Genomic DNA, 55985 nt, shown 5'->3' on the forward strand with positions numbered 1-55985 from the left:
GCGTCCGGCTGTCTCTCCAACCCGTCCGGCCGTCTCTCCGACCCGTCAGCACCGCCTCAGCAGCGCCGGTGAAGGGGTATTTACGGATTAGGTCTGGGACCTGCAACCCCCATTTTGAAAAAACTTCATATTTCTCTGCAGAAACTCGCCCATGTTAATGAAAACAATAAGTTAGCTTAATAATTTGGGTAAGAAACAGGGCTGGGCGATGCGTGACGCGCGGGTTAGTCAAGGCTTTGGACGGAATCGTACCCAATGCTTGGTATGCCCGCGGGACTCGACCCAAAGAAAACGCCGCCCGAGTCCCCTCGGGCGGCGCTACCTCTGCGATGATCGTCGGTTTACTTCAGATCAAATCGATCCGCGTTCATCACCTTGTTCCAGGCCGAGACAAAGTCACAGACGAATTTACCCTCGGCACCCGTCTGACCGTAGACCTCAGCAAGCGCCCGCAGTTGCGAGTTGGAACCGAAGACCAGATCGACGCGTGTACCGGTCCATTTGATCTCACCGCTGGCGCGGTCACGACCTTCATAAACGCCCTTGCCGGCAGGTTTCCATTCGGTGCCCATGTCCAGAATGTTGGTGAAGAAGTCATTGCTGAGTACACCCACACGATCCGTGAACACCCCATGCTTGGCGTCACCGAAGTTGGCGCCCAAAACACGCAGGCCACCGACAAGTGCCGTCATCTCTGGTGCGGACAAGGTCAACAATTGTGCGCGATCGACCAGTAACTCTTCGGGCGAGACGGTGTAGTCGGCCTTTTGGTAGTTGCGGAAACCGTCTGCTGCGGGCTCCAGGACTGCGACGCTGTCCACATCGGTCTGCTCTTGCGATGCATCGGTGCGGCCCGGGGTGAACGGAACCTCGACATCCTGACCACCAGCTTTGGCAGCCTGCTCGATGCCGACGGCACCGGCCAGAACGATCAGGTCGGCCAGCGACACTTTCTTGTTGCCTGACTGCGCGCCGTTGAACGCCTCTTGAACGCCTGTCAGCGCGTCCAGCACCTTGGACAGTTTCATTGGCTCGTTGACATCCCAATCCTTCTGAGGCGCAAGACGGATACGGGCGCCGTTGGCACCGCCCCGCTTGTCCGACCCGCGGAAGGTCGAGGCCGAGGCCCATGCGGTTGAGATCAGCTCGGACACCGACAGACCGGATGCAGCGATCTTGGTTTTCAAATCCGCTACATCGGCAGCATCGACCAGATCGTGATCCACCGCAGGCACGTTGTCCTGCCAGATCAGCTCTTCGGTCGGGGCTTCCGACCCGATATAGTTCGACCGCGGCCCCATATCGCGGTGGGTCAGCTTGAACCAGGCGCGCGCGAAGGCATCTGCGAACTCTTCCGGGTTCTCGTGGAAGCGTTTCGAGATCGGGCCATAGATCGGATCCATGCGCATCGCCATGTCGGCGGTGGTCATCATGGTTTTGACCTTCTTGGTCGGATCACCGGCCGCCGGGGCCATGTCTTCTTCCTTGACCCCGATCGGCTCCCAGATCCACGCGCCTGCGGGGCTTTTGGTCAGGTTCCACTCATATCCAAACAGAAGGTCAAAGTATCCGTTGTCCCATTTGATCGGGTTTGCGGTCCACGCGCCCTCGATGCCCGAGGTCGTGGTATCGTCACCGACGCCCGAACCGAACTTATTGATCCAGCCAAGGCCCATCTCTTCGATCGGTGCCGCTTCGGGTTCGGGGCCGACCAGATCAGGATCGCCCGCGCCGTGCGCCTTACCAAAGGTGTGGCCACCAGCAACCAACGCGACGGTTTCCTCGTCATTCATCGCCATCCGGCCAAAGGTGTCGCGGATATCACGGCCCGAGGCCAACACGTTTGGTTCACCATCCGGGCCCTCGGGGTTCACGTAGATCAGACCCATCTGAACGGCGGCGAGTGGGTTTTCCATGTCGCGCTCACCAGTGTACCGGCTGTGCGGGTTGTCGGTGGGGGCAAGCCACTCAGTTTCGGAACCCCAATAGATGTCTTCTTCAGGCGCCCAGATATCCGCGCGACCACCAGCAAAGCCAAATGTCTTGCCGCCCATGGATTCAATGGCGCAATTGCCGGCAAGGATCATCAGGTCGGCCCAGGAAATCTGGTTGCCGTATTTCTGCTTGATCGGCCACAGCAGACGGCGCGCCTTATCAAGGTTGCCGTTATCCGGCCAGCTGTTCAGTGGCGCAAAGCGCTGGTTCCCGGTCGAGGCACCGCCACGGCCATCCGCCGTGCGATATGTACCGGCGCTGTGCCAGGCCATCCGGATGAACAGACCGCCGTAATGACCGTAGTCGGCAGGCCACCAATCCTGAGAATCGGTCATCAGCGCGTACAGGTCTTCTTTCAGCGCCTTCATGTCCAGCTTCTTGAATTCTTCAGCGTAGTCGAAATCAGGCCCCAGCGGGTTCGACGCAGGCGAATTCTGGTGCAGGATCGACAGGTTCAGCTGGTTCGGCCACCAATCCCGGTTTGACCGGGTTCCTGCGCCGTGCATTACAGGGCATCCGCCTGTTTTAGGGTTATCACTTCCGTCCATGTCGATCTCCAATCCTGGCTAAAATCCGGCTCGTTCGCGCGGTGAGAAACGCGGGCGATCAAGAACATATATAGATGACACTTTTACCTCTTTTAGATGCACGGCTTGGATTGCGCACATTCTGTCAAAGGTATCGGCGACTCTTGTCTTGTCGCCGCCAGACCTAGCAAATTCGCACCATGCAAATAAGTTTTCTTTATGGATGGTTTTGATAACCAAAAACTATCACTAAGCACCCGGTGCGCATCGCCGGAAATCAGGCCGGTAGCTCAGTCACCGGTCATCAGCGACCTCAATCCGACCCTATAGTTCGGATACATCAGGTTTACACCCAGCTCATCCTTGATCCGATCGTTTCTGACCCGCTTGTTCTCATTGTAAAAGCTGCGCGCCATGGGGGTCATGTCGGCCTCGTCGAAGGGTACTTCGGGCGGCAATGACAATCCCTGCAATTCGGCCGCATAGGCGATGACATCCTGCGGTGGAACGGGTTCATCATCACATACGTTGTAAATCGCCCCCGGATTGGGCGCGGACATGGACGCGGCAAGAACCTGGGCAATGTCGGCGACATGAATTCGGGAAAAGACCTGCCCCGGCTTGATGATACGTCGCATACCCACACGCTTGAGCTTGGAAAACGGCCCACGACCGGGACCATAGATGCCTGCAAGGCGAAAAATGTGTGTCGGCAAGCCGGGGATGTTCCGCCACTGCTCTTCCGCCTGCACCCGCCATTTGCCGCGCTGCGCCGTTGGCGTCGCGGGGGTGGCTTCGTCGACCCAGTTGCCCTGATGATCGCCATACACGGCCGTGGTCGACAGATAGCCAACCCATTTGAATTGCGCCGCCCTTTCCGCAATCTCATCCGCCAATGCAGCCAGAACCGGATCTCCGTCCGCGTTTGGCGCGGCCGAGATCAAAAGATGCGTCACCCCATCCAGCTGTGGCACTTGCCCCGGCCAAATCACCGGCTCTGCGCCGGATGCCTTGACCACCGGCGATTGGGCCGGATCACGCGTCGTGCCGAAGATACGCCAACCATGGGGTTGCAACTGACGGGACAAGGCCTGTGCCGAGTACCCGTGACCGAAGGAAAATAGTGTGCCTGTCATACGCTCTTAGATGATCCGCAATTTCGCCAGATGCAAGAACTCTGCCAAGGATACTTGATTCGAATCCCCCAATGCGCCTTTCTTTTGGATATGAGTGACAAAACACCAGACCTGCATGCCGCCTACGCGCTGGATTCCCCGGAAGACCACAAGCGTCTCTATGCTGAATGGGCCGGGGATTACGATGAAGGCTTTGCCACGCGCGAGGACTATCAGCTGCACATCCATACCGCCCGCGCCTTTGTCGGCGCCGGCGGGCAAGGGCCTGTGCTTGATGTAGGTGCAGGCACTGGCCTGTGCGGCGCGGTTCTGGCCCGGCTGGGTGTGGGACCGATAGATGCCACCGATATCAGCGCCGAGATGCTGGATCAGGCCATGCGCAAGGATATCTACCGCGACGCCATTGAGGCCGATCTGAACGAAGGCATCCCGGTGCCGCGCGAAAGCTACTCCGGGATCGTTTCATCCGGCACGTTCACCCATGGCCACCTTGGGCCAGAAGCTTTGACTGCGCTGCTGCGTGTGGCCCGCCCCGGTGCTCAATTCGCGCTGTCGATCAATGCCCAACATTATGAAAAGCTGGGATTTGCCGAAGCCCTGCACCGGTTAGCGCAAGGCCAGATTCGGAACCTGACCCTGCCCGAAGTTCGCATCTATGGCGATCTTGCATCTGGCCCCAACAAAGATGACACAGCGCTGATAGCCCTGTTTGAACGCGCTTAGGCCGACTATCGACCTTTCCACATGGGATCACGCTTTTCAGCAAAAGCGCGGGCGCCTTCTAGATTGTCTTCAGAGCCATAGAGGGTATCAACCGTCGGCAATTGCCGCCCGGTAATCCGATTCATGGCATCCTGAAACTTGGAGTCTTCGGCATCCCGTACAATCTCTTTGATTGCGGCATAAACCAAAGGCGGACCGCTGGCCAAAAGACGCGCCAGTTCCCATGCCCGATCCATCAGTTGATCGCCCGGCACGATTTCGTTCACCAATCCCCAGTTCTTAGCCTCTTGGGGGTCAAACCAGCGCCCGGTCAGCAGCAGTTCCATCGCCACATGATACGGAATGCGTTTGGGCAGTTTTACGCTAGCGGCGTCGGCCACTGTGCCGGACCGGATCTCCGGCAATGCAAAACTGGCGTGTTCCGCAGCAAGGATCATGTCGGCGCTCAGGGCCAATTCTAACCCGCCGCCGCAGGCAATCCCGTTGACGGCTGCGATGACCGGCTTGTTCATGTCCCGCAGTTCCTGCAGCCCGCCAAAGCCACCAACGCCATAGTCTCCGTCGACTGCGTCTCCGTCAGCGGCTGCTTTCAAATCCCAGCCGGGGCAAAAGAACTTCTCGCCGCCACCGGTCAGGATGGCGACGCGCAGATCTGGATCATCACGGAAATCACGAAACACTTCGCCCATGACACGGCTGGTCGCCAAATCAATCGCGTTCGCTTTGGGACGGTCCAAAGTGACTTCCAGAATTGCGCCATCGCGCTTGGTTTTGACCGGGTTCATATACTTGCCTTTCGGATCAGAGCATCCACCGCTATGGCACGGTTCGGTGTGCAGATCAGTGGGTTTATTTCAACTTCGCTGACATGGGATGCGTTGGCAATGACATAGGCCTGCACCGCATCGACAGCGTCCAGGATCGCCTCAATCTCTGCCGCTGGTTTGCCGCGATATCCCGCCAGCATCGGTGCGCAGTTCAGTTTGCCCAGCGCCTCCTGCACTGCATCACGCGAGGACGGGATCAGCAAAGAAACCGTGTCACGCAGAATTTCTGTCAGCACCCCACCGGCGCCCAGCGTCAAAACAAACCCGTGGGCCGGGTCTCGGGTCACTCCGACCAATAGTTCCGCCACGCCGGCGACCGCCATTTCCTCAATGAGAACCTCATCGGTTCCAATATCCGCCGAAACTTCGGCGACAACGTCGGCATCAACCTCCAGTCGTACCGCCGCGTGTTCCGACTTATGTGCTAGCCCAACGCCTTTGACAGCGAAAGGACCGGTCAAGTTCGCCGAAACCTGTGCCGCCAAGCCCGACGGTGCCACAACGCTTTGCGGAACACACACGCCGAATTTCGCCAGTGCCCGCTTGGCTTCTGCTTCGGTCAGAACGCTGTCCGCATCATTTTCCGAGGGCAACAGAACCGGTTCGGCCGTCGTCGCTTTCGACACTACTGCCGCCTCAATAGCAGCAAGCGCTTCATGCAAGCCGGCAAAGGGGACAACACCCCCATCCAACAGGCGTTTAGCGACGTCTTGGGGCAAAAGTTCTGGCAGAGTCGCCGTCACCGCAAAAGGACGCCCCGCCTGAGCAACGCAATTCAGCGCGGCTTGCGTTGCACATTCCCAATCACTCGCATCCGTATGAGGATAATCGACAATTGCCATGGTGATGGCCTGTTCCGGGCTCATCATGGCGGACCATGCGCGGGTCATGGCCTGCGTGTCACGCCAGATGTAAGTGTGATAATCCAGCGGGTTCGCCAAGGCTACCATCGGGCCCAGAGCATCGCGCAGGTCAGCCTTTTGCGCTTGCGACAAAGGCGGGAAGTGCAGATTGCGCCCCTCGGCCATGTCCGCAGCCAGACTGGCCTCACCACCTGAGCAACTGATCGACCCCAACCCGTTGCTATCCAAGCGCCCGGCCACGTGCAGCAGCTTGAGACACTCCAGAAAGCTTGGAATGTCATCCAAGCGCGCGATCCCCAGGCGGTCCAGAAAGGCTTGCGCGCCCGCATCTCCTCCCGCCAATGAGGCGGTGTGGGAAATCGTCGCCGCCTGCGCATGCGCCGAACGGCCCATTTTCAGCGCGATGATCGGCACGTTTCGATCCCCGGCTTTTTTGGCCAACGCCTCCCACTTTCGAAGATTTCCGAACCCTTCAATATGGACGCCAATCGCCGTGATCCGGTCGTCATCCAACAGGGCCGAGGCAATGTCGGCCTGATGGGTCTGCGCCTGATTTCCGCTGGTCAGCATAAAAGCCAGCGGCAGGGCGCGGCGCTGCATCGTCATGTTGATTGCGATATTCGAGCTTTGGGTCAGGATCGCAACGCCGCTATCCACAGGCTGCATACCGTGCTGGTCGGGCCAAACTGCGGCGCAATTCAACCCGTTGACGAAGCCGTAGCAATTTGGCCCCAAGATCGGCATCTCACCGGCGGCCTGCACCAACCGGGCCTGAAGATCCGCGCCCTGATCGTCTTCGGCGTTTGCCTCGGTAAAGCCTGAGGCAAAACACACGGCGCCCCCGGCCCCCATGGCCGAAAGGACCGCGATCGTCTCGATCGTTGCATGACGGTTGATGCCAACAAAGGCTACGTCGGGGGCCGCAGGAAGGTCCTCAAGGCGTGCAAAAGCACTCAGACCCGCGATTTGACCGGCTTTTGGGTGGACCGGCCAGATGTCGCCCTGAAACCCGAATTTCCGGGCCTGTTCGATCACTGAGACGCACCAGGCGCCGCCGCCAATCACAGCGATGGATGTGGGGTGCAAAACGCGTGACAGGGAAGACATCAGGCGGCCCCCTCCATCACGCACCGAGTGCCCTCAAAAGATCGCGACTGATAATGTGGCGCTGAATTTCGCTGGTCCCGTCCCAGATACGCTCGACCCGCGCGTCGCGCCAGAACCGCTCAAGCGGGTAATCGTCCATCAGACCCATGCCGCCGTGAATTTGGATGGCGGCATCGGTGACCCGCGCGAGCATTTCCGAGGCATAGAGCTTAGCCGAAGCAATTTCGCGGTTGGCAGGCAGGCCTTTGTCCAGGCGGTCGGCTGCGGCCAGCGTCAACAAGTCCGCCGCGTCAATCTCGGTGATCATATCCGCGATTTGGAAGGACACGCCCTGAAACTTGCCGATCTTCTGGCCGAACTGTTCGCGCGTGGCGGAATAGTCCAGCGCATAGTCGAAAGCGCGGCGTGCGCGGCCTACGGACATGGCAGCAACCGTGATACGAGTCGCATAAAGCCAGGTGTTCATCACTTCAAAGCCGCCATCAACCTCACCCAGAACCTGAGCGTCCGGCAGACGGCAATCATCGAAATCAAGAACCATGTTCTTGTAACCGCGATGGCTAACCGACTTGTACCCGTCCCGGATGGTGAAACCGGGCGTTCCGCGATCCACCAGAAACGCCGTTATCCGCTTTTTCGGACCTTTTGGCGTCTGATCCTCTCCGGTCGCGATGAAAACGATGATGAAATCCGCGTGCTCCGCGCCCGAGATGAAGTGCTTGGTGCCATTGACCACCCAGTCTCCGCCATCCCGCACCGCGGCGCACTTCATTCCACGAACATCTGACCCGGCACCGGGTTCGGTCATTGCCAGCGCGTCCATCCTTTCGCCACGCACGGCGGGCATCAAGTATCGTTCGACCTGCTCGCCCTCACACGCCATCAGGATGTTCTGAGGACGCCCGAAGAAGTGATTCAGCGCCATGGACCCGCGGCCCAGCTCACGTTCGACCAGCGCGAACTCCAGATGGTTCAACCCTGCACAACCGACGCTTTCGGGAAAATTACAGGCATAAAAACCCAGTTCAATCGTCTTGCGCTTGATCTCATCCGCGATCTCTTCCGGGACTTCTCCGGTGCGCTCGACCAGCGCCTCATGCGGGTAGATTTCGTTTTCCACAAAGCTGCGAACGGTAGAGACGATCATCTCTTGTTCGTCGGACAATCCATATTGCATCGGGCGTCTCCACATCTGGCGTTGCGGCATATTCTGACGCGGCTTGTCATTTGTAACGTGCAGAAATAGAAGTTTACCATGCAAGAATGGACTAAATCACCCTCTGCACCGCAGCAAATCGGGGTTCTCCTGTTCGACGGATTCTCAAACCATTGTCTGGCCAATACGGTCGAGCCGCTGCGGGCTGCAAACACTCTGGCTAGTCGCAAATTGTATGATTGGCAGTTCCTTGCGTTGGGGGGTGATCCGGTGACATCCTCGTCCGGGCTGCAGGTCGCGCCGCATCGCCCACTCCAGACCGCCAGTGGGGACATGCTGATGGTCATGCCATCTTATGGATTCCGCGCGCATGGCGGGTGGCGGACCCTTTCGGGTCTGCGTTCTGCGGATCAGCGGTTCAAAGTGCTGGTAGGCCTCGACACTGGCAGCTGGCTTTTGGCGCAGGCAGGGCTGCTGGACGGCCATCGCGCCACGATTCACTGGGAAGAGCTGACCGGATTCACCGAGAGGTTTCCCGATATCGATGCGCGGCGCGAGCGCTATGTTGTCGACCGCAATCGCATCACTTGTTCCGGGGCAATGGCGGCCTTTGATCTGGTTTTGCACCTGATTGGGCGAGATCAGGGGCAGGCCTTGGCGCTCGAAGTTTCGCAGCTGTTTATGACCCGCGATTCCGCGCGTTCGCACAAGGGAGGCGCAGGTGCGACCAGCGGTTACGTGAACAAAGCGCTGGCCTTGATGCAGGAACACCTTGAGATCCCCTTGCCAGTGTCCGAAATCGCAAATCGGGTTGGCCGATCGCAGAAAGCCCTGTCCGTCCGCATGCAGTCCGAGTTGGGCGCTGGCCCGGCGCAGGTCTATCGCCGACTGCGCCTGAACCTTGCGCGCAAACTGGTGGCGGAAACCGACCTGAGCATCGGTGAGGTTGCCCTGCGCGCGGGCTATGACGACCCCAGCGCCCTGACCCGTGCCTTCAAAGCCGAATTCGGGGTCACGCCGCGCGCGCTTCGGACCAGCTAGGTATACATCTGTTTCTTGTACGCCCTTGTCCGGGTCGTCGCCTCGGCCGACCCGTCATGGTACGTGCCAAACCACTTGTCGAACGGAATTTCAGAGGTGCCGTAGTTGCACTCGAAATACCGGTGGTGAAGCTGGTGAAAGAAATCACCGGCACGGGCGGCATCCGTGTCTCCGGCCTTTAGTTTTTCAAACCCGGAATGAGACAACACGGGGCTGATCTGCTGGAAGGAGGCGTGGAACAGCACATGCAACGGGTGCGACGGAACGATCAGGTGGATGAAATAGGTCGTGAAGTACAGCAGGTTCTCGTACCAGTGGTTCGAGATTCCCGACCAAGGCCCAATGTTCACGTTACGATGATGCACAGCATGCACGTATTTGTAGAGCTTCGGGTGATGTTCCAGCCGGTGCACCCAGTAAAAGTGCAGACCTGACCACATCGGGATAAACACCATCCACACAACGAACCAGACCGGCGCGCCGGACCATGTGATGGTCGGCACATAGCCGTTGGCCATCGCCCAGTAGATGATCCACTGATAAACGGTCGCGACGGTCATCGCGCTGCCCAGCGTCCACCAGATATTGTCCAGAACCTGATTGCGGAATGTGAACGTACCATTGTTGCGGGTCAGGTCGCGGCGGTCGAACTTTTTGTACATGCCCTGCCCTTTTCGCATGTACAGCCACCAGTGCAGCCCACCTGCGACGAGTATCTGGGGCACCATGTTCAGCAGCCAAATGCGAAACATCCAACCCGGTGCAAAGCTTTGCATACTTTCCAAGGACGGAAAAAAGAAAGCATAGGCGGTAACCGCCAGCGCAAGGCACAAGGTTAATGCCGTGATCTGCAGCCACGCCCCGCTGTACCATTTCAGCACAGCTGACGGACGTGGTGGCCAATTGAACAAGGGGTTTAACCCCACCGGACCTTCAGGATGATAGTGCCAGCGAGCGGATTCCGGATTCTGTGTAGTGTCAGACATGGTCGTTACCCTGATGAGGTTGTCATGTGGCGTAGTCAGAGCCGCAATCGTCCAGTAAGGCCTTGATCTCTCGCAGATGAGCCTGGGCCTGATCTGGATAGTCTTCTAATTCTTGCGCAGTCTTTTCGGCAATCTCATCTGGCAGGACGCGCAATGGCTGGCCGGTCTGCAGAGCTCGGATGTAGGTTTCCGCTGCGCGTTCAAAATAATAAAGCCTGTTAAAGGCATCTGCCGGGTCACTGCCGATCACAAGAACACCGTGATTGCCCATGATCATGACCTTTTTCTTGGGGTCCGACAGCATCGACGCGCAGCGTTCACCTTCGCTTTCAAAGGCGAGGCCTCCGAACTCTTCATCCACGACGTATCGGTCGTAGAACGTGGCCGTGTTCTGATCGATCGGGGGCAAGGTGCTATCCGCCAAAGATGCCAGAACCGTCGCAAAGATCGAATGCACGTGCATCACACAGCGCGCATGCGGACAGTGGCGGTGGATCGAGCCGTGCAGACCCCAGGCCGTCGGATCCGGGGCACCGGGTTGGTTCATCACATCGGCATCATTTGCGTCCAGAAACAGCAGATTTGACGCTTTGACCCGCGCAAAATGCATCTGGTTCGGGTTCATCAGGAACTGGGTGCCTTCCGGGTTCACCGCCAGACTAAAATGGTTGGCGACACCTTCGTGCATGTTCAGCCGCTCGACCCAGCGAAAGGTTGCAGCCAGATCAACACGTTCGGCCCAGTGGTCGATATTGGCGCGCAGGTTTGTAACAGTCATTCCGGGCTCCTTTGCGGATAGCTGAGAACTTTCGGAAATCGTGCCTGTAGCGTCAAAAATTGACCAACGAAAAAAACACAACTATTCCATTAGCTGAACTAATGGCAAGGTTATACGCATGCAAAAACCACTTCCTCCGCTGGGTTGGCTCCGCACGTTTGAGGCGGCGGCGCGGCATTTGTCCTTTACCGGCGCAGCCCGGGATCTGAACATGACACAAAGCGCGGTCAGCCAGCAGATCAAGTCCTTGGAAGGGTACCTTGGGCAGCCTTTGTTTTTGCGTCGACCACGCGCGTTGGAACTGACCGAAGCGGGCATCACGTATCTTCCGGTGGTGCGCGAGGCATTTCGGACACTCGTACGTGGAACTCAGGCCGTGACCGGCGCCCAACAGAACTCGGTTCAGGTTCAAAGCAACATCACCTTTGCCGTGAATTGGCTGGCACCCAGACTGCCGAAATTCCGGGCGTTACATCCCGAGGTGCAGCTGAATATCTTTACCGAGCTTTGGGAGCCGCGCGAAATGGCCGAAGGGGCCGCCGTGGAAATCCGTTATTCACTACGGCCGTCAGATACGGTTCGGACCGAATTGCTGAGAACTGATCACTACTATCCAGTCTGCGCGCCAGGCTATCAGGTGACGTTGGACGACCTGCAACAGCAGCCGCTTTTTGACTGCTCGAACCTGCTGTCGAACTGGCTGGGTTGGACTGAAGAACAGGGTCTAAATTGGGGAAATCCTGCAATCACTTATTCGACCACCTATTTGGTCAGCTTGTCCGTAGCCATGGCTGGCGGAGGGCTGTGTCTGGCGCATGACACCATTGCCAATGACCTGATTGCGCAAGGTCGTTTAGTAGCCCCGTTCGCCCATCGCGCACCCATGCCCGAAGCCTATTATCTGCTTCTGTCACCGCGCGCCGAAGAAAGCCCCGGCGCCATTGCTTTTGCCAATTGGGTTCGCCGCGAACTGGAGAAGGATACACAGAAATAACCGAGGGTTGCTCCCGCCCATCATCGATGCCCTGCCGGGCGTCTCTTCTGGTTGGGCCGTGCAGCGCTGACGCGCTGCGTGACGGTTTGATGATACCTGTTCACAAGGGGTTGAACCTTCCTGCGCATTCGGGAAAGTTGGGCCATGGAACACACACCCTTCCCTAGTTGGCCCGATGTCGCCCTCCGTTTGATTGCCGTAGCCGCAGGTCGTGAAGCTGCAGATTCGGTCATTCGCGGCGGAATCTGGGTAAATGTGCACAGCCGCGAAAGCCTTCCGAATCATGACATTGCGATCGCTGATGGACGCATCGCTTATGTCGGACCCGATGCATCACTTTGCACCGGCCCAGAGACTCAGGTCATCGAGGCCACAGGGCGCTATATGATCCCTGGCCTGTGTGATGCCCATATGCATATCGAATCGGGCATGCTGACCCCGGCTGAATTTGCCCGCGCTGTCATTCCGCATGGAACCACCAGCATGTTCACCGACCCGCATGAGATCGCAAATGTCCTTGGCCTGGACGGCGTACGCATGATGCATGACGAGGCGATGATGCAGCCGGTGAACATCTTCACCCAGATGCCGTCCTGCGCCCCATCTGCACCTGGGTTGGAAACCACAGGGTACGAAATTACCGCCGAAGACGTGGCCGAAGCGATGAGCTGGCCCGGCATCATCGGCTTAGGCGAGATGATGAACTTTCCCGGTGTCATCAATGGCGACCCAAAGATGTTGGCGGAAATCGCCGAAACGCAACGCGCCGGGAAAACCGTAGGAGGACACTACGCTTCGCCTGATTTAGGGCCTGATTTTGCCGCCTATGTTGCCGGGGGTCCGGCGGATGATCACGAAGGTACCTGCGAGGCAGACGCGATCGCGCGTGTTCGGCAGGGGATGCGGTCGATGATGCGGCTGGGCTCGGCCTGGTATGACGTGGAAAGTCAGATCACGGCTGTCACGGAAAAAGGTCTGGACCCGCGCAACTTTATCCTGTGCACCGACGATTGCCACTCAGGCACGCTGGTCAATGACGGCCATATGAATCGTGTGGTTCGGCACGCCATCGCTTGCGGATGTGATCCGCTGATTGCCCTTCAAATGGCAACGATCAACACGGCGACCCACTTCGGGTTGGAGCGTGAAATCGGCTCGATCACACCGGGGCGGCGCGCGGATGTCATCCTCAGCTCGGACCTGAAAGAACTGCTCATCGACACCGTGATTGCGCGCGGTCAGATCGTGGCCGAAAACGGTAAAATCACCGTCGACTGCCCGCACCTCAACTGGCCTGATACCGCCCGGAACACCGTGCATCTGGGGCATACCCTGACCGCTGCCGATTTCGAAATCCAAGCACCTGCAGGGGCAAACCGCGTGCAGGCCAACGTGATCGGCGTGGTGGAAAACCAGGCCCCGACCAAAGCTCTGAAGGCTGAACTGCCGATCATCGAAGGATTAGTCGAGGGCGACGGCGATGTCTGCCAGATTGCACTGGTTGAACGCCACCGGGCGACGGGCGGCGTGACGAACGCTTTTGTTTCCGGATTCGGATATCAGGGCAAAATGGCCATGGCCTCGACCGTGGCGCATGACAGCCATCACATGATCGTTGTCGGCACGGATCGCGAACAGATGGCACTGGCCGCAAACAGGCTGGCCGAAGTAGGTGGCGGCATCACCATATTCCGCGATGGGGAAGAATTGGCGCTGGTCGAACTGCCCATCGCAGGCCTGATGTCAGACAGCCCCGCCGCAACTGTGGCCGCCAAAGCCGAAGACATGGTCGCCGCGATGGAGGCCTGTGGCTGCACCCTCAACAACGCATATATGCAGCACTCACTTTTGGCACTGGTCGTGATTCCGGAATTGCGGATATCGGATCTGGGTCTGGTGGATGTGCGCACCTTTGAAAAAATCGATCTTCTGGAACCACTTGCATGACAATAATAAAAACACCCGACGCACCCAAACCGGAACAATTCACCGACCCCAAAGCGGCGGTCGCTCGGTTGGAAGCGCTCTATGAACAAGCAACCCGCTTTCTGTGCGACAGTTTCTCGGCAGCCATTGAGCATGGCGCACCAACGGCGCGGTTTAGAGCCTATTACCCGGAAATTCGCATCAGAACGTCGTCCTATGCGCATGTCGACAGCCGTCTGAGTTTTGGCCACGTCTCAGAACCCGGTATTCATGCCACAACGGTTACGCGGCCGGATTTGTTTCGGTCCTATTTGACTCAACAGATCGCGTTGTTGATCAAGAACCACGACCAGCCGGTTACGATTGGGCCGTCCGACACACCGATCCCTGTGCATTTCGCGGTTGCCAACAATCCCGATCTGCACGTCCCGCAACAGGGCGCGGCCGGGTTCACGTTGCGCGATGTCTTTGACGTTCCCGACCTGACCACGACCAACGATGATATCGTCAACGGGGTGTACGACCACGAGGATGAAGCCGGCCCGCTGGCCTTGTTTACTGCCCAACGCGTCGACTATTCGCTGGCCCGGCTTGCGCATTATACCGCGACGGATCCCAGCCATTTCCAGAACCATGTCCTGTTCACGAACTACCAGTTCTACGTCTCCGAGTTCGAGAATTACGCGCGTGCGCAATTGGCCGATCCGGACAGCGGTTACACCAGCTTCGTTTCGACCGGGAATGTCGAGATCAAGGGCTCCGAGGAAGAGTTGGCCCAACCGCTGAAGCTGCCGCAAATGCCGACTTATCACCTGAAACGCGAGGATGGGTCCGGGATCACGCTGGTCAATATCGGCGTTGGGCCTTCGAACGCTAAAACGGCCACTGACCATATCGCCGTTCTGCGGCCCCACGCCTGGCTGATGGTCGGCCACTGTGCCGGGCTGCGCAACACGCAGGCGCTGGGGGATTTCGTTCTGGCCCACGCCTACCTGCGTGAAGACAAGGTGCTGGACGATGACCTGCCGGTCTGGGTTCCGATCCCGCCGCTGGCCGAGGTTCAGGTCGCGCTGGAAAGCGCCGTGGCCGAGGTCACCGAGTTGGAAGGATACGAGCTTAAGCGGATCATGCGGACCGGCACCGTCGCCTCGGTCGACAACCGCAACTGGGAACTGCGCGATCAGTCCGGCCCTGTGCAAAGGCTCAGCCAATCCCGCGCCATTGCACTGGATATGGAAAGCGCAACCATCGCCGCAAATGGCTATCGGTTCCGGGTTCCCTACGGCACATTGTTGTGTGTTTCTGACAAACCGCTGCACGGCGAATTAAAGCTTCCGGGCATGGCATCTGCCTTTTATACCACCCAGGTCAGTCGCCATCTTGCAATCGGAATTCGGGCGATGGAACATCTGCGCGGCATGCCGTTAGAGCGTCTGCACAGCCGGAAATTGCGTTCATTCGACGAAACAGCCTTTCTCTGACGCAAAAAAGCAACGATTTCCCCATATTTTTAGGGTTTTCAACGCTACTATTCGTTGTGTTCGACCACAATATCCCGTTACAGTTACGCGGTGAGGCCCTATGTATCGGGCACGTTAAGGAGACCAAGAAATGGCAAAGCCTATGACAAAGACTCAGCTGGTGGCTGCTCTCGCTGAGGAAATGGGAACCGACAAGAAAGCTGCAAACGCAGCGTTGGAGGCCATGACTGGCCTGATCACCCGCGAAGTTTCCGCCGGCGGCGCAGTGACCCTGCCTGGCGTTGGCAAAATCTACTGCCGCGAGCGCCCCGAGCGCATGGTGCGCAACCCCGCCACCGGCGAGCAGTTCAAGAAAGAAGCCGACAAAGTGGTCAAGATGACCATCGCGAAAGCTCTGAAGGACAGCGTGAACGGCTAATCTCAGCTTTCACTGCAAACGATAGAGGGTCGCCTTCGGGGGGCCCTTTTTCTTTGTTCGCCTGTTGGGACGAATTTTGGCACACCCGATAGATTTCGATGTACTTTGCGGGTTACCCGTCTAGTTGTTGAATAACAACATTTGAATTCATCGATCGGTTTGAAAAACGTGACGCACTTCTTCTCCAAAATCTCGTCTCTCGCGATTGCTTTTTCTCTAACCTGGACAACTCAGTTGGCTGCGCAACCTGTGGGTTGGGGCTTTCAGGTTGATGGGCTTGCGGCGTATCAAGGCAACGCATCCTTAAGCGGAGGTGGCAATTTCTCTGCAAGTCGTGCCTTTATTCGTGGCGGTTCGCTGTATAATACCGGCGATGGTACGTCATTCGGCCTGTCCATAAGCCTTGGGCAATTTGACTACGACTTCAATCAGACTGAAAATCAACCATGGACCGACATACGCGATATCCGGGTCTCGTTTCCGGTACGCGCGCGCGTCGGTGAAACGGCGCAACTGTTAATATCTCCACAAATCAGATGGGATTACCAAAGTGGTATAGACGCGTCTGATGGGCGGACTTACGGGGTTTTTGCCGGTCTGGCTTGGGAAGTCAGTAGCCGCTTGTCGATTGGACCTGCATTCGGCGTTTTTTCCCAACTCGAGGAAGAAGGCGTGGACTTTTTTCCGGCTCTTCTGGTGGATTGGGACATCAATGACCGTTGGAACCTGAATACGGGATCAGGGATTGGCGCAACCAGAGGGCCGGGGCTGACACTGAGTTATGCCATGACTGACACAATAAACCTGTCTTTGGCTGCGCGCTCTGAACGCATCCGCTTTCGCCTGGATGACCAAGGTCTTGCGCCGGATGGCGTTGGGGAAGACAAGAGCATCCCGGTTGTATTGGCCTTGGATTACAGCCCAAATCCCGGAGTTTCTCTAAACGTTTTTGCCGGAGCTGAATTCGATGGTCGGCTTACTCTGGATGACGAAAATGGAAGTGAGATTAGCCGGCAATCTTACGACACTGCACCGCTTGTCGGTTTTGCGTTCCGTTTTCGGTTCTGACTTTTCCAAAATAGAACTTCAAGACCACGGAAAACGGGCGCCGGATTAGGCGCCCGTCTGTTCTTTAACTCCGTTCGGCAATCAGTGAACCGTCTCAACCTTGTGGAAGTCCAGATCACGATCTTCGGGCATTGAATCGATGCTCAACACCTCTTTGCGCTTGGTGATCAGGATGTAGACCACGCAGGCCAAATAGAGGCCAACGACCACCGCTCCGATCCATTGGATCTGCAGCCACTGGCTCTGGAACAACAGGGTCAGGACAAACAGCAGGGCGACGTTGCCTGCAACGTAGATCGCCTTGCCGAACCGCTCGACTGTCAGGTTCAGGTTGTCCGTATAGAGCCTAATCAGCGAGTCCAGCGAGTTGATCACAAAGGTCACGCCCACGATCACCATCGCGATGTTGGTGATGCCCGCAGTGCTGATGCCGTTCAGGTGATAGTAGTAGAGAACGGTGAACCAGATTCCCAGCGGGATCGACGGGAAGATCAGCAGCGCCGCCAGCAATTGCCAGGTTTTCAGACCACCGACAAAGCGAGAGGTGAACTGGCCAATCATGATCGACCACGCGAACCACCAGAACAAATAGAAGGCGTGATAGTCGGTCAGCGGCAGGACAAACTTGTGCAGGTTGGCAAAGTAAGCGCTGATGTTGCTGCCGGTTTCAACAAATCCGGTCATGCCCATGCCAGCCGCGACCCACATTCCGATGATCAGCGCAAGGAACAGGAAGGTCGAACCCACGGACAGGATACGCACGTATTTCAGGTCGGTCGAAGAATAGGCCGCTGCCAGAATGACCACAAATACGATGATGTAGAAGGTTGAAACCACGGATTCGCCGTCTCCGACTTCAGGCAGATAGCCAGGCAGGTAGATCAGAAACAGGCTGGCGGTGAAGGCGCAGGTGCCAATAATCACCACGTTGTTGATCAACTTGACCAGCGGGATCTCAAAGAACTTCACGCGGGGTTCGATGACGCAGAAATAGAACGCCGTCAGGAAGTAGAAAGCCCAGATCAGGAAGCCCCAGAACCCGAACTCGATGGCCAGCGGGTTCGCAAAGGCATAGGCCGGTTCCTCGGCATATCCGCCAAACTCGGTCAGCGGGAACATGATCAGGCCGACATCCAGACCGGACGTGAACAGGATCGCGATGAAGGTGAACAGATGCACTGGCGTGACGCCCACGCAACGCAGGTTCCACCATTTCACGACGAAGAAAGCGACCAGGCCCAATGCCAGCAGGACGCCGAAAGAAAGAATATACTCCAAAAGCACCAACATACCTCCCTTGGTTAGTCAGAGTGCGGTTCGCATACCTTTAATTGACTGATCAATCAACAAACACTGCAATGCCGAATGTAACTGATGAGGCCTGTGGTTTTTTTGACGCGGGGCGCTTGCGCGTTTGAGATAATTCCGAAACAGTCGCGGCGTTTGGGAGAGCGTCATCATGGATCTGCGCGCCATAGCCATGGGGCTGGCATTTGCCTTCATCTGGTCGTCAGCCTTCACCTCGGCGCGGATCATCGTCGCCGATGCCTCGCCCCTTTTCTCACTGGCGCTGCGATTTTTGATCTCGGGGTTGTTGGGGGTCGCAATTGCGCGGGCGATGGGCCAAAGCTGGAGGCTGACGCGCGCGCAATGGTACGCGACTATTCTGTTTGGAATATGCCAAAATGCCCTTTATTTGGGTCTGAATTTCTACGCAATGCAAACCGTACAAGCATCTGTTGCGGCGATTATTGCATCAACAATGCCCCTGATCGTGGCATTAGCCAGCTGGACACTGTTTCACGAAAAACTTCGACCACTGGGCGTGTTCGGATTGCTGGCGGGTTTCGCTGGCGTCGCATTGATCATGAGCAGCCGGATTAGCGCGGGCGCCGACCTGTTTGGCGTCATGCTGTGCGGGCTGGGCGCGCTGGCGCTCAGCTTTGCGACACTGGCTGTGCGCGGGGCAACATCCGGCGGCAATTTCATGATGGTGGTCGGGCTACAGATGCTGGTGGGCGCGGCAATTCTGTTCTTCGCGGCCCCCATATTCGAGACGATCTACATTCACCCGAACGTACCGTGGATGCTGGCCTTTGCTTATACGACACTGTTCCCTGGCTTGTTGGCGACACTGATCTGGTTCCATTTGTTGAACAGGATCGGCGCGATCCGAGCCGCAACTTTTCACTTTTTGAACCCGGTCTTTGGCGTCGCGGTCGCTGCTGCTCTGCTGGGTGAAAAGCTTGGTCCGATGGATGCGGTTGGCGTGGGCATCACAACGCTGGGAATTCTGGCAGTGCAGCTGTCTCGGCAGACCGATCAGCGCAGCAATGCCTCGACCTGACGCAAGAGCTTCGGTGAATCCGGTTTGACGTTCGAGCCATACGTCGCGACAACCTCGCCCGCTGGGTCAATCAGGATCTTGTTGAAATTCCACTTGGGGACAAAGCCCGTTTGCTGGGCAACAGCCCTATAAAACGGATGGGCACCGAGGCCTTTGACTGGGGTGATGTCGGTCATGGGCAAGGTCAGACCAAAATTCATCTCGCAGAATTGTTTCACGTCTTTCGCTGACCCCAGTTCCTGATTGAAAGAATCCGAAGGGACGGCCAAAACCACGAGACCTCGATCAGCATAGGTGTCATGGATTTTTTGTAAGCCAGCGTATTGCCCCGTGAACCCGCAATGGGATGCCGTGTTCACAATCAGCACCGGCTGACCTCTCCACCCCTCAAGAGAAAGGGTTCCGCCGTCAATCGAGTCAAACTCACCGGTCAAAGGTGCAGCTTGAACAGCGCGGGCAACCAGCAATAGGACGGATAACAGAAGCAGTCTCAACATGGTGTTACCTCCTTTATTGTGAATTACGCGTGCGTTTGGCATTCGGATCACCCGCACGAGAACGCGAGCAGGCTGAAATATGATTTTGATTTTTGCCCCAGTATGCCCAAATAAAGGTCCAAGTCATATCAACACCGGAGAAGCCATGACCCGCTACACCAAAGACCCCGAGGCCATTGCCGCTCTTTCCCCTGAAGAATTTCACGTCACCCAACGCAGCGGGACCGAACGCCCCGGCACTGGAAAGCTGTTGGGAAACAAGGAACCGGGCATATACGTCGATATCGTCTCGGGCGAACCGCTATTTGCCTCGACCCACAAATACGAATCCGGATGTGGCTGGCCAAGCTTTACCAAGCCCATCGTGCACGAGCATGTTGAAGAGATTGAAGATCGCACGCTTGGCATGATCCGGACCGAGGTCCGCTCGAAACATGGCGACAGTCATCTTGGGCACGTATTCCCCGACGGTCCACGCGAACACGGCGGGCTACGCTATTGTATCAACTCCGCCTCCTTGCGGTTCATTCATCGCGATGAGATGGAGGCCGAAGGGTACAGTGAATACCTGATCCATGTGGAGGATATCCAATGACCAATGAACGCGCTGTTTTGGCCGGGGGCTGCTTTTGGGGCATGCAGGACCTGATCCGTAAATTGCCCGGCGTTTCCAGCACCCGCGTCGGCTATACTGGCGGCGACGTGCCCAACGCCACCTATCGCAACCACGGCACCCATGCCGAAGGGATCGAGATCATTTTCGACCCAGCGCAAATTACCTATCGCGACCTGCTCGAGTTCTTCTTTCAGATTCACGACCCGACAACCGTTAACCGTCAGGGCAATGATCGCGGGATGAGCTATCGCTCGGCCATCTACTATGTGGACGACGCCCAGAAACAGTTGGCTGAGGACACGATTGCCGATGTGAACGCCAGCGGGATCTGGCCCGGCAAGGTTGTGACCGAGGTCGAACCCGTCAGCGATTTCTGGGAGGCTGAGCCCGAGCATCAGGACTACCTTGAACGTATTCCCAACGGCTATACCTGCCACTTCCCGCGCCCCGATTGGGTTCTGCCCAAGCGCAGCGCGGCTGAATAACCGAATTGGCCCTCCTTCCCGCGAGGGGGGCTAACCTGAGGCCACCCTTGGGCGTCCGCTGGCTTCGACCGTGATCATCGCTTCGACAAACACGTCCTGCGCTTCGATGCGCGCGGTGCGGATGTCGCGGTCGACGACCACCCGGATATCTGCGGCGCCGGCCTGCCGCACGGCGACCTCGGCCTGATCCCGCAGAACCGTCTCCAGCAGTTCCAAGGCCTTGTCGGATTCTGTGAAATCCTGCGGCCCTTCCTCCAAATGAACCCGGTAACGCCCTTCAGACGGTGACGTCACGGTTCCTGTTCGACGCAGCGTAAGCCGACCAACAACTGCTCCGATCGCGTTGGCGACACCGGCGTGTTCCGGCAGGATCATGGTGCAATGCAGGCGATCCCCTACAGCCGGATAATAGCTGGGGGCGGATGCGCCGAGACCCACGACATCCACGTTTAGCGATGCGTCCAGCGCGATTAAGCCGCGATGCCTTGCCAGCCCTTTTTGCGTCAACACGTGCCGGGCCAAGTCAGCAGGTGCAAGACCAAAACCGTCAGCTTCTTCGGCAAAAGCAGTCTCTAATAAGGTCAAAGACGTCTGTTCGGTCAACTGATCCACGATCATCTGTGCCAGTTGTTCGGGGCTGCCGGCTAGCCTGTCACCCGTCCCCACCCGCTTGCGCGCAACCAGCTCCAACGCCTTGTGGGCTGCGTCCGCATCCCAGGTATCCAATCGGCCCAAAACATGGCTGGCATCCGATGGCGTCACACCCGAAACCTGAACGACACCGCGATCCACCAGACGCGACAAAGCTCCGTTCTCCATACGGGTGCGCAGCAGGTCACTTAGGGGCATGACGTTCTCGCCCAGCCTCTCCAACAGCGATTCTTCGCGCGCACCCAACCCGTCGGCATTGATACCGGGAACACGGCGGGCAAACCGCGTGTCATGCTCTCCCACGGTTGTTGCCCGCAACTGTGTGTCCAGAACGCCGTGAACAACCTCGGGTGCTTCTGACGCGATCAGAGATACCGGCAGCACCCGTCGTGGCCCCAGAAATACGCCGCCGCCCAGCCCTTCGGTCACCACATGCACCTGGCTATCTCCACCCAGTCCGTGGGTGCGCATGGCAACCGCCTCAACCATCGTACGAAATCCGCCGACCTGCGCGCCCGCTGGGTCAATCGCGGGTTTGCCATCCCGAATCAGCGCAACATCCGTCGTGGTGCCGCCAATATCGGACACCAGTGCATTCTCGGCCCCCGTCAACCAGCTTGCCCCAACAATCGAAGCCGCCGGCCCGCTGAGGATCGTCTCAATCGGGCGTTCCCGCGCTTGTTCGGCGCTCATCAGAGCACCATCGCCGCGCACAACCATCATCGGTGCGGTTATGCCCAGATCAATCAAACGATCCTGCGCCCGACCGATCAAACGGTCGATCATGCCGATCAAACGCGCATTCAAAACCGCCGTGACCGCGCGTTTCGGACCGTTCAGTTTGGCCGACAACTGATGAGAGCACGTTACCGGTGCCCCGGTTGTCGCGGCAATGACACGCGCGGCCTGCAATTCATGCGCCGGGTTCCGCGTTGCGAACTGCGCGGCAACCGCAAACCCGGAAACATCCTTGTGCGACGCCAAAAAGGCTTCCAGCGCGTCGACGTCCAATGGAGCAGCCTCACCCCCGGCGTGGCTATGCCCACCGCCAATCACCAGCGCTGGATCACCCTTCAGCGCATCCCGCAGCCCATGTTTCTCAAGGTCTGCTTCCTTGAACCCAATGTAAATCAGCGCGACTCGACCACCCTGCCCTTCGACCAAGGCATTCGTCGCCAACGTCGTCGACAAAGACGCCATTGAGATCTGCTCCGGCGACACCTGTGCTTGATCCAACACTGCCGAGATCGCCTGTCCAACCCCAATTGCCAGATCGGCGCGGGTTGTCAGGGATTTAGCCGAGGCGATCACCTCTTTCTCGTCCCGGATCAGCACCGCATCCGTATAGGTTCCACCCGTATCCACCCCCAAAGCCAACGCCATCGGGATCTCCTTCCTGTTCGCTGTCGATGGGTGTAGCGGTTTGGACCGACACGTCCAGCCTGTTTGCGTCACTTACGACAATCGTTTCACCGCCCAACGCGCGGCGTCCGCCACCGTTGGATCAGGATCATTGGCAAGCGACTGCGCGACGGGCATCAGATCTGACCGTTCCGAGTTGCCAATCGCGTACAGAACGTTGCGCACAAACCGATCCCGCCCGATCCTCTTGATCGGCGAGCCCGAGAACTTGGCCCGAAACGCTGCATCATCCAACACAGCAAGCTCGGCCAACGGCGGTGCTTTCAGATCATCACGTGCGGCATACCGCACATCGCTCGCTGCGATGGCGAATTTGTTCCACGGGCACGCGGCCAAACAATCGTCGCATCCATAAATCCGGTTTCCCAGCTTTTGGCGCAGCTCTTCGTCGACCGGCCCTTTATGTTCGATCGTCAGATATGAAATACATCGCCGCGCATCCAACTGATACGGCGCGGGAAACGCATCCGTCGGACAGGCGCTCAAACAAGCTCGACAATTACCGCAATGGTCAGATTCAGCCATGTCTGCAGGCAGGTCCAACGTCGTAAAAACAGAGCCTAAAAAGGCCCAATTTCCCCAGTCGCGGCTTACGAGATTGGTGTGTTTTCCCTGCCAGCCCAGCCCTGCCGCATGGCCCAAAGCCTTCTCCGGAACAGGCGCGGTATCAACAAAGACCTTTACCTCTCCACCCGCTTCCGCAATCAACCAGCGCGCCAGCCGTTTCAGCCGCTTTTTGACCAGATCGTGGTAATCCTTGTTCTGCGCATAAACAGAAATCGCCGCCTTGTCCGGATGCTGCAGAACTTCGGTCGGATCATGGTCAGGCGTATAGCTCTCGGCCAGCATGATGACCGACCGCGCCTCGGGCCACAATGCGGCCGGATCTCCGCGCCAATGGGTCCGCTCGGCCATCCACCCCATCTGCCCGTGATACCCGGCATCCAAAAACGCCTGCAAGCGCGACGGCACTTCGGGCACGTCCCAAGGTCGGCAAACACGGCAAGAGACAAATCCCTCGCTCAACGCCTGCGCCACCAGCTTTTCTTTTAAACCTGATCCGCTCTTCATCTGGCTATAAGTACCCTCGGGGTGAATTGGCCCACACCCCGGCCAAGAGGGGGCAGTCAGCCCGCTACACCCTTACCCTATCAGAAATCCAGATCAGCGTAATGCGGTGGCGGTCGGAACCCAGGAACCTGATCTGCCAATATGGACCGGAACGCAGGCCGCGACTTGATCTTGGCATACCAATCCTTGACCGCCTGAGAACGGTTCCAATCTACATCTGAGATATAATCCAGAGCAGACAAGTGCGCAGCAGCTGCAAAATCGGCCAGAGTCATCTGATCACCTGCCAGCCAGCGCCGGTGATCCAGCAGCCAAGCCATGTAGTCCAAATGATACTTGATAGCCTTTGCACCCGCCTTGACGTTTTTACTGTCGGGATAACCCTCGCCGGTCACCTTCTTGTTCACCCGCTCATACAACAGTCGAGATGTGACTTCGTGATGGAACTTGTCATCGAACCAACCAACCAAACGCCGCACCTCGTACCGCGCTTCAGGTTTTTTTGGCATCAGCGGAGGTTCAGGGCGGGTTTCTTCGATATATTCACAAATGGCCGCGCTTTCCGCCATGACCTGTCCATCCAGTCGCAACACCGGGACTTTGCCGGCTGGGTTGCGGCGCAGAAAATCCGGGTCTTGTTCCCAGTATCGTTCCTCGACCAATTCGACTTCGATTTTCTTTTCCGCAAGCGACAGGCGCACCCTGCGGCAATACGGGGACAGGGGAACATGAAACAGACGCGCCATAATCTTCCAATCGAACCAGTGAATACCCCCCAGCTTTAGCCTTGAGGGGCATAGGGTTTCAATCCTCGAAACAATCCGCGCGACCATCTGCGCGGATGGTGGCCGCCCCATCCCGGATGGATGCCGCACGTCTGCGGGTTCGAACCGACGGATCTGTGACGGATCTGTTGCGGGGGGACGGCAGGATCGCCGCCAATCGGGCCGCCTGAACTGACGACAACTTGGACGCACTCGTCCCATAGTATCGCTGTGCTGCCGCTTCGACCCCGAAGACCCCCTGACCGGTTTCGGCAACGTTCAGATATACTTCTAGGATTCGCTGCTTGCTCCAGAAGATTTCGACGACGGGTGTAATCGACGTTTCAAGCGCTTTGCGCACCCAACTGCGCCCTTGCCACAGGAACACGTTCTTCACGACCTGCTGGGTAATGGTCGAGGCCCCCCGGCTGCCGCCGTCTTCCAGCGCTTCGCGGATTGCTTCAACGTCAAAGCCCCAATGCAGGCAGAAATTCGCGTCCTCGGCGGCCACGGCAGATCTGCCCATAACCGGGGCAATTTCTTCGATCGACACCCACTCGCGCTCGACCTTCCCCAATCTTCGCCATTCCGACCAGATTGTATGAGTCACCGGCGGATTAACCACCGAGTAAAGCAGGACCAAACCCACGACAAAAGCCACAACGCCCAAGGCGATGCGTGTTACCCAACGACGAATCCGCGGAACCAGTGGCCTTTTTGATTTCGACGCCTTGCTTTTCTTTTTGCTCGACTTGCGCGCTGCTGTTCTTGCCATTTTGTTGCTATACGACGCTGTGGCCGGGTTTGGAACGGTTTATCTTGCCTGATCTGAGCGTTGCGCGGGTATGCAATCTTAAGCAAGGCCGGGACGTAAATTGAAAACCCCGCGTGTCCTTGTTGACACGCGGGGTTCTGATTTGGTCTAACAACTTTCGCTTACTCGGCGGGAACAGCAGTTGCCTCGGTCGTCAGAGGATGGCTGAGCTTGTTCAGCATCTCTTTCGGGCAAACCTGCAGGAAGTTGGCCTTTTCGACCTCCCAATGCTGCAGAATGTCGGCGGCCTTACGGCTGTTGGTTTCAGCCTGATGGGTTTCGATCAGCGATTTCAACTGATTTTCCCAATGGTCGACAGTCACCGGGCAGGTCACCAGCGTTTCCATGTTCATCAGCTGCTCGGCCTTGCCTTCGGGGTCGTACAGATAGGCCATACCGCCCGTCATACCTGCGCCAAAGTTGGCACCAATGCCACCCAAGATCACCGCAATACCACCGGTCATGTATTCACAGCCGTTCGAGCCACAGCCCTCGATCACCACAGTGGCGCCCGAATTCCGAACCGCGAACCGCTCACCTGCGCGGCCAGCCGCAAACAGGTGGCCATCAGTTGCGCCGTAAAGAACGGTGTTGCCGATAATGGTGTTTTCGTCTGCTTTCAGCGGGCTGACCTGCGGCGGACGTACAACGATTGTGCCCCCGGACAGGCCCTTGCCGACATAGTCGTTGGCATCACCAGATACCTCAAGCTTCAGACCTGGGGCCGCAAAAGCCCCCAACGACTGACCGGCCGAGCCTTGCAGTTTCACATGCAGGTGGTCGGGCTGGAACGTGTTCCGCATCCCGAAATTCTGCACGATATGGCTGGAGACCCGTGTGCCCACGGTTCGGTGCGTGTTTTGAACAGCATAGGACAGCTGCATTTTCTCACCGTCTTTCAGGAACCGTGCAGCATCGCGCACAATTTCCGCATCAAGCGTATCGGGCACTGCATTGCGATCTCTGTCGCGGTTGTAGACGATGTTATGGGCACCATCGACGGTGATCAGCAGCGGGTTGAGGTCCAGATCATCCAGATGCGCTGAACCGCGACTGACCTGCGCCAGCAGATCTGCCCGCCCGATGATGTCGTCAATCGACCGCGCACCGAGGCTGGCCAGCAGCTCGCGCACTTCCTGTGCATAGAAGGTGATCAGGTTGACGACCTTATCGGCATTACCGGTGAACTTTGCCCGCAGGGATTCGTCCTGCGTACACACACCGACCGGGCAGGTGTTCGACTGGCACTGACGCACCATGATACAGCCCATCGCGATCAGAGCAGCGGTGCCGATACCGTATTCCTCGGCCCCCATCATCGCAGCCATGACGATATCACGACCGGTGCGCAAGCCACCATCGGTTCGCAGGGTCACGCGGTCGCGCAGGTTGTTCATCGCCAAAACCTGATGTGCCTCGGTCAGGCCCATCTCCCACGGCAGACCGGCATATTTGATCGAGGTCGCCGGAGATGCCCCGGTGCCACCATTGTGGCCCGAAATCAGGATCACGTCCGCTTTGGCCTTGGCCACACCGGCAGCAATCGTGCCAACACCCGAAGACGCCACCAGTTTCACGGTAACCTTGCAGCGCGGGTTGATCTGTTTCAGGTCGTAGATCAGCTGCGCCAGATCCTCGATTGAGTAGATATCGTGGTGCGGCGGTGGAGAGATCAGGGTCACACCCTTGGTCGAATGGCGCAGTCGCGCAATCAGGTCGGTAACTTTCATGCCCGGCAGCTGACCGCCTTCACCGGGTTTGGCACCCTGAGCGACCTTAATCTCCAGTTCTTCACACTGATTCAAGTATTCGGCGGTCACACCGAACCTGCCCGAAGCGACCTGTTTGATCTTGGCCGACGGGTTGTCGCCATTGGGCTCCGGCACAAAATGTGCCGGGTCTTCGCCACCCTCGCCGGAGTCGGATTTCGCACCGATCCGGTTCATCGCCACGTTCAGCGTCTTGTGCGCCTCGGGCGATAACGCACCCAGCGACATGCCCGGCGTGACGAACCGCTTGCGGATCGAAGTGATCGACTCGACCTCTTCAATCGGGATTGGCTTGCCCAGCGGTTTAAAGTCCATCAGGTCACGCAGATGGATCGGCGGGTTCGACTGCATCTTGGCCGAGTATTGCTTCCACAGCTCATAGGACGCGCGGTTACAAGCCATTTGCATCATATGCATCGAGGTCGCTTCCCACGCGTGGGTCTCACCCGATTTACGCGCCTTATAGAACCCACCGATGGGCAGCACGTCCAGACCGCTATCCCATGCCTTGGCGTGGATCTCCTCGGCCTTCGTCTGAATACCCGTGACGCCGATGCCGGAAATCCGGCTGGTCATTCCAGGGAAGTATTCGGCCACCATCGCACGGCTCAGGCCAACGGCCTCAAAATTCAGGCCGCCGCGATAGGACGAGATTACCGAGATTCCCATCTTGGCCATGATCTTCAACAAGCCCTGATCGATCGCTTCGCGGAAGCGGGCGACATTTTCGGTCAGGGTCCCGTCCAAAAGGCCGCGATCAATACGGTCGGCCAGCGAATCCTCGGCCAGATAGGCGTTCACAACGGTCGCACCACAACCGATCAGAACGGCAAAATAGTGCGGGTCGACACATTCCGCCGAGCGTACGTTCAACGAACAGAATGTCCGTAGGCCCTGACGGGTCAGGTGTGAGTGCACCGCACTTGTGGCAAGGATCATGGGCATCGCCACACGACCTGCGCCCGAGTTCATGTCAGACAGCACCAGATGCCCAGCGCCGGACCGAACGGCCTCTTCCGCTTCGGCTCTAACACGGGCCAACGCCTCGCTTAGTGCGTTTTGGCCGGGCTCAAAGCTACAGTCGATCTCGGCCAGCGGGGCATCAAAGCTTTCAACCAGCTTGTCCCATTGCGCGTTGCCGACAAAGGGACTTTCCAGAACCACAATCTCGGTCTGGCTGCTGTCCTCATCCAGCACGTTCTTGAGGTTCGCAAACCGCGTCTTCAAAGACATCACGCGGTATTCGCGCAAAGAATCGATCGGCGGGTTGGTCACCTGGCTGAAATTCTGCCTAAAGAAATGGCTGAGCGGGCGGTATTGCTTGGACAGAACCGCCGAGGGCGTATCGTCACCCATCGAGGCCAGCGCCTCTTTGCCATCTTCCGCCATCGGGGCGAGGATCTGCTCCAGCTCCTCAACCGAATAACCAGCCGCGATCTGACGCTTGCGCAGTTCCTCTCCTGAGAAAATCGGGGTTTCGGTCACACCTGCCAGCGTGGCATCCAGATCGTGAATCTTGCCGACCCATTCGCCAAATGGCAGCGCACGGGCCAGTTTGTTCTTGATCTGCGTGTCGCGGAACAACTTGCCCTTCTTCATATCGACGGCCAGCATCTGACCTGGGCCAAGCGCGCCTTTTTCGGTCACTGTGGCCTCATCAATCGGCACCATCCCGGCCTCGGACCCTGCAATGACAAGACCGTCGCCAGTTACTACGTAACGCATCGGACGCAGACCGTTCCGGTCCAGACCCGCACAAACCCAACGGCCATCGGTCATCGCCAATGCGGCGGGGCCGTCCCACGGCTCCATCACCGAATTGCAGTAGGAATACATGTCGCGCCACGCCTGCGGCAGTTCGACCGCCTGCTTGGACCAGCTTTCCGGCACCAGCATGGTTTTCGCCATTGGGGCAGACCGGCCGGCACGGACAAGAACTTCAAAGACAGAGTCCAGAGCCGCCGAATCCGACGAACCACCTGCGATGATCGGCTTGATGTCCTCGGCATAGTCACCAAAGGTGCCGCTCGCCATGCGGATCTCATGGCTTTTCATCCAGTTGATGTTGCCCTTCAGCGTGTTGATCTCGCCGTTATGGGCCAGCATGCGGAAAGGCTGGGCCAGCCACCACTGCGGGAACGTATTGGTCGAATATCGCTGGTGGTAGATGGCAAAGGCACTTTCAAAGCGCTCGTCCATCAAATCGGGGTAGAACACCGCGACCTGCTCGGCCAACATCATGCCCTTATAGATGATCGACCGGCAGCTGAGCGAGGCCAGATACAGATCAGAAATACCGGCAGCCAGTGCCGCCTTTTCGATACGGCGACGGATCACATAAAGCTCACGCTCAAACGTGTCTTCATCCACACCTTTTGAGTTCGAGATCAGGATCTGCTCAATCTCAGGCCGGGTGGCGTTGGCTTTTTCTCCCAGGCAGGTCACATCGACCGGCACATGACGCCAACCATAAATGTAATAGCCCATGCGCAGAACTTCGGTTTCAACGATGGTCCGGCACTGTTCCTGTGCGCCAAAGTCGGTGCGTGGCAAAAAGACCTGACCAACCGCAATCAGTTGATCCAGTCGCGGCTCATGTCCGGTGCGGCGGATCTGGTCATAGAAGAACGGAACCGGGATCTGCACGTGAATACCCGCGCCATCACCCGTCTTGCCGTCTGCGTCCACCGCGCCCCGGTGCCAGATTGCCTTAAGTGCGTCGATCCCGGCATCCACCACCTTACGTGACGCTTTGCCGTCAATCGAAACCACAAGACCTACGCCGCATGAAGAATGCTCTTCGTCCTCGGAATAGAGACCATTTTCGGCCATCCATTTGCGCTTGGCTTCTTCGGCCCGCACCCAATCGGCATCATATTTGGTCATTGGCTGTCTCCTTCTTCCGGCAGGGCATACATGGCTTCGACCTCGGCTTTGGTCATCTGCCGGCGTTCTCCTGCGAACGCGTAGCCCTCGGGCTTTTTATCTATGTAAAGTTCAAGTTTCAGCGGGTTGCCGGTGTCGTCAAAAAGACCGGCAGCCATTTGGGTTTGTCCGTGCATCTCGCCCGGCAAAGTGATCCGGTACCACAGTGCCGAACCACAGTCCGAGCAAAATGCCCGTTCGGCCCAATCCGACGAGGTGTAGGTCTTGACCGGTCCCAAGGCGGCATAGCCGGGCTCTGCCGCGAAGGTTACCAGCATCGAACTGGTCCAGCGACGGCATTGATCACAATGGCAGGCTCCCAGCGATTCCCGCGCCGGGGTTGCAGTCACCGTGACCGCGCCGCACATGCATTGACCTTGCAATTCGGGCATCAGACCCTCCTGTCGCTGGGCTAGGGTTATTCGGCTGCGATGGCAGCCTTGGCGTTGAAGCGATCAATAATCGCATCGGCGCAGTCACGACCGTCACGAATGGCCCAGACCACCAGAGACGCACCGCGCACGATGTCACCAATAGCATAGACGCCGTCCATCTCGGTTGCGCCGGTCTCGAACGCTGCCTTGACGGTGCCCCAACGGGTGACGGGCAGGTCGGGCTGGCCGAACAGGGTGGGCAGGTCTTCAGGCTCAAAGCCCAGCGCCTTAATCACCAAATCGGCGTCTTCGACATAATCCGCGCCTTCGATCACTTCAGGTGCCTGACGGCCGGTCGCGTCGGGCTGACCCAGACGCATCTTCTGCACCATCACGCCTGCGACGGTGTCGTCGCCGGTAAAGCCCTTGGGCGCGCTCAGCCATTCGAACACCACGCCTTCTTCTTCGGCGTTTTGGGTTTCGCGCTGCGAACCCGGCATGTTCGCCCGGTCACGACGATAGAGGCATTTGACCGACGTGGCACCTTGCCGGATCGAGGTCCGCACACAATCCATCGCGGTATCACCGCCACCAATAACGACCACCTTCTTGCCTTCGGCATTCAAGCGGCCATTGTCGAAATCTTCGACGTCATCGCCAAAACTTTTGCGGTTCGAGGCGGTCAGGAAATCGATGGCTTTTTCGATTCCAGCCAGACCGCTGCCGGGCATAGACAGATCGCGCGATTTGTACACGCCTGTCGCAATGATTACTGCATCATGCTTGGAGCGTATTTCCTCGAACTTGGCGGCGTCTACATCGCAATTCAGCACGAACTCGACTCCACCATCTGCCAGCAGGTCATTTCGACGCTGAACAATGTCTTTTTCCAGCTTGAACCCCGGAATGCCGTACATCAGCAGACCGCCTGCGCGATCATAACGATCATAGACGGTGACCTGAATGCCCGCCCGACGCAGCATGTCAGCCGCAGCCAGACCGCCGGGGCCGCCACCGATGATGCCGACGCTTTCGCTGCGCTCGGAACCCGGAGCGGTGGGTTTCACCCAGCCTTTGTCCCAGGCGGTGTCGGTGATGTATTTCTCAATCGTGCCAATGGTGACCGTGCCGTGGCCCGATTGCTCGATCACGCAGTTGCCTTCGCACAGGCGGTCCTGCGGGCAGATTCGGCCACAGATCTCGGGGAATGTGTTGGTGGCCTGACTGGTTTGGTAGGCTTCTTCCAGACGACCCGTCGCGGTCAAATGCAGCCAGTCAGGGATGTTGTTGTGCAGTGGGCAATGCGACTGGCAGTATGGAACACCACATTGACTGCATCGGCTGGCTTGCTCCTTGGCCTTCTCTGCTGCGAATTCGGCGTAGATTTCATCAAAATCTTCTCTGCGGTCATCGGCGGCACGCTTTTCGGGCATGACGCGGTCGATCTGCACAAATTTCAGCATCGATTGCTTGGCCACGGGTCAAACTCCATGAATTGGCTTGGTCACGTCTCTTTAAGAGATGAAAGATTGGATGAAAAGTCAACTGTACTGACCTAAATTCGAAAATCGAGGGGAAATTTAGTGGAGGTTTGAAATTAAATGCGATTTTTAGTTCCGATTCGGACCTATATGCACGCTTTCCTTTTCCACAGAGCACTTATACCCATTGGGCAAACAAAGACGTGACCACAACACGGCGGGGCAGATGGGTCTTTTTCAATTGATTCTCGCGGCGATTATTCAGGGTATCACTGAGTTTTTGCCGATCTCTTCATCTGGTCATTTGATACTGCTACCCAGCCTGACCGGACTGGACGATCAAGGCCTGGCCATCGACGTGGCCGTGCATGTGGGCACTTTGGGCGCTGTGATTCTGTATTTCTGGTCCGATGTGAAACAGGCGGTCTCCGGGCTGCCGCAGGCGTTGACCGGACGGGCCGACACACCACAGGCGCAGCTGGCAATGGGTCTGATTATCGCCACGATTCCCACCGTGATTGTCGGGGCTATCCTGTTCAAAACCGGCCTGATCGAGGCGTTTCGGTCAATGGCGGTCATTGGCTGGACCATGCTGGTTTTTGGCCTCGTTCTGTATTGGGCCGATCAAAAAGGGCCGCAGACCAAAGAAGCAAGCGAATGGGGTCTGCGCGATGCGTTGATCATGGGGCTGTGGCAGGTTCTCGCCCTGATACCCGGAACATCCCGGTCCGGCATTACCATCACCGGCGCGCGCCAATTGGGCTATACGCGAGAGGATGGCGCGCGGATCGCGATGTTGATGTCGATCCCGACCATTCTGGCCTCAGGTGTTCTGCTGTCAGTCGATGTGATCCGCGAAGCTGACGCCCAATTGGCCCGAGACGGGGCAATCGCGGCCTTCTTTGCGTTTATCTCAGCTCTGCTGGCTCTGACCCTGATGATGCGCCTGCTGCGCAGTGTCAGCTTTACACCTTATGTCATCTACCGCGTGATGCTGGGCGCAATCCTGCTTTTGATCGCCTACAGCTGATCAGGTCCGCAAATTGTTGGCCGAGTTCTGGATGTCGTCGTACTGACCCGAAGGGCGGAACTTCCACAGGTAATCCGGCAGCACGGATTCCAGCGTCGCTGGCTCGATCCCAAGATCCGCGAACCCTTTGGCCTCGTCGGACACGACATTGTCGCGGCGGAGGTTCTTCAGCTGATCGCGCGTCAGGATGTGGTTCGGGAACAGTTGGAAGCTGACGAACTTCAAGATGTCCAACACGCCCGCCATGATCCGGGCCACAAAGAAGGGCATTCCGATGATCACTCGGCGTCGGTAGATCACATCAAGCATCTGCTGCATCAACGCGCGGAAGGTTTTCACCTCGGGTCCGCCCAGCTCATACGCACCGGCTTCAGCTTGGCCCAGGACGCCCTGAACAGCGGCCTTGGCCACATCATCCACATAGACCGGCTGGAATTTGGTTTCGGCTCCGACTAGCGGCAGGAAAGGTCCCATCCGGGTCATCCCGGCAAAACGATTAAAGAACTGATCTTCGGTTCCGAAAATCACAGACGGCCGCAGAATAATTGCATCTGGCATATGGGTCAGCACACCGGCCTCACCATGCGCCTTGGTTCGCGAATATTCGCTGTCGGACTCAGCGTCCGCTCCGATGGCCGAGATATGAACCATTTGGGAAATGCCCTGATCGGCCGCCAAACGCGCGATCCGCTCGGCCCCATCGGCCTGCACGGCGTCAAAGGCGTTCTTGCCCAGCTCGTTCAGAACGCCGACGCAATTCACCACCGCGTCTGCCCCGTGCATTGCAGCAGCGACCGAGGCATCATCACGGATGTTGCACAAAATGGGTTCAACCTGACCAACCACGCCATAGGGCCTGACAAACATCGCCTCATTCGGGCGCCGCACCGCCACCCGGACACGCCACCCTTCATTTGCCATGCGCCGCGTAATATACCGGCCGACAAATCCCGATCCGCCGTAAATCGTGACCATTTTCGACATGAGAGGGCTCCTGCTTGTGGGTCCTCTATCGATCTAGCGCTCTGAGGCTTGTCAAACAAGGCGCAATAACGCCGCGCGTCAGTGAAAAGACCAACCAATTCAAACTGAATTTGGATGTGCGAAAAAAACTTTCAAAAATCTTCCCGAATCTGGTTGACCCTTCCAGCCAGTGGGCTTAAACGCCCCTCCACGACACCTGCCCAGGTGGCGGAATTGGTAGACGCGCTAGCTTCAGGTGCTAGTGTCCGTATGGACGTGGAGGTTCGAGTCCTCTCCTGGGCACCAAATTTCCCGTAAAAATATAAAATTATCAAAACCTTATGTAAGGCCGGATAATTTTTATCCACCTTACAGCCCACCCTTAGGCTATCGCTGTGGGTTTGCTGCGTTCTAATTTGAACGGCAGAAGGTGAACATGCGCTAGGGTGTACGGTAACGTCAGCCAAGCGGACAAATTTTCCATCCGCTTCCTTTTCTCAACATCCGCTAATGCTTGAGTCTGGCATCTGTGTTTTTTTGCTGTAGGGGATGGTTCTTCTGCTGGTTTTTAGTGCAAGAAAAGATGTCTTCGCTCCTACTGACGGAAATGAAATGTGTTGAAGCTCATCAAGAATGCGCGCCTCTATTCACCTGAACCTGTTGGTTTGGGCCATATTCTCACCGCGGGTGAACGCATCATTTACCTCGGCAGCAAAAAACCCGAATTGCCTGACCAGCTTCAGGCAGAGATCATTGACGTCGAAGGTGCAGCGGTTGTTCCGGGTTTTATTGATGGGCATGCGCATATAACTGGCGGTGGCGGTGAAACCGGACCAGCCAGTCGGGTGCCGCCGCTTGTCCTATCCTCTTTCACGCGTGCCGGTGTCACTTCAGTCGTTGGAGTATTGGGCACGGACGATCTGACCCGCAACACGCAGACGCTGGTACAACAGGCCTATGGGTTGCGCGAAGAAGGACTTTCAGCCTGGTGTCACACCGGTGGCTATCACGTCCCACTGACCACCCTCACCGGTTCAGCCCGTGGAGACATTGTGTTCCTTGATCCGGTCATCGGTGTTGGGGAACTGGCGATCAGTGATCACCGGTCGAGCCAACCGACATTGGACGAGTTTCTGCGGATCGCAAGCGAAGCGCATGTCGCAGGCCTGATGACTGGCAAGGCGGGGATTGTGCATTGCCATATGGGAGATGGCGAGCGAGGGCTGTCAATGTTGGAACAAGCTATCGCGACCTGCGAAATCCCCGCACGCGTCTTCAATCCAACCCATGTCAATCGCAACAAACCACTCTTCGAACAGGCCGTGGCGCTAGCACGGCACGGATGTTACATCGACGCTACCGCATTCCCCTGCGGACATGTCGAGCCGGGCATCTCTGCTACTGAGGCCTACATTCAGTTTCGCGATTTGGGCGGTCACGCGGACCGGTTCACCATCAGCTCTGACGGTGGTGGCTGCCTGCCCGCCTTTGACCATGAAGGCAATCTGACACGGTTTGGTGTGGGTTTGTCGGACACTTTGCCGGACACGCTGCGCGAACTCACCAACAGAGGAGTACCAATGCCCGAAGCGCTGGCTCCGCTGACCTCAAATGTCGCCGACCTGCTGAAGCTGCACCAAAAAGGTCGTCTGAACGTGGGTATGGACGCTGATTTGGTCGTTCTTGACGAAAACACTGCCGTGCGGCATGTGATGGCCCGGGGGGAATGGCATGTACGCGACGGCCAGATAGCCCGACGCGGCATGTATGAACAGGTTTGAGCGTCCGCGCGGTCCCCGGTGGCTGCCCGCTATAGCACCGGAAGGTAGTTAAGATATGTGCCCTGCACCCGTTGATGCAGAAACCCCGCGCGGGTTCATCATTCCGATCGGCGGCGGTGAAGACCGCGTCAAGGAAATGCAGATTCACCGAAAGTTCGTAGAACTGTCCGGCGGTGCCGACGCTGATATCGTCGTGATCCCAACAGCCTCGATGCTGGAAGAAACCGGACCGGACTATAACCGCATCTTTTCCGAGCTTGGTGCAGGCAAGGTTGAATTCCTGCCTATCTCGCGCCGCGCCGATTGCGACAACCCGGATTACGCGGGGATGCTGGATCGTGCTACCGGAATTTTTATGACCGGTGGGAACCAGTTGCGCCTGTCAGCGATTCTTGGAGGCACGCTGGTCGCCCAGAAAATCCGGCGCCGAAACGCGGCAGGGGTGCCGGTTGCAGGAACCTCGGCCGGTGCTTCGATCATGTCCGAGCATATGGTAGCAGGTGGCAGCAGCAACTCTGGTCCAGCCGAAGGTAACATCACGCTGGCTCCCGGTATGGGTCTGACCAACGCCGTCATCATTGATCAGCACTTCACCCAGCGCAACCGCCTGGGTCGATTGCTAACCGCTTCATCTTTTAACCCTTTTCTAATCGGATTGGGCGTTGACGAAGACACGGCGGCCTTCATTGGGCCCGATAACGTCTTTGAAGTAATCGGCAGCGGAACGGTTACCGTGGTGGATGCCAGCCATTTGACCCATTCTTCGATGTGGGATGCCCGTCGCGGCGAAGCACTCAGCCTTCTTGGACTTCGGCTTGACGTTCTGGGTGAAGGGTGCCGTTATGATCTGACGGCTCGCCAGGCTTTTCCGCCGGATGAGCATATGGCGTTCTGCACATTGCCGGATCTGTCCGAGGATGAGGCCGCCAGCGGGGGGAAACAATAAGCTAACCAACGGGGAGCCTCATGAAAATAATCTCGACCAATGTCTTTGTCGGCCCGAATGTCTGGGCAAGTTTTCCGGTCATTCGCCACGTCATTGATCTGGGCGTTCTGGAAGATTGGCCTTCGGCCAAAATTGGTTCCGAGTTTATTGATGCATTGACCCAGGCCCTTCCCGGTCTGGCGGAACATGGCTGTTCCTACCGCGAACCCGGTGGTTTCATCCGCCGATTGCGCGAAGATGAAGGCACTTGGCTTGGTCATGTTTTGGAACATTGTGCCATCGAAGTGCAGAACGTGGCCGGTTCGGATGTAACCTTTGGCCGCACGCGCGGCACAGGCGAACCCGGCCAATACAACATGGTTTACGAATACCGCCAGCGCGATGTTGGTCTGGACGCAGGCAAGCTGGCAATGCGGCTGCTGATGCATCTATTGCCACAATCCCTCAAGGAACAGGTGGACTACGACTTCGACCCGGAATTCAACTGGGATGACGAGTTGCGTAGCTTTGTGCTGCGGGCGCAGCGCAAGGAGTTTGGTCCCTCAACCGGCTCATTGGTTAAGGCCGCGCAAGAGCGTGACATCCCCTGGATCAGGCTGAATTCTGGGTCACTGGTTCAGTTCGGGCACGGCAAATACCAGAAACGCATTCAGGCAACCATAACCTCTGAGACCAAGCATATCTCGGTCGAGATTTCCTGCGACAAGGAAGACACCCACAATCTGCTGAACGATCTGGGCCTGCCTGTGCCGCAGCAACGCATGGTCTATTCCGCGCGTGAAGCCGTGCGCGCCGCCGCACGGATCGGGCACCCGGTGGTGGTCAAACCGCTCGATGCCAATCATGGGCGTGGTGTTTCGATCAACCTGAACTCGGATGAAGAGGTCGAGGCAGGCTTTGCCGAAGCCAAGGAACATTCCCGCAGCCGCGCCATTCTGGTGGAAAGCTTCATCACCGGGTTCGATCACCGGATGCTGGTGGTGAACAACAAGCTGGTCGCTGTAGCCAAGCGCGTGCCGGGCCATGTGGTAGGCGATGGCACGCACACGATTGCCGAACTGGTCGATATCGTGAACGAGGATCCGCGCCGTGGCATCGGGCATGAAAAAGTGCTGACCATGCTGGAGATCGACAATCAGGCCAACCGCCTGATGGAAAATGCGGGCGTGACGGAAGAAACTGTGCTGCCTGACGGCGAGGTCTTCTATCTGCGATCAACCGCGAACCTGTCGACTGGCGGCACGGCCATTGATCTGACGGATGTGGTGCACCCTGACAACCGTGACATGGCCGAGCGTGCCATCATGGCCGTCGGGCTGGATGTGGGCGGCGTCGATTTCCTGATCGACGACATCACCAAATCCTACAAGGATATCGGCGGCGCGATTGTCGAGGTGAACGCCGCCCCTGGTTTCCGGATGCACGTGGCACCGTCCGAAGGTCAGCCGCGCGACGTGGCGGGCAAAGTGATCGACATGCTGTTTCCGGCTACCGAGGAAACCCGCATTCCCATCGCGGCAATCACCGGAACCAACGGCAAGACGACCACTTCAAGGATGCTGGGGCACATCATGAAAACCAGCGGCAAGACCGTTGGAATGACCTCGACCGATGGCGTTTATGTTGACGGCAAACTGAGCGTCAAGGGCGACATGACGGGACCTAAGTCGGCACAGATCGTTCTGCGCGACCCGGCTGTCGATTTTGCGGTGATGGAAACCGCACGCGGCGGACTTGTGCGCTCGGGTCTGGGCTATCAGCGCTCGAACGTAGCGGCCTGCCTGAACGTCTCGGCAGATCATCTGGGTCTTGGCGGCATCAACACGGTTGAGGAACTGGCCGTTGTCAAACGCGTGGTGGTGGAAAGCGCCACCGACACGGCAGTTCTGAATGCCGATGACATCAACTGTTTGAAAATGGCCGACTATGCCACTGCGGATCAGATCTTTTATGTCACCACCAATCCGGGGCACAGCCTGGTCAAGGAACATATCAAGGCAGGCGGCAAGGCAATTGTGCTTGAAAAGGGCATGAATGGTGACATGCTGACCATTTATGACAACGGTCTTCATATCCCGGTGCTGTGGTCGCATCTGATCCCGGCGGCATTGGAAGGTAAGGCCATTTTCAACGTCCAGAACGCGATGTTCGCCGCCGCGATGGCCTATAGTTTCGGAGTGGACCTGGACAATATCCGCCATGGGCTGCGCACCTTCGACACCAGCTATTTCCAGGCACCCGGGCGGATGAATGTCTATGACGAGCATCCCTTCAAGGTGATCCTCGACTATGGCCACAACCCTGCCGCGCTCAAGGCGATGGCGGCGCTGGCCGATCAGTTGGAGGTCAAGGGCCGAAGGCTGTGCGTTGTTGCGATGCCCGGCGACCGGCGCGATGAGGATATCATCGACGGGGCCGCCGCATTGGCCGGGCATTTTGATCATTTCATCTGCAAGGCAGATGACCGCCGCCGGGGCCGTGGACACGACGAAGTACCGCAAATGATGCGGCAGGCCCTGATCGACAACGGCGTCGATGATGCCGCAATCACGATCATCCCGGATGAGGTCGAAGCGGTGACTGCAGCGTTGGAACAGGCCGCACCGGGCGATCTGCTGGTGATTTTCGGTGATGACACAACGCGCTGCTGGAAGCAGATCATCTATTTCAACTCCGATAGCGAAGCGCCAGTCACAGAGGCTGCGCCGGTGGCAAGCCCCATCGACACCTCGTTCGAGGACATGTTCGAAAGCGACCAGAACCTGATCCGGGATGCGCGCGGCGTGCGCCTGGCCCGCGACATCAGCGAAGACGCGGATTAAGCGGGGGAACCGGAATGGACCGGATCGAAGAGCTTGAAAACGCGCTGACAATTGAAAGCGCGTACGCCGATCATATCCGGGTAGACGATGCCCGACGCTTGACCGGGCCGGGACTGTTGTGGAACCGCCCCGGCGCGGTGATGGATGTGTTTTTCACCGATACCGGCACCGCGCAGGTCACTGCTTTATGGGAAAAACACGCGCGCCGCGTGCTGGACGCACTTGGCTGGCAGGATCAGGACGTAACCCACCGCAGTTTCACCGGTGGCGTCAATCTGGCGATTTCAGCACCGATGGATCAGCTCTATTCCGCGATCTTCGCGGTGCAAACCGTCTGGCATTTCTGTGCTGCCGAACTGTTGGCATCCGAGCCCGGCGATTTCGATCAGATGGTTGCGGATGTCAAAAGCGTCATGGAGAAGGAAGCCAATCCCGCGCTGATCGCCCTGATTGCGGCAGCAGAAGCGCATGGTGTAGATATCCTGTGCGATGATGACGAAGTGTCGATCGGGCACGGTACTGGCAGTCAGACCTGGCCGGTCGATGCGCTGCCTACCCCCGATGACTTGGACTGGTCGGCTCTGCACAATATCCCGGTGGCCTTCATTACCGGAACCAACGGCAAAACAACCACAACCCGTTTACTTGAGGCGATCGCGCGCGCTTCAGGCAAGGTTGCCGGGCTGACCTCGACCGAATTTGTGCGGGTGGGAGACGACATTCTCGACCGTGGCGATTATTCCGGCCCCGGCGGCGGGCGAATGCTGTTGCGTGACAAAAGGCTGGAGGTCGCCTGTCTGGAAGTCGCGCGCGGAGGTATCCTGCGCCGGGGTCTGCCGACCCGCGCCGCAACGGCAGCGGCGGTCACCAATGTGGCAAACGACCATCTGGGGCAATACGGGGTCAACACGGTGCCGGAACTGGCTCAGGCCAAATTCGCCGTGCATCGCACGCTGGCCGAGGGTGGCGTGCTGGCACTGAATGCCGATGACTTGTATGTCCGCGCAGAAGCGGAAAATACATCCGCAAATATCTGGTGGTTCTCGCTGGATGCGCAGAACAACCTTGTCCGTCAGGCGCGTGATGCGGGCAAGTGCTGCGCCTATGTGCAGGAGGGAGATATCGTCTTTTTCGACGGTGCGGCCGAACAGGTAGTTATTGCAGTTTCCGATGTTCCCCTGACCATGGACGGCGCTGCGAAATACAATATCCTGAACGCGCTGGCGGCCCTGTGCCTTGCCTTGGCACTGGACTTGCCCGTTCAGGGGGCTCGGGATGGGTTGGCCGGGTTCAAACCCGACGCCAAGGACAACCCCGGACGCTGCAACGAGTTTAGTTACAATAATGCGCGTGTTTTTGTGGATTTTGCGCATAACCCGCACTCGATTTCGGCCGTTTGCGATGCGCTGTCAAGCCTACCGGCGAAACGGCGTTTCATTATGCTCAGCCATGCTGGCGATCGGTCGGATCAGGATATCCGGGACGTTACCGCGACGGCGTTAAATTTCCAGCCCGACGTAGTCGTCGCAGCCGAACTGGAAGGGTATTTAAGAGGTCGCGAATTGGGAGAAATCCCGGACCTGATCAAAAAATCCGCCTTAGAACAGGGATATGACGCGCAACAAGTCCTGAGAGCATCTTCGCCCTCTCTAGCTGCCTCGATGATATTGGAAAAGCTGGAACCGGGTGATCTTGCCTTGCTGTTGGTCCTGTCCGAACGCGACGCCGTGCTCGCGATGCTCGACGGGTAAAAATCAAAGACTGTTGCCGGATTCATGGTGTTATAGTTGGCACGAGGCAATATCAGTAAGCGCAGATGCAGATAGTCAGCACCCCGGGTGCCTAAAATGTTGCGCCTTTGCCCTGAGACCGTTCAGAGGCGGAATGGCGCAGAACCAGCCATTTGATCGTTGCGCAGCAATTGGTAGATTTGTGGCCCCATGCAGTCATTCGCTGCTATTTGTTCGTATGACTGCTTTGCGGACTTTGCCGCCATTCGATTGTCTTCGCTGAATGTCCGCTACTCAAAAATAGACCCGACGCTTGGCCGGGCCTGTTGGTTAAGACGGGGATCGTCACTCCTTAATGTGCTTGTAAAAAGTTCTCCAGAAAGCGCCTCATTCTACTTTTTGGGGCTTGCGCCTGGCAAAGCGGGAAAAAAGCCGACCGTCGGTTACAGCAAAGCCAAGAGCAATGATGGCAAACCCGACCCAAGCTTCTGGCTCCATCTTTTCACCAAGAAACGTGACACCAAGACCGATAGCGAACGGTGGGATCAGCAGCGTAACCAAAAGAAGATTGGCGGCTCCGGCGCGCGCAAGGATTGCGAAATAAAGTACATAGGCCAGCGCTGTTGATAGAGCGGCCATCCCAATAAGCGCTGCCCATACACCAGCAGACAGAGCGAAGCTTGGGGGGCCATCCATCACAAGAACAATGGGGATCATAAGCAGTGTGCTGCCGATCAGCATACCAAGGGCATTTACAAGTGGTGGTTGGCCCGAAAGAGCTGTTCTGCCCCAGACCCCAGCAAAAGCATAAGAGAGCGTCGCGCCAAGGATAGCCAGTTGTGCAAGATTGCTCGGATTAAACTCAGTCAATGCGCTTGGCCCCATAATGAAGGCCACCCCTATAATACCCAGGGCAGCACCTGCTATTTTCTTCGGAGTCAGCGGCTCATCCTTCAGAAGCAAGCCAGCCACGACCGCTGCAAACATTGCTGTTGTTGCGTTGAGGATTGAGGCCAACCCGCTGTCTATTTGCGTTTGCCCCCAGAAGATCAACGAAAATGGGATGGCATTGTTGAGCGCTCCCATAACGAGATAAGCTCCCCATACCTGAGGGGCACGTGGAACACTCAATCCTTTGAATAAGACGATTAGTGCCAGAATAGGGACTGCCCAGATCACCCTATGCAGCGTTATTGTCAGCGGGGGCACTTCGGTCAGTGCAACCTCGCCGAAGAAGAACGACCCGCCCCAAACAGCAGCGAGCAGAAGCAGCATGACGCTTGCTGTAAAATCCATTGCTGGCATGGGGCGATTTGTCATGTCTTCTGGTTCCGTCACTAACTATCACCTAACGGATTAGCCTACGTGACCCCGACACCGCGACCCGGTTCTTGCGGAAAACCAATACAAAACCAGCTTTCATCTATCCAATTGTGAACGGCTGCATTCTCCTATCGGTGGAGTGCCTCAGCGATCATTTCTGCAAGCCTTTCGGGTTGATCAACGCTCGCCCAGTGTGTGGCCTTTTCGAGAACGATCCGATCCATCTTGTTTTCTTCCAGCCAACGGACGGTGCTGTCCGGACAGTTGTCGGGATTGTAGAGATAAATCACATTTGCCGCGTTCTGCAAAAGCTTGCCGGGCACGCAGTCTGCTGAAAAATGTCGTGCGTCTGTGCCGAGTTGCCACAGCGCCAGAGTATCGGCCTTCGATACTTCATTACGATACCGTCGGATGATTGGTGCCGTTTTCGCCATTTCATCAAGCCGCTCAAGAAACGCCTCACGAAACGCAAACGGATCACTGTAGTCGGCAGCAGTTCCAGAAAAATAGGCATCCTCGGCAGTGATATTACCTTCCAATGAAATGATGGTTGTCAAAGGACAGCTTGCCCTTTTGGCAGCCAGTGAAGCTATGATTGAAGCAACCGAATGAGCAACAATGATTTCGGCTCCGTGCTTGTTCGCTTCGTCGGCGACGGTTTGCGCAAGTGCTTCGAGAGTTGTTTTCTTTGCCAGAGGCTGAGCGCCAAATCCCGGAAGGTTAATAGGTAGCAAACGATAGCTGTTGGCGAGGTGGGTGTCAGCCAGACCTTCAAACATGCTCGCATTGTCACCAAAGCCTGCAACACAGAGAATGGCGGGCCTTTCATCGTTCGCTTGACTGGGGTGTTTGGTCATTTCGGATTCCAGAGCATCGTATGCAGACATTAACACTGCTCCGCAGCATTCGACAATTTGGGCTCTTTCGAGCCATTCGCCGCGTCCTGCACGAATTGCTGGTCTGGGATGAACCGACATTCGCTGCGCCGCACACGAACCCACAGAACGCGGACTTAGCTGCCGCTCAATGCCCACTTTTAAACGGCTGCTACGGTCACAAAGCATCACACAATCTAAAACATCTTCGACGCCTTATGCCGTTTGTAAAGGCGCCAAATGCTCGATTGGTTACTGGCGTTTTTGAGGAACACCAACGGTGTCTGCAATAAACTCCAAAACGCGAGCTTGCACTGGCATTTTGGTTCCGTCAGCACCCAAACTTGTCGCACCTGCAGGATAGAAATGACCAAACGCAGGAACCCAAGCGAAGGAATGGTCAACTCCGTTTTCCTCGTAGTGAGCCAACATCACGGGCAGGTTTACCAACCCGTCGGCAAGATCATTCTGCCCAAGGATCATTAGTATCGGCGGTCTGTTCGAGGTCGGTGTCACTGTTTTTTCGATATCAAAGCCTGCGTCCGCTCCTGATAGTAGAAATACACCGGCAACAGGCACACCCATACCATGAGCGACATTCCACGATGTAACAGCACCAGCAGAAAATCCCCCGAGGACGATGCGGTCAGGGTCAATGTTGAATTTGGTCGATGACGCACGAATAAACTCGACGGCTTGACGCAGGTCTTCGGCTGCACCGATAACACCGTTTACCAGCATTGCCCGTTGTTCAGGCACGTCGAAATCCAAAGTAGGCAAGCTAAAAAGGCTGGCTCGTATATGATTTATCTGTGGAAGCAGCGTCAGCAGGCTCTCCGGCGCAAGCGTCTCAGGATCATAGCCTTCGCCCGACAATACTGGGCCTTCTGGCGTCAGACGGTAGTCAATCGCGAAGCACACATACCCCGCCGCGGCGAATGATCGGCAATAGTTTGCCATCGAGGTATCGGTTGCCCCGCCGGATTCAGTTGTGGCGCGAGGGCTGCCGCGATGAAAAGCACCACCAAAGGTTAAAACGACAGCGGGTCGCGCAGCTGTAGTTTCTCCGTCAGGTTCGTACACGTCCATCCACAAATCGCGGGCAAACTCTGTTCCCTCGCGTTCGACCATGGCCTGTCCGTAGGGCACTTCTTCCATCACGGTAAAACCAAAGGCGGATTCTGCTTGTGCCGAACCAGAGGCAGACAACAGAAAAAATGCCGATAGCACCGCGCTAAATGAAATCACCTTCTTCATCAAGAATTCCTCTCCGATCAACCGAGCCCTGTGAAATCTAACACAGCCCCAAAAACCGATGAAGCCCTCTGCAAAGCCAGATCAAAAATATTGGCTACTCAATCGCCTATAGCCGCCGTTCAATAAATGTGCAGCATTCGGTACTTTGGGCTCGAAACCGCCATTAGCTGCGTCTTGTACGAACGTCCGCTTTGCCCTTTCAATGGTTTTCCAATGGGGCTTGCCCTAATGGAACATTAATGACCTGTAATAGGGGCGTCTCACTAGGATGCCTATTGATTTTTGGGACATAGTGCCTCACTATATTTAAGAGTCATATGAGACAAGGATGCAGATATGCTGATTGGCTATGCCCGAACTTCGACAATAGACCAGAAAGCTGGTTTGGAAGCGCAACGCGATGAACTAATTGAGGTCGGGTGTGAGAAGATATTTGAAGAACAGGTTTCATCTGTGGATGTGCACGCCCGCGAACGCCTGACGGAAGCGTTAGACTACGCACGCGAAGGCGACGCATTGATTGTGACAAAGCTGGATCGATTGGCACGCTCCGTTCCGCATCTATTAGAGATACTGAACACTCTGACAGAAAAGGGCGCGACACTACGTATCCTTGGGATGGGCATCGATACTGGCACGGCTACGGGCAAATTGATGCTGACGGTTCTCGGCGGCATCGCAGAGTTCGAACGAGAAATCATGTTGGAACGTCAGCGTGAGGGTATCGCAAAGGCCAAGGCTGCCGGGAAGTATAAGGGGCGGAAACCAACTGCCATGGCGCGATCCAAGGAAGTTCTAGAAATGCATTCAGAGGGCGCTGGGGCCACGGAGATTGCCAAGGCGCTGGGCATAGGTCGCGCTTCCGTTTATCGCATCTTGTCCATAGAAAAGGGCGCCAAGCCCGTTTAACTAAATTGCCTTTGATCAGCTTCATCTAGTTTTTCGTGACCAAGTGAACTCAAGTTCACTGGTGTTATAGTCTGAACGAAAAACAGTAAGCGGACTTTATCAAATGTTTTGTTAAGGTCGCGTAAGCGGACAAAACCGACATTAGCTCTACTTGCCTGAATGACCCCTTAAAGCCCCGCCGCAGAAATTCATATTTCGGTAGGTTGTGCGGAAAGTGAATCCTCAGGCTGTTTCGGCGGTTTAAACGCTAGCCGCGCGTACCATCAGCGTCGCGCTTGCCGCGTTGATGGCCAAGGCAACAAATACCAGCAAGATGAGCAGAGTGGCTTTTTCTGCGCGAAAGAGGTTTGTGGAGGGGGTGGTCATGGTGGTCTCCTACCTTACCGTTTCTGGGTGGGGACGGATTTGAGGCTGGTGGTTTCGGTCGCCTTAAAGTGGGTTTGTTCCGCTCTGGCTGCCGGGGCTACTGTTTTGATCCTGAAAGCGGTGAAGCCCGCGAAGGCGGCCATCGCAAGTACAAGCATCCAGCCCATGACCGCATCGCCAAATACCGCCGAAAGCGCGCTGGTCATGAGTGGGCCTGCAATGCCGCCGATGGTGAAGACAAACAGCATTGTGACAGCGCTGGACGCGACATAGACGGGCACAGTGCGGTCCATCGCGTGAGCCAAAAGCAGCGAGTAGAGGGTGAGCATCGATCCGCCCAGCAGGATCAATCCGGCGAGCATTGCAATGTATAGTGGTGTGCCCACGATGGCGGAGTGGCGCGCACCGTCGCCAGTGGCGAAACTGGCGAAGGCCGCAAGGGCGCCGGTTGCGACTGTCGCCGTCACTACAATGACGCGGCGCCGATCCATGCGGTCTGACACAAATCCAAGCGGATAGAGAAACAGGATACGCCCGACGTAAATAGCAGCGATGCCAATGGCTACATCCGCGGCATTAATGCCAATGACAGCCGCCCGATACGGCACAACATTCATGAACACGGTGGACACGATACCAACGGTGAGCGCGCCGAGGGCGGCAGTGGGCGCGTCTTGAAACAGCGCCTTGAAACGCACATTTGCCCGTTCTTTGCCCTCGGGCGGCGTGCTGGGCGTGGCGGCGATTACCACGATGGCCAGACAGTAGAGCAAGGACATCAGCACAAAAGACTGGTTCAGGTCGTCGGGTGTAACGATGACGAGAACCTGACTGAAAACCGACATCAATCCGAGGATAATGGCAAACACGGCAAGCAATCGGCCCCGCGATTTTTCGTCGACGGTTTCGCTGATCCAGGCGTCACCGATGGCAAAAAGGCCCGCGGTTGCAACGCCGGTCATCAGGCGCACGATTAGCAGCGTGGGCTCGTTTTCAGTCACGGAAAACAGCAGGGCGGCAGCGGTGCATATGGCCGCCGCCGCAGAAAATGCACGAATATGTCCAATGCTGGTGATCCAGCCTGCAATGTAGAAACAGCCGATCAGGAATCCCAACGAGTAAGCAGCGGGCGCCAGCGCAGCGATTTCCTGAGACGCGCCGGTTTGGGCAAAATAGAGCGCGACGATGGTGCCCGATGCCGCAGTCACCAGCTGTATCGCCGCGACCGCGATAAACAGGTATTTCAGGGTGTGGATTTGATCGGTGAACCGGGCCATGGAACTGCTCCAGGAAAGAGAGGAAAAGTGGGCCGCGCCTGACGCGCGACCTGTTTTAGTTTGGGAAGCTGACTTTGACTTCGACGTTCAAGCCGGGAAAAAGGCCGCGCTCAAGATTTGGGATTTCCGCCCAGATGCGCAGGGTTTCGTCCGCGGCCAGCACGCTTTCAGCAAAAAGCACGCGGCCACCCTGTGCCAGTGGCTGAACGTCACCTGGCAAATGCAAGTCGACCTGAAAGCGCTCCATCAGAGCACTCAGGCCCTCTGGCGTCGACTGGTCCAACGCGATCAGGGATTTGTACGGCATTCCGTATACGACGCGGACCGTGTCTGTGTGCACAATCTGCGCCAGCGCCTGACCGTTTTCCGTATCCAGATAGGTGCCCACCTGTTTCTGGGCGAGCCCAATTTGCCCCGAAATCGGCGCCCTGATCTGTGTCGAAGCCAGCTCAAGCTCTGCCAATGCACGGTGCGCCTGCGCCTCTTGCAACGCCACCTTGGCCAGTATCAGCCGGTCTGTAGCGCCTTGAACGGCCTGTTCGGAAACCGCACCGCGCGTGCCAAGTTTCGCCTGCCGTTGCGCCTCGGCTTCCGCTGTTGCCAATTCGGCCTCACGACGGTTTTCGACCGCACGGCTGGCGGCGAGCTTTTGTTCGTAAGCCGGGGCCGCAATTTCAAACAGCAATTGGCCTTTCTCAACCGTATCGCCCGGCTTGAAATGCACCGCCGCAAGGATGCCGCGCACCGAATTGGCCACCAGAGCGCTCTCACTGGCCTCTATCCGTCCGGTAAATGTCTCTGCGGCGAGCATGTTGGTGAACTCTTTCACAGGCTCTGCGTGGGCACTGTGGGTCATCAGAAGACCCAACAGCAGAAGCGGGAGTTTTGCAAAAACGGTCATGGTAGGTCACTCCAGATGCAGGTCAAAGAAGGTGTTGAGCTCACGCCAAGCGTCATGAGTCTCCGGCGCGTTCACGAAGAAACCTGCCATGTAGTCGCCGTGTGACTGGCCGTCGTAGACATGCAGATCGGCGGCAACCCCGGCGGCGCGCAGGGCGCGGTGCATGCGCACCGTGTCGCTCAGCAACAGGTCGCGTGTGCCGGTCAGAAGAACCGTCGGCGGCATGTTGTCCAGATTGGCGTAGATCGGGGACAGTCGCGGATCGGTGCGGTCGGTACCGTCCGCATAAATGTCAAACGTGCCTTCAATCACACCTTCGCGGGCGCCAAGCGGATCAAGACCCTGCAACGTGATCCAGCTGTCCGACGTCTGCGCCAGATCCACAGCGGGCGTGCCGGCCATAATGGCTCCAGGCAAAGGGGTGCCCACGTCGCGCAGTTGTAAAACCGTCGACAACACCAGGTTGCCCCCCGCAGAGGTGCCAAACATCGCCACTTTGGCTGGGTCATGGTCCTTGATAACTTGCTGCCACACGGCGATCACATCGTCTGTTGCGGCAGGAAACGGATGCAGCGGTGGGCGGCGATAATCGACGGACACCACCTCAACACCCAAACCATGCGCCATCCAGATCGCTTCGGCCATGGCGGCCTCACCACCATTAAAGACAAAGGCCCCGCCGTGCACGTGCACAAAAACGGTGTCCGCCCACCGGGGATCAATAGTAGTTGGCGTGACACGGTAGGTGGTCACCCCCGCCACGTTCTCGATGGCAAATTGAGCGCCGGTCATCTCAAACAAACGTGCGACCCCTTGCAGGGAGGCAGCGTCAAACTCGGCTTGCAACGTAAGCCATTGCTCGGTGGAGGATGGCGTTTCGGCATGCGTACCAACTTGACGGCTTTCGATGAGCCCGGCCAATTCCGGGGACACGCCCGCAGGAACCGGTGCGGTCCGCGCCGCCATTGGCAGACCTTCAATCACGGGCTTTGCGCTGTCTGCGGTGGCGACCGCTGGCACCGAAAGAGCCGCAATCAGTGCGCTTGTTAGAACAACTTTCAGGACGGAACGGCGTTTCATGTTTGGTCTCCAACTTTCAGTTTGGGTCATTCGTTTTGCTAAACTGGAGGTAATTTGCGGGGGGAGGTCACGCCACTTCCAAAAGTGATCATTTCACGACAAACTGTCCGTCATGGACACGGTTTTGCACAGCACCTTGGCGTTTCGCCCCGCGCTTCAAGGGCTTGACCAAATTGCATCGCCGCGGGTGTCCGAACATGCGCTGAAAGAAGCCGGACTGTCGCGAGCGGTAATGGAAGGCCCGCCGGTGTTCCTCCCCTATCGGCTTCAGGCGCGGTTCATGCAAACTGCGAGCCTGAAGATCTCCGAAAAACACATCGGTGCCTATATCACGCAAGACTTCCATTACGCCTCCTTTGGGGCCTACGCAGACTATGTGCTCGGCGCGCCGAAACTGGATGTGGCCTTGGCGCGGGCCGAAAAAATCCTGCCGTTCCTGCAACGGGGGTCAGTTATGCGCACCCGCGTGGCTGGAGACCATTTTGTGCTTGGGTTTGACACCATGCTCGGCGGGGCCGCCGGGGCAAATTTGATCGATCAGGACCTGCCGTTTGTGCTGCAGTCTGTGGTGCGTGAGTTCTGTGGACGCCGCTGGCGGCCGAGCTGGGTGGAGATGCCAGAGGTGCACCGAGGCACCGAAACCGCGCTGCAGTACATCTACAATGCAGAGGTGCGCGTGGGGGGATCCGCCGCCAGCATTGCGATCCCTCTGTCAGAAATCGAAACCCCTAATCCGCGGACAGCCGATGAGAGGCTGGCGATGACGTTGGCAGGCATCCGCGATGTGCGGTCGCGGCAAACGCCCTCAACCACCAAAGAGGTCGTTGGGAACGCCTTGCGCGCGCAACTCGCCATGGGGCACGCCGACATCGAAACGGTGGCGGCCACATTGGGTGTCAGCGTACGCAAGCTGCAACGGCAGCTCACTGCAGAGAACACCAGTTTCAAAGAGATCCGTGTGGCTGAACAGACAGATCGAGCCAGGTCGCTGTTGTCGGGCACTGACCTTTCTGTCGCGGAGGTTGCCTTCAATCTTGGGTTCAGCGAGGTCAACAGCTTCCGCCGCACATTTGCCAGCTGGTTTGGAATTTCACCATCTAAGTTTCGCAAATTGAGCGGTACGTAGGTAGCAAGGCCATAATGGAGCGGCCATTGGCGCAATGCGCAGCGAAGGTTCAGTTTCCGCCCAAATTGATGAATGCTGCGTAGCGAACCAGTGTCCACTTTGGGCTCAAAATGGCCATTTGCCGCAAATTGGACCAATGTCCGCTACGATTTTGGCCGCGAACTTAAGTGCACCGACCTTTTAGCCCGCGACAAAGCAAGGGCATTATGAGTTCAAGCGTCGTTAGCCCTGATTACAGCAAACGTGGAATGCTGCGACGCAACAAATGAACGCAAAAACACCTGTGAAATCTTGAAGACTGGAACGTCATCGTCGACGTATTTTGCCCTGGTGCACCAAGGTCGCTAAATCGGATATTTGGTAAAACCAGTGGCTTGGGCAAATTTATTTTATGATAGCCTGAAACCCCGAAGGGACCCAAGTGAACTGCGTAAACCCGACGGCTTCAAGTGTTTGATTTCATGCCCCACTGTACCATTTGACGGTAATTTTTGTGGATACATCTTTGAGGGGGTTGAGTTCGTATTCATCGATCTGAAAAACAGTGCGAAGACCATCCAATTCGAAGTCGTAATGATCCTTCACGGTGCCAATCATTGGCCCGCAAAAGGCAAACGCTTGAACCCAACCTTGGACCATGCTTTCAAACCGTAGGAATTCCTGCAGCCCTTCGATCCGAAGAAGCTTTGAATTTTCTTCTAAGGCCGCCGTAAGGCGCCCGTAGACCCGTTGTTTCTGTTTTCTGGCACGGGCCGCAAACTCTTTGACGTTGGCTTCGGTCGGTTCAACTTCGAGTTCGCCTAATTTGGACCAAGAAACCCAGCATCCTAACATCCTGAAGCCCTGCGAAGTGTTGACGGCCTGTTCTGTTTTTCCTTGGAAGTCCCCTCCCGGCAGTCCGGCAATGCCAGAACTCAGGGCTTTGGCTACGTCATTTGCAGCATCCGGTGAAACGGAAAACGCGAAGAAATTGTCGGCGTGGTTCATGACCTTTGACCCAACCATTTTCGCCAGTGGCATCTTGGCAATGCACCAATTAGCCACTGCTGCTGAGCACGCACTGCCCTGTGGTATGCCCGGAGGAGACGATATATACTCATACTGAACGTAATGGGGATGCGCAGTCCATTTTGCACCCTTTGCCAGCACGATTTGCCTTATTGCCTCATTTGGGAGGGGTAAGGCGTCAATCAGGGCTTCTTCCGTGAAACTCGGGAAGAAATCCTTGATGTCGATTTCTGTTACATGGGCATATCCTTTCTTATTGATGATGGTCATTGCGTGCTGAACCTTCTCAGAAAAGGCCAGATCAGCGAATTGAAAATCTTGCGGTGTATATGTCAGTTTCAGCAGTTTTTTGACCATGCGTTGCGCCGCACGGGCAATCGGGCCGAATGAACAAATGACCCGGAATCCGCTGCCAGGTTTCTTGGGTTCTGGCCAAAAACGCGCGGGTTCGCCGAGGTTTTGTAGGATGTCGAACTTTTGGGTCAATTCGATCAGTTCCTCAAGCGACTTCCTGGTTTTTAGGGGTCGCCTTGCATTGTCTTCGAACAAGGCGACCAGCAGGCACCGCTTGTCGGACAAAAAGGTTTTGCCAGTTTGCTTGAACGCAGTCTTCCCCTGAGTGAACTTAAGTTCACAAGTGGATAGAAGTTTCTTTTCGCGTTTGATCGCCTTCCCTAGCGTGGCGCACAACGCTTCGTTCTTCGCGTCGCTTCCACTAGAAAGTGGAAAAACCACCCCATGCGCTTTGCATAGTCCAATCTTTTTCATTGCAATCGGGTCTGCGCCCAATGCTTGCGGTGCTTTTGTGGTGATCGTGACTGGCATCAGATCGCGCCCAAACGACGTGTTTTAAGAAAGTCGTCAACTTCTTCTTCACACCAATAGAGCCTGGAACCAATGCGGATCGGGTTCGGTAGGCGGCCATTTTCAAGGTCACGATATATGCTGGAACGAGACCGGCCACCCAGCTTTTCGCCGAGTTGTTCAAGTGTGATGTAACGGTTCGGTGTAAGGGGCATTTTGGGTCTCCTTGGAACATGGAGACAAAGGTAGCTTCAAAAGATGTGGCCAAAAACGCCAAGATTTAACTATTTTTTGGCCACGGAAACTGACTCAATTGCGGAAGCCGGTTTGCGATCCAGTGAACTTGAGTGCACCGGGTAGGTCAGTCTATTTGAGATTAGGCTTAAGTGGTTTGTCATAGCCAAACAGCGTATCTGGATCAGTAAGGCCAAAAACAGATGCAATCCGCCCAGACATCTTGGGAAGATGGGTGCCATTCTTGTCTGCCATGGCGCGCCTCAAAGTCCGCGTGCTGCATTTCAAGAACGGACCGTCAGCCTGTAGTTTGATGCCCTGAAGGCCAAACGATGCAAATCCAAGCGCGTCTTCATCTCTGCTGAAATCTTTGTGTAGGTAGTCTTGTCGGTTCCACGCACGAATGCACGCCGTCGGCATTGCCTTGTATTTTCTCTTGTCCTTAACCCACGCCCTGACCGCGATTACCGCCCGACGCCTTACTTCGTTTTCAAATCGACGCCTGATGACAATCAATGGGCGTTTACCTGCCCCTTTCCAACTTGGCTTTTTGCCAAGATGGTAGTTTGCGATCAGTTTGAGCAGGTAATCTGTAAGCCATTCCGGCATGGAAAGCTGATTTTCACTGCAAAGGATTATTGCCTGATATAATTCGGTCGGATCACCACGCAGGGCGGCCTTCTTGAAGTCGGAAAGTAGCCTAACGGATGTTTCATCCGGTGTAGCGACTTTTATCCGTACGTGCGGGTCAGAAATTTTCATCAATGGCTTCTCCCTCACCTGTCACATAACCAGCCCACATGCCCATGATCTGCCGACGTTGTTCTAGATAATCTGTCCTGCGATACGCCCGTTCGACCTGACTTCCTGCAACATGACCAAGGCTGGTTTCTGCAACCTCCCTTGGCGCATTGGTTCGATCCGCCACCCAATCCCGAAAGCTGGATCGGAAGCCGTGGGGCCTATATGGCAAACCTGCTTTGCGCATATGTTGACCCATCGTCATGTCCGAAATTACCCCTTTGCGAAGGCCGGGGAAAAGAAAACCTTCACGGTCGAAGGGCCTGGTGAGTTCCACTATGCGCAGGGCTTCGTCGGACAACGGCACACGAAAATCTGCCGTTTGGCCTAACCGACCCTTCATCTGGTGCGCAGGGATTGTCCAAACGTCATCTTCAATCTGATCGTATCTCATAAACCGGAGCGGACCTGAGCGGACTGCCGTCAGGATCAGCATCCGCAGGGCCAGGTTGGTTGTCGTGGGCACTTCTAGGGTTCTGTAGAATTCTGGAACTTCAATCCACGGCATGGCAGCAATGTGTTGTGGCGTATGCCTAGATTTACCAAGAAGCGCTTTGGCTTTCTCGGTGGCCTGCAAATCTACGTCCAATCCCAGCGCTGCAGCGTGCCTGAGAACGATGCTGAGGCGATTAATGGCTTTCCGGGCGGTTTCCCCTTTGGAATGCCAAATGGGCCTCAGGGCGTCCCTTATATCGATCTGATCGATATCTGAGACGGGGACCTTGCCCAGCTTGGGCAGGACATGAAGTTCTAATGGAGAAAACCAACGCCCAGCCTTGCCGTCGCCCTTAAGTTCGGCCTTCCGACTTTCGAACGCGTCCATTGCGACATCCGCCAGACAATGTAGATTGCGTTCAGCCTCACGCCGTTGTTTTTCACGCTCTTTGATTGGATCAAAACCCTTCCGGGCAAAGGCGCGCCACTGTTCCGCATGTTCCCTTGCTTCTTTGAGCGATACATCTGCAATGGACCCGAGGCCCATTTCACGCCTGCGACCGTGTACCGTGATCCTGAGGAACCATTGCCCACCGCCATCTTGGCGCTTGTGTAACCACAATCCGGCACCATCGTTGTATTTACCGGGGCCTGCTGCCTTAACCGCTGCGGCCGAAAGTTTATGGATAGGCCGCGCCATCCGTCCACCCTTCTGTCCACCTTTTGATTTGGGATACCTTGCTACATCCTGACACATGATGGAATAGCTAAGGTCGTGGGGTGTCAGTCATTTCCCAATAAGGTGGCATGTCGTGGGGTATGTTGGTGCAAGGTCTAAATGCATCTCCTGGGCACCAAATCCCCTACATTCGGTAGAAAAGCAGGCCACGGCATGCTGCTTTACTTACTCGAGTTTACTTGCGCTTGGTCGTTGTTAGCGCATTCCTTGAACCTTTGAGAATCCTCTGCGAAACTGTGGCACGTCGCGGAATATCATTGCCAAACTGGTACATAGGTTTTCTTGCGGTTTTCCGCCTAACTGCAAAGGAAATGTAGCAGAGACCCGCTGTTTTTCTCCTACATTTCCATACAGATTATTAGTGCCACAGTTCTGCCGCTATCCCAACCGACAATACAAAAAACGCGAAACACTTTAGGTAAGTCGATGTCACAGGCAGACTCTCTAGAACGAGATATGTTGGATCTGATTAACGCGGAGAGAGCTAAAGTTGGCGCGCCGCCGCTTGTTCTGGAACTTAATCTCAACGAAGCGTCCGAAGATCACAGTAGGTGGATGATTGCGACGGACATTTTTTCTCATACCGGTGTGAACAACTCGAATCCGGGAGCACGCATGGATGACGCCGGGTTCAATTTTAGCGGAAGTTACAGCTGGGCAGAAAACATAGCAGGAAGGTCCGTCCGAGCTCCTGACGGTTTCGATGACGAGGTTATCGGGCTTCACAATCAACTGATGAACAGCGATGGACACAGGGCCAACCTGCTGAACCCCGATTTTGACTACGTTGGAATCGGTATCGAGATTGGAGAGTATCAAGGGCGCACTTGGGCATTTGTAACCCAGAATTTTGCCCGAACCGGAGGATCAGTCGATTTGGACACCGGTGCCGATGCCCCAGCCTCCGGAGGCAGCGGCGAGACACCCTCTCCTTTAAACCAACCATCTGCCGCACCACACGTCCTCCCACGCAATCTCGCCGATGGCACTGAAGCACTAGAATATATTGCGTCTTACTCCGACTTAATTTCGGCATTCGGAACTAACGCCGACGCGGGTTTGCGGCACTACGCGGATCATGGGTATTTTGAACAACGCAAAGTCACTTTTGACGGGTTGGAATACATTGCGTCGTATTCTGATCTCATCCAAGCATTCGGAGCAAATAGTGACGCTGGTACGCGCCACTTTATCTCCCACGGTAACACCGAAGGAAGAAAACAGACGTTTGACGGCTTGGAATACATCGCTTCACATAATGATCTCATCCAAGCATTCGGAGCAAATAGTGACGCTGGTACGCGCCACTTTATCTCCCACGGTAACACCGAAGGAA

At 56.7% G+C, this 55985-nt stretch carries 46 protein-coding genes and 1 tRNA gene; 19 read left to right on the plus strand and 28 right to left on the minus strand.

What is annotated here, in order from left to right; translation table 11 throughout:
* Positions 1–341: 341 nt before the first annotated feature.
* Positions 342–2543 carry a catalase/peroxidase HPI gene (katG, locus tag AC2FFH_RS21540; protein WP_496770588.1) on the minus strand — a complete coding sequence of 734 codons (2202 nt, stop codon included), beginning with the start codon at positions 2541–2543 and terminating at the stop codon, positions 342–344.
* A gap of 269 nt (positions 2544–2812) precedes the next feature.
* A complete protein-coding gene (locus AC2FFH_RS21545; RefSeq protein WP_496770585.1) occupies positions 2813–3658 on the minus strand; it encodes an SDR family oxidoreductase in 846 nt (281 codons plus the stop codon).
* 90 nt (positions 3659–3748) lie between these two features.
* On the opposite strand from AC2FFH_RS21545, the gene AC2FFH_RS21550 reads away from it, so the two are divergent.
* Positions 3749–4381: a class I SAM-dependent DNA methyltransferase gene (locus AC2FFH_RS21550; protein WP_496737289.1), complete on the plus strand. Its 633-nt coding sequence runs from the start codon at positions 3749–3751 to the stop codon at positions 4379–4381.
* A gap of 5 nt (positions 4382–4386) precedes the next feature.
* Here the strand turns inward: AC2FFH_RS21550 and AC2FFH_RS21555 are convergent, their stop codons facing one another.
* The 3 genes from AC2FFH_RS21555 to AC2FFH_RS21565 are packed head-to-tail and all read right to left on the minus strand — an operon-like array spanning position 4387 to position 8355.
* On the minus strand, positions 4387–5166 hold the full coding sequence (locus AC2FFH_RS21555; protein WP_496737291.1) for a carnitinyl-CoA dehydratase: 780 nt from the start codon (positions 5164–5166) through the stop codon (positions 4387–4389).
* Positions 5163–7178, minus strand: a complete 2016-nt coding sequence (locus AC2FFH_RS21560; RefSeq protein ID WP_496845286.1) for an acetate--CoA ligase family protein — start codon at positions 7176–7178, stop codon at positions 5163–5165. Before AC2FFH_RS21560 ends, AC2FFH_RS21555 begins: the two co-directional genes overlap by 4 nt.
* Positions 7179–7194: 16 nt before the next feature.
* A complete protein-coding gene (locus AC2FFH_RS21565; protein WP_109313076.1) occupies positions 7195–8355 on the minus strand; it encodes an acyl-CoA dehydrogenase family protein in 1161 nt (386 codons plus the stop codon).
* Between the two features lie 78 nt (positions 8356–8433).
* On the opposite strand from AC2FFH_RS21565, the gene AC2FFH_RS21570 reads away from it, so the two are divergent.
* Positions 8434–9375 carry a GlxA family transcriptional regulator gene (locus tag AC2FFH_RS21570; RefSeq protein ID WP_496770579.1) on the plus strand — a complete coding sequence of 314 codons (942 nt, stop codon included), beginning with the start codon at positions 8434–8436 and terminating at the stop codon, positions 9373–9375.
* Here AC2FFH_RS21570 and AC2FFH_RS21575 read toward each other — a convergent pair.
* Together AC2FFH_RS21575 and AC2FFH_RS21580 are read right to left on the minus strand one after the other, a co-directional pair.
* Positions 9372–10361: a sterol desaturase family protein gene (locus tag AC2FFH_RS21575; RefSeq protein WP_496770576.1), complete on the minus strand. Its 990-nt coding sequence runs from the start codon at positions 10359–10361 to the stop codon at positions 9372–9374. The two genes, AC2FFH_RS21570 and AC2FFH_RS21575, sit on opposite strands and share 4 nt — an antisense overlap.
* A gap of 22 nt (positions 10362–10383) precedes the next feature.
* Positions 10384–11139, minus strand: a complete 756-nt coding sequence (locus tag AC2FFH_RS21580) for a class II aldolase and adducin N-terminal domain-containing protein (protein WP_496770574.1) — start codon at positions 11137–11139, stop codon at positions 10384–10386.
* Positions 11140–11257: 118 nt separating this feature from the next.
* Here AC2FFH_RS21580 and AC2FFH_RS21585 point away from each other — a divergent pair, with 118 nt between their 5' ends.
* The 5 genes from AC2FFH_RS21585 (at position 11258) to AC2FFH_RS21605 (ending at position 17026) form a co-directional block, all read left to right on the plus strand.
* The gene (locus tag AC2FFH_RS21585; RefSeq protein WP_496845287.1) at positions 11258–12133 is read left to right on the plus strand and encodes a LysR substrate-binding domain-containing protein; all 876 of its coding nucleotides are present in this window, start codon (positions 11258–11260) and stop codon (positions 12131–12133) included.
* Positions 12134–12277: 144 nt separating this feature from the next.
* On the plus strand, positions 12278–14080 hold the full coding sequence (gene ade / locus AC2FFH_RS21590) for an adenine deaminase (RefSeq protein WP_496845288.1): 1803 nt from the start codon (positions 12278–12280) through the stop codon (positions 14078–14080).
* Positions 14077–15540, plus strand: a complete 1464-nt coding sequence (locus tag AC2FFH_RS21595) for an AMP nucleosidase (protein WP_282154110.1) — start codon at positions 14077–14079, stop codon at positions 15538–15540. The genes ade and AC2FFH_RS21595 overlap by 4 nt, the downstream gene beginning before the upstream one ends.
* Before the next feature lie 130 nt (positions 15541–15670).
* A complete protein-coding gene (locus AC2FFH_RS21600) occupies positions 15671–15958 on the plus strand; it encodes an HU family DNA-binding protein (protein ID WP_039533371.1) in 288 nt (95 codons plus the stop codon).
* A 234-nt stretch (positions 15959–16192) separates the two neighbouring features.
* On the plus strand, positions 16193–17026 hold the full coding sequence (locus AC2FFH_RS21605) for a hypothetical protein (RefSeq protein ID WP_496845289.1): 834 nt from the start codon (positions 16193–16195) through the stop codon (positions 17024–17026).
* 81 nt (positions 17027–17107) lie between these two features.
* Here the strand turns inward: AC2FFH_RS21605 and AC2FFH_RS21610 are convergent, their stop codons facing one another.
* Positions 17108–18304, minus strand: coding sequence for a BCCT family transporter (locus tag AC2FFH_RS21610; RefSeq protein WP_496780972.1), 1197 nt, complete (start codon positions 18302–18304; stop codon positions 17108–17110).
* Between the two features lie 181 nt (positions 18305–18485).
* Between AC2FFH_RS21610 and AC2FFH_RS21615 the strand changes: the two genes are divergently transcribed.
* Positions 18486–19373: a DMT family transporter gene (locus AC2FFH_RS21615; RefSeq protein ID WP_496727332.1), complete on the plus strand. Its 888-nt coding sequence runs from the start codon at positions 18486–18488 to the stop codon at positions 19371–19373.
* Here AC2FFH_RS21615 and AC2FFH_RS21620 read toward each other — a convergent pair.
* Positions 19349–19870 carry a glutathione peroxidase gene (locus AC2FFH_RS21620; protein ID WP_496845290.1) on the minus strand — a complete coding sequence of 174 codons (522 nt, stop codon included), beginning with the start codon at positions 19868–19870 and terminating at the stop codon, positions 19349–19351. The genes AC2FFH_RS21615 and AC2FFH_RS21620 overlap by 25 nt on opposite strands.
* A 145-nt stretch (positions 19871–20015) precedes the next feature.
* On the opposite strand from AC2FFH_RS21620, the gene msrB reads away from it, so the two are divergent.
* Together msrB and msrA are read left to right on the plus strand one after the other, a co-directional pair.
* Positions 20016–20465, plus strand: a complete 450-nt coding sequence (gene msrB / locus AC2FFH_RS21625) for a peptide-methionine (R)-S-oxide reductase MsrB (RefSeq protein ID WP_496741454.1) — start codon at positions 20016–20018, stop codon at positions 20463–20465.
* The gene (gene msrA / locus AC2FFH_RS21630) at positions 20462–20971 is read left to right on the plus strand and encodes a peptide-methionine (S)-S-oxide reductase MsrA (RefSeq protein WP_496770561.1); all 510 of its coding nucleotides are present in this window, start codon (positions 20462–20464) and stop codon (positions 20969–20971) included. The genes msrB and msrA overlap by 4 nt, the downstream gene beginning before the upstream one ends.
* Before the next feature lie 30 nt (positions 20972–21001).
* On the opposite strand, the gene AC2FFH_RS21635 is transcribed toward msrA, so the two are convergent.
* The 7 genes from AC2FFH_RS21635 to AC2FFH_RS21665 form a co-directional block, all read right to left on the minus strand.
* Entirely contained in the window at positions 21002–23005 is a 2004-nt protein-coding gene (locus AC2FFH_RS21635; protein WP_496770559.1) for a hydantoinase/oxoprolinase family protein, read from the minus strand.
* A gap of 72 nt (positions 23006–23077) precedes the next feature.
* Complete coding sequence (gene queG, locus AC2FFH_RS21640; protein WP_496770558.1) at positions 23078–24115, minus strand: tRNA epoxyqueuosine(34) reductase QueG; 1038 nt, start codon at positions 24113–24115, stop codon at positions 23078–23080.
* An 80-nt stretch (positions 24116–24195) separates the two neighbouring features.
* A complete protein-coding gene (gene fzlA, locus AC2FFH_RS21645; RefSeq protein WP_496770554.1) occupies positions 24196–24861 on the minus strand; it encodes an FtsZ-binding protein FzlA in 666 nt (221 codons plus the stop codon).
* A gap of 58 nt (positions 24862–24919) precedes the next feature.
* On the minus strand, positions 24920–25654 hold the full coding sequence (mtgA, locus tag AC2FFH_RS21650) for a monofunctional biosynthetic peptidoglycan transglycosylase (protein WP_496741446.1): 735 nt from the start codon (positions 25652–25654) through the stop codon (positions 24920–24922).
* 161 nt (positions 25655–25815) lie between these two features.
* Positions 25816–30348 carry a glutamate synthase large subunit gene (gene gltB, locus AC2FFH_RS21655; RefSeq protein ID WP_496770551.1) on the minus strand — a complete coding sequence of 1511 codons (4533 nt, stop codon included), beginning with the start codon at positions 30346–30348 and terminating at the stop codon, positions 25816–25818.
* Positions 30345–30779 carry a GFA family protein gene (locus tag AC2FFH_RS21660; protein WP_496727322.1) on the minus strand — a complete coding sequence of 145 codons (435 nt, stop codon included), beginning with the start codon at positions 30777–30779 and terminating at the stop codon, positions 30345–30347. Before AC2FFH_RS21660 ends, gltB begins: the two co-directional genes overlap by 4 nt.
* Positions 30780–30805: 26 nt before the next feature.
* Positions 30806–32239: an NAD(P)-dependent oxidoreductase gene (locus AC2FFH_RS21665; protein WP_496845291.1), complete on the minus strand. Its 1434-nt coding sequence runs from the start codon at positions 32237–32239 to the stop codon at positions 30806–30808.
* 229 nt (positions 32240–32468) lie between these two features.
* Between AC2FFH_RS21665 and AC2FFH_RS21670 the strand changes: the two genes are divergently transcribed.
* Positions 32469–33272: an undecaprenyl-diphosphate phosphatase gene (locus AC2FFH_RS21670; RefSeq protein ID WP_496780961.1), complete on the plus strand. Its 804-nt coding sequence runs from the start codon at positions 32469–32471 to the stop codon at positions 33270–33272.
* Here AC2FFH_RS21670 and AC2FFH_RS21675 read toward each other — a convergent pair whose 3' ends face one another.
* Positions 33273–34256: a complex I NDUFA9 subunit family protein gene (locus AC2FFH_RS21675; RefSeq protein WP_496780962.1), complete on the minus strand. Its 984-nt coding sequence runs from the start codon at positions 34254–34256 to the stop codon at positions 33273–33275. It lies immediately after the preceding gene.
* Positions 34257–34454: 198 nt separating this feature from the next.
* Between AC2FFH_RS21675 and AC2FFH_RS21680 the strand changes: the two genes are divergently transcribed.
* From AC2FFH_RS21680 to AC2FFH_RS21700, 5 genes are all read left to right on the plus strand, one after another.
* Positions 34455–34541 (plus strand) — tRNA-Leu (locus AC2FFH_RS21680).
* 308 nt (positions 34542–34849) lie between these two features.
* Entirely contained in the window at positions 34850–36016 is a 1167-nt protein-coding gene (gene iadA / locus AC2FFH_RS21685) for a beta-aspartyl-peptidase (protein WP_496845292.1), read from the plus strand.
* A 55-nt stretch (positions 36017–36071) separates the two neighbouring features.
* Positions 36072–36962, plus strand: a complete 891-nt coding sequence (locus tag AC2FFH_RS21690) for a cyanophycinase (protein ID WP_170353282.1) — start codon at positions 36072–36074, stop codon at positions 36960–36962.
* 20 nt (positions 36963–36982) lie between these two features.
* Positions 36983–39784 carry a cyanophycin synthetase gene (gene cphA, locus AC2FFH_RS21695; protein WP_496845293.1) on the plus strand — a complete coding sequence of 934 codons (2802 nt, stop codon included), beginning with the start codon at positions 36983–36985 and terminating at the stop codon, positions 39782–39784.
* Between the two features lie 14 nt (positions 39785–39798).
* Positions 39799–41535 carry a Mur ligase family protein gene (locus AC2FFH_RS21700; RefSeq protein WP_170773739.1) on the plus strand — a complete coding sequence of 579 codons (1737 nt, stop codon included), beginning with the start codon at positions 39799–39801 and terminating at the stop codon, positions 41533–41535.
* Positions 41536–41901: 366 nt separating this feature from the next.
* On the opposite strand, the gene AC2FFH_RS21705 is transcribed toward AC2FFH_RS21700, so the two are convergent.
* The 3 genes from AC2FFH_RS21705 to AC2FFH_RS21715 form a co-directional block, all read right to left on the minus strand.
* The gene (locus AC2FFH_RS21705; protein WP_496845294.1) at positions 41902–42852 is read right to left on the minus strand and encodes a DMT family transporter; all 951 of its coding nucleotides are present in this window, start codon (positions 42850–42852) and stop codon (positions 41902–41904) included.
* A gap of 113 nt (positions 42853–42965) precedes the next feature.
* Positions 42966–43724 (minus strand): alpha/beta fold hydrolase, encoded by a 759-nt coding sequence (locus tag AC2FFH_RS21710; RefSeq protein ID WP_496845295.1) that lies wholly within the window; start codon positions 43722–43724, stop codon positions 42966–42968.
* A 240-nt stretch (positions 43725–43964) separates the two neighbouring features.
* Positions 43965–44969 (minus strand): alpha/beta hydrolase, encoded by a 1005-nt coding sequence (locus AC2FFH_RS21715; RefSeq protein WP_496845296.1) that lies wholly within the window; start codon positions 44967–44969, stop codon positions 43965–43967.
* Between the two features lie 336 nt (positions 44970–45305).
* Here AC2FFH_RS21715 and AC2FFH_RS21720 point away from each other — a divergent pair, with 336 nt between their 5' ends.
* The gene (locus tag AC2FFH_RS21720) at positions 45306–45878 is read left to right on the plus strand and encodes a recombinase family protein (RefSeq protein ID WP_496845297.1); all 573 of its coding nucleotides are present in this window, start codon (positions 45306–45308) and stop codon (positions 45876–45878) included.
* A 240-nt stretch (positions 45879–46118) separates the two neighbouring features.
* On the opposite strand, the gene AC2FFH_RS21725 is transcribed toward AC2FFH_RS21720, so the two are convergent.
* From AC2FFH_RS21725 to AC2FFH_RS21740, 4 genes are read right to left on the minus strand one after another with little or no spacing between them, the layout of a single operon-like run.
* Positions 46119–46244 (minus strand): hypothetical protein, encoded by a 126-nt coding sequence (locus AC2FFH_RS21725; RefSeq protein ID WP_496845298.1) that lies wholly within the window; start codon positions 46242–46244, stop codon positions 46119–46121.
* A gap of 14 nt (positions 46245–46258) precedes the next feature.
* Positions 46259–47521 carry an MFS transporter gene (locus tag AC2FFH_RS21730; RefSeq protein WP_496845299.1) on the minus strand — a complete coding sequence of 421 codons (1263 nt, stop codon included), beginning with the start codon at positions 47519–47521 and terminating at the stop codon, positions 46259–46261.
* Between the two features lie 55 nt (positions 47522–47576).
* Positions 47577–48377: an efflux RND transporter periplasmic adaptor subunit gene (locus AC2FFH_RS21735; RefSeq protein WP_496845300.1), complete on the minus strand. Its 801-nt coding sequence runs from the start codon at positions 48375–48377 to the stop codon at positions 47577–47579.
* Positions 48378–48428: 51 nt separating this feature from the next.
* Positions 48429–49502 (minus strand): alpha/beta hydrolase, encoded by a 1074-nt coding sequence (locus tag AC2FFH_RS21740; RefSeq protein ID WP_496845301.1) that lies wholly within the window; start codon positions 49500–49502, stop codon positions 48429–48431.
* A gap of 112 nt (positions 49503–49614) precedes the next feature.
* Here AC2FFH_RS21740 and AC2FFH_RS21745 point away from each other — a divergent pair, with 112 nt between their 5' ends.
* A complete protein-coding gene (locus tag AC2FFH_RS21745) occupies positions 49615–50628 on the plus strand; it encodes a helix-turn-helix transcriptional regulator (RefSeq protein ID WP_496845302.1) in 1014 nt (337 codons plus the stop codon).
* Between the two features lie 459 nt (positions 50629–51087).
* On the opposite strand, the gene AC2FFH_RS21750 is transcribed toward AC2FFH_RS21745, so the two are convergent.
* The 4 genes from AC2FFH_RS21750 to AC2FFH_RS21765 form a co-directional block, all read right to left on the minus strand.
* Positions 51088–52461 (minus strand): reverse transcriptase domain-containing protein, encoded by a 1374-nt coding sequence (locus AC2FFH_RS21750; protein WP_496845303.1) that lies wholly within the window; start codon positions 52459–52461, stop codon positions 51088–51090.
* On the minus strand, positions 52461–52655 hold the full coding sequence (locus AC2FFH_RS21755) for a helix-turn-helix transcriptional regulator (protein ID WP_496845304.1): 195 nt from the start codon (positions 52653–52655) through the stop codon (positions 52461–52463). Before AC2FFH_RS21755 ends, AC2FFH_RS21750 begins: the two co-directional genes overlap by 1 nt.
* A 151-nt stretch (positions 52656–52806) precedes the next feature.
* Positions 52807–53436, minus strand: coding sequence for a hypothetical protein (locus tag AC2FFH_RS21760; RefSeq protein WP_496845305.1), 630 nt, complete (start codon positions 53434–53436; stop codon positions 52807–52809).
* Positions 53423–54610, minus strand: a complete 1188-nt coding sequence (locus AC2FFH_RS21765) for a tyrosine-type recombinase/integrase (protein WP_496845306.1) — start codon at positions 54608–54610, stop codon at positions 53423–53425. The genes AC2FFH_RS21760 and AC2FFH_RS21765 overlap by 14 nt, the downstream gene beginning before the upstream one ends.
* A gap of 495 nt (positions 54611–55105) precedes the next feature.
* On the opposite strand from AC2FFH_RS21765, the gene AC2FFH_RS21770 reads away from it, so the two are divergent.
* Positions 55106–55985 (plus strand): CAP domain-containing protein (locus tag AC2FFH_RS21770; protein ID WP_496845307.1); only part of this gene is annotated, 880 nt, incomplete at its 3' end.

It is taken from the genome of Ruegeria sp. YTSC003 (assembly GCF_059609785.1).

What these genes read in the sequence shown, in the direction of transcription:
- gltB (WP_496770551.1), bottom strand. Translation starts at nt 30,348, where the DNA reads ATGACCAAATATGATGCCGATTGGGTGCGGGCCGAAGAAGCCAAGCGC.
- AC2FFH_RS21755 (WP_496845304.1), bottom strand. Translation starts at nt 52,655, where the DNA reads ATGCCCCTTACACCGAACCGTTACATCACACTTGAACAACTCGGCGAA.
- AC2FFH_RS21615 (WP_496727332.1), top strand. Translation starts at nt 18,486, where the DNA reads ATGGATCTGCGCGCCATAGCCATGGGGCTGGCATTTGCCTTCATCTGG.
- AC2FFH_RS21675 (WP_496780962.1), bottom strand. Translation starts at nt 34,256, where the DNA reads ATGTCGAAAATGGTCACGATTTACGGCGGATCGGGATTTGTCGGCCGG.
- AC2FFH_RS21560 (WP_496845286.1), bottom strand. Translation starts at nt 7,178, where the DNA reads ATGTCTTCCCTGTCACGCGTTTTGCACCCCACATCCATCGCTGTGATT.
- AC2FFH_RS21730 (WP_496845299.1), bottom strand. Translation starts at nt 47,521, where the DNA reads ATGGCCCGGTTCACCGATCAAATCCACACCCTGAAATACCTGTTTATC.
- AC2FFH_RS21740 (WP_496845301.1), bottom strand. Translation starts at nt 49,502, where the DNA reads ATGAAACGCCGTTCCGTCCTGAAAGTTGTTCTAACAAGCGCACTGATT.
- AC2FFH_RS21585 (WP_496845287.1), top strand. Translation starts at nt 11,258, where the DNA reads ATGCAAAAACCACTTCCTCCGCTGGGTTGGCTCCGCACGTTTGAGGCG.
- AC2FFH_RS21565 (WP_109313076.1), bottom strand. Translation starts at nt 8,355, where the DNA reads ATGCAATATGGATTGTCCGACGAACAAGAGATGATCGTCTCTACCGTT.
- AC2FFH_RS21600 (WP_039533371.1), top strand. Translation starts at nt 15,671, where the DNA reads ATGGCAAAGCCTATGACAAAGACTCAGCTGGTGGCTGCTCTCGCTGAG.
- AC2FFH_RS21715 (WP_496845296.1), bottom strand. Translation starts at nt 44,969, where the DNA reads ATGAAGAAGGTGATTTCATTTAGCGCGGTGCTATCGGCATTTTTTCTG.
- AC2FFH_RS21760 (WP_496845305.1), bottom strand. Translation starts at nt 53,436, where the DNA reads ATGAAAATTTCTGACCCGCACGTACGGATAAAAGTCGCTACACCGGAT.
- katG (WP_496770588.1), bottom strand. Translation starts at nt 2,543, where the DNA reads ATGGACGGAAGTGATAACCCTAAAACAGGCGGATGCCCTGTAATGCAC.
- AC2FFH_RS21720 (WP_496845297.1), top strand. Translation starts at nt 45,306, where the DNA reads ATGCTGATTGGCTATGCCCGAACTTCGACAATAGACCAGAAAGCTGGT.
- AC2FFH_RS21670 (WP_496780961.1), top strand. Translation starts at nt 32,469, where the DNA reads ATGGGTCTTTTTCAATTGATTCTCGCGGCGATTATTCAGGGTATCACT.
- AC2FFH_RS21635 (WP_496770559.1), bottom strand. Translation starts at nt 23,005, where the DNA reads ATGGCGTTGGCTTTGGGGGTGGATACGGGTGGAACCTATACGGATGCG.
- AC2FFH_RS21545 (WP_496770585.1), bottom strand. Translation starts at nt 3,658, where the DNA reads ATGACAGGCACACTATTTTCCTTCGGTCACGGGTACTCGGCACAGGCC.
- AC2FFH_RS21570 (WP_496770579.1), top strand. Translation starts at nt 8,434, where the DNA reads ATGCAAGAATGGACTAAATCACCCTCTGCACCGCAGCAAATCGGGGTT.
- AC2FFH_RS21750 (WP_496845303.1), bottom strand. Translation starts at nt 52,461, where the DNA reads ATGCCAGTCACGATCACCACAAAAGCACCGCAAGCATTGGGCGCAGAC.
- AC2FFH_RS21620 (WP_496845290.1), bottom strand. Translation starts at nt 19,870, where the DNA reads ATGTTGAGACTGCTTCTGTTATCCGTCCTATTGCTGGTTGCCCGCGCT.
- queG (WP_496770558.1), bottom strand. Translation starts at nt 24,115, where the DNA reads ATGAAGAGCGGATCAGGTTTAAAAGAAAAGCTGGTGGCGCAGGCGTTG.
- AC2FFH_RS21580 (WP_496770574.1), bottom strand. Translation starts at nt 11,139, where the DNA reads ATGACTGTTACAAACCTGCGCGCCAATATCGACCACTGGGCCGAACGT.
- AC2FFH_RS21735 (WP_496845300.1), bottom strand. Translation starts at nt 48,377, where the DNA reads ATGACCCACAGTGCCCACGCAGAGCCTGTGAAAGAGTTCACCAACATG.
- ade (WP_496845288.1), top strand. Translation starts at nt 12,278, where the DNA reads ATGGAACACACACCCTTCCCTAGTTGGCCCGATGTCGCCCTCCGTTTG.
- mtgA (WP_496741446.1), bottom strand. Translation starts at nt 25,654, where the DNA reads ATGGCAAGAACAGCAGCGCGCAAGTCGAGCAAAAAGAAAAGCAAGGCG.
- AC2FFH_RS21660 (WP_496727322.1), bottom strand. Translation starts at nt 30,779, where the DNA reads ATGCCCGAATTGCAAGGTCAATGCATGTGCGGCGCGGTCACGGTGACT.
- AC2FFH_RS21725 (WP_496845298.1), bottom strand. Translation starts at nt 46,244, where the DNA reads ATGACCACCCCCTCCACAAACCTCTTTCGCGCAGAAAAAGCCACTCTG.
- AC2FFH_RS21700 (WP_170773739.1), top strand. Translation starts at nt 39,799, where the DNA reads ATGGACCGGATCGAAGAGCTTGAAAACGCGCTGACAATTGAAAGCGCG.
- AC2FFH_RS21575 (WP_496770576.1), bottom strand. Translation starts at nt 10,361, where the DNA reads ATGTCTGACACTACACAGAATCCGGAATCCGCTCGCTGGCACTATCAT.
- AC2FFH_RS21555 (WP_496737291.1), bottom strand. Translation starts at nt 5,166, where the DNA reads ATGAACCCGGTCAAAACCAAGCGCGATGGCGCAATTCTGGAAGTCACT.
- msrA (WP_496770561.1), top strand. Translation starts at nt 20,462, where the DNA reads ATGACCAATGAACGCGCTGTTTTGGCCGGGGGCTGCTTTTGGGGCATG.
- AC2FFH_RS21690 (WP_170353282.1), top strand. Translation starts at nt 36,072, where the DNA reads ATGTGCCCTGCACCCGTTGATGCAGAAACCCCGCGCGGGTTCATCATT.
- msrB (WP_496741454.1), top strand. Translation starts at nt 20,016, where the DNA reads ATGACCCGCTACACCAAAGACCCCGAGGCCATTGCCGCTCTTTCCCCT.
- AC2FFH_RS21745 (WP_496845302.1), top strand. Translation starts at nt 49,615, where the DNA reads ATGGACACGGTTTTGCACAGCACCTTGGCGTTTCGCCCCGCGCTTCAA.
- AC2FFH_RS21765 (WP_496845306.1), bottom strand. Translation starts at nt 54,610, where the DNA reads ATGGCGCGGCCTATCCATAAACTTTCGGCCGCAGCGGTTAAGGCAGCA.
- cphA (WP_496845293.1), top strand. Translation starts at nt 36,983, where the DNA reads ATGAAAATAATCTCGACCAATGTCTTTGTCGGCCCGAATGTCTGGGCA.
- AC2FFH_RS21550 (WP_496737289.1), top strand. Translation starts at nt 3,749, where the DNA reads ATGAGTGACAAAACACCAGACCTGCATGCCGCCTACGCGCTGGATTCC.
- AC2FFH_RS21595 (WP_282154110.1), top strand. Translation starts at nt 14,077, where the DNA reads ATGACAATAATAAAAACACCCGACGCACCCAAACCGGAACAATTCACC.
- fzlA (WP_496770554.1), bottom strand. Translation starts at nt 24,861, where the DNA reads ATGGCGCGTCTGTTTCATGTTCCCCTGTCCCCGTATTGCCGCAGGGTG.
- AC2FFH_RS21710 (WP_496845295.1), bottom strand. Translation starts at nt 43,724, where the DNA reads ATGTCTGCATACGATGCTCTGGAATCCGAAATGACCAAACACCCCAGT.